This is a genomic window from Alteromonas sp. 38 (genome assembly GCF_902506055.1).
Taxonomy (GTDB): Bacteria; Pseudomonadota; Gammaproteobacteria; order Enterobacterales; family Alteromonadaceae; genus Alteromonas; species Alteromonas lipotrueae.
In genome coordinates this window covers 115,343-173,013 of sequence record NZ_LR733300.1, presented here as the reverse complement: position 1 = coordinate 173,013, position 57,671 = coordinate 115,343, and the positions used below count along the sequence as shown (strand labels likewise).

General features: G+C 44.3%; 44 protein-coding genes and 2 pseudogenes (2 of these 46 running past the window's edge). 21 read left to right on the top strand and 25 right to left on the bottom strand.

Going from position 1 to position 57,671, the window contains the following annotated elements:
• Window positions 1–683: the 3' portion of a DNA helicase II gene (gene uvrD, locus FLAVO9R_RS00730; protein ID WP_159527997.1), read on the top strand. The gene continues 1,489 nt to the left of window position 1, outside the view; 683 of the gene's 2,172 nt are visible here — the last part of the coding sequence; its start codon lies off the left edge, out of view; its stop codon occupies window positions 681–683.
• Between the two features lie 36 nt (window positions 684–719).
• Complete coding sequence (locus FLAVO9R_RS00725; protein WP_159527996.1) at window positions 720–1,976, top strand: GGDEF domain-containing response regulator; 1,257 nt, start codon at window positions 720–722, stop codon at window positions 1,974–1,976.
• Here the strand turns inward: FLAVO9R_RS00725 and rarD are convergent.
• The 3 genes from rarD to FLAVO9R_RS00710 form a co-directional block, all read right to left on the bottom strand.
• Window positions 1,964–2,914, bottom strand: a complete 951-nt coding sequence (rarD, locus tag FLAVO9R_RS00720; RefSeq protein WP_159527995.1) for an EamA family transporter RarD — start codon at window positions 2,912–2,914, stop codon at window positions 1,964–1,966. The two genes, FLAVO9R_RS00725 and rarD, sit on opposite strands and share 13 nt — an antisense overlap.
• Before the next feature lie 211 nt (window positions 2,915–3,125).
• On the bottom strand, window positions 3,126–4,463 hold the full coding sequence (locus FLAVO9R_RS00715; protein ID WP_159527994.1) for a magnesium transporter: 1,338 nt from the start codon (window positions 4,461–4,463) through the stop codon (window positions 3,126–3,128).
• A 30-nt stretch (window positions 4,464–4,493) separates the two neighbouring features.
• Entirely contained in the window at window positions 4,494–4,988 is a 495-nt protein-coding gene (locus FLAVO9R_RS00710) for a thioesterase family protein (RefSeq protein WP_159527993.1), read from the bottom strand.
• 162 nt (window positions 4,989–5,150) lie between these two features.
• Between FLAVO9R_RS00710 and recQ the strand changes: the two genes are divergently transcribed.
• Complete coding sequence (gene recQ, locus FLAVO9R_RS00705) at window positions 5,151–6,989, top strand: DNA helicase RecQ (RefSeq protein WP_159527992.1); 1,839 nt, start codon at window positions 5,151–5,153, stop codon at window positions 6,987–6,989.
• A gap of 137 nt (window positions 6,990–7,126) precedes the next feature.
• Here the strand turns inward: recQ and FLAVO9R_RS00700 are convergent, their stop codons facing one another.
• Entirely contained in the window at window positions 7,127–7,795 is a 669-nt protein-coding gene (locus tag FLAVO9R_RS00700) for a glutathione S-transferase family protein (RefSeq protein ID WP_159527991.1), read from the bottom strand.
• Between the two features lie 207 nt (window positions 7,796–8,002).
• Here FLAVO9R_RS00700 and FLAVO9R_RS00695 point away from each other — a divergent pair, with 207 nt between their 5' ends.
• The 8 genes from FLAVO9R_RS00695 to FLAVO9R_RS00660 all read left to right on the top strand — a co-directional run bounded on the left by FLAVO9R_RS00695 (window position 8,003) and on the right by FLAVO9R_RS00660 (window position 18,322).
• The gene (locus FLAVO9R_RS00695; protein ID WP_159527990.1) at window positions 8,003–9,466 is read left to right on the top strand and encodes a protein adenylyltransferase SelO; all 1,464 of its coding nucleotides are present in this window, start codon (window positions 8,003–8,005) and stop codon (window positions 9,464–9,466) included.
• Window positions 9,454–9,762 carry a DUF3630 family protein gene (locus FLAVO9R_RS00690; protein WP_159527989.1) on the top strand — a complete coding sequence of 103 codons (309 nt, stop codon included), beginning with the start codon at window positions 9,454–9,456 and terminating at the stop codon, window positions 9,760–9,762. Before FLAVO9R_RS00695 ends, FLAVO9R_RS00690 begins: the two co-directional genes overlap by 13 nt.
• Window positions 9,763–9,885: 123 nt before the next feature.
• Window positions 9,886–12,726, top strand: a complete 2,841-nt coding sequence (locus FLAVO9R_RS00685) for a putative bifunctional diguanylate cyclase/phosphodiesterase (protein ID WP_159527988.1) — start codon at window positions 9,886–9,888, stop codon at window positions 12,724–12,726.
• 154 nt (window positions 12,727–12,880) lie between these two features.
• On the top strand, window positions 12,881–13,495 hold the full coding sequence (ribA, locus tag FLAVO9R_RS00680) for a GTP cyclohydrolase II (protein WP_159527987.1): 615 nt from the start codon (window positions 12,881–12,883) through the stop codon (window positions 13,493–13,495).
• A gap of 162 nt (window positions 13,496–13,657) precedes the next feature.
• Window positions 13,658–15,052 carry a DUF3300 domain-containing protein gene (locus FLAVO9R_RS00675; protein ID WP_159527986.1) on the top strand — a complete coding sequence of 465 codons (1,395 nt, stop codon included), beginning with the start codon at window positions 13,658–13,660 and terminating at the stop codon, window positions 15,050–15,052.
• 102 nt (window positions 15,053–15,154) lie between these two features.
• Complete coding sequence (locus FLAVO9R_RS00670; protein WP_159527985.1) at window positions 15,155–16,144, top strand: zinc transporter ZntB; 990 nt, start codon at window positions 15,155–15,157, stop codon at window positions 16,142–16,144.
• Between the two features lie 163 nt (window positions 16,145–16,307).
• Window positions 16,308–17,789: a methyl-accepting chemotaxis protein gene (locus FLAVO9R_RS00665; RefSeq protein WP_159527984.1), complete on the top strand. Its 1,482-nt coding sequence runs from the start codon at window positions 16,308–16,310 to the stop codon at window positions 17,787–17,789.
• Entirely contained in the window at window positions 17,789–18,322 is a 534-nt protein-coding gene (locus FLAVO9R_RS00660; protein ID WP_159527983.1) for a DUF6436 domain-containing protein, read from the top strand. Before FLAVO9R_RS00665 ends, FLAVO9R_RS00660 begins: the two co-directional genes overlap by 1 nt.
• Here FLAVO9R_RS00660 and FLAVO9R_RS00655 read toward each other — a convergent pair.
• From FLAVO9R_RS00655 to FLAVO9R_RS00630, 6 genes are all read right to left on the bottom strand, one after another.
• The gene (locus tag FLAVO9R_RS00655; RefSeq protein WP_159527982.1) at window positions 18,319–19,287 is read right to left on the bottom strand and encodes a histone deacetylase family protein; all 969 of its coding nucleotides are present in this window, start codon (window positions 19,285–19,287) and stop codon (window positions 18,319–18,321) included. The genes FLAVO9R_RS00660 and FLAVO9R_RS00655 overlap by 4 nt on opposite strands.
• Window positions 19,284–21,125, bottom strand: a complete 1,842-nt coding sequence (locus tag FLAVO9R_RS00650) for a bifunctional acetyl-CoA hydrolase/transferase family protein/GNAT family N-acetyltransferase (protein WP_159527981.1) — start codon at window positions 21,123–21,125, stop codon at window positions 19,284–19,286. The genes FLAVO9R_RS00655 and FLAVO9R_RS00650 overlap by 4 nt, the downstream gene beginning before the upstream one ends.
• A 112-nt stretch (window positions 21,126–21,237) precedes the next feature.
• Complete coding sequence (locus FLAVO9R_RS00645) at window positions 21,238–21,738, bottom strand: alpha/beta hydrolase (protein ID WP_159527980.1); 501 nt, start codon at window positions 21,736–21,738, stop codon at window positions 21,238–21,240.
• 21 nt (window positions 21,739–21,759) lie between these two features.
• Window positions 21,760–24,858, bottom strand: a complete 3,099-nt coding sequence (locus FLAVO9R_RS00640; RefSeq protein ID WP_159527979.1) for an efflux RND transporter permease subunit — start codon at window positions 24,856–24,858, stop codon at window positions 21,760–21,762.
• A gap of 17 nt (window positions 24,859–24,875) precedes the next feature.
• Window positions 24,876–26,018, bottom strand: coding sequence for an efflux RND transporter periplasmic adaptor subunit (locus FLAVO9R_RS00635; protein ID WP_159527978.1), 1,143 nt, complete (start codon window positions 26,016–26,018; stop codon window positions 24,876–24,878).
• Between the two features lie 419 nt (window positions 26,019–26,437).
• Complete coding sequence (locus FLAVO9R_RS00630; RefSeq protein WP_232370550.1) at window positions 26,438–27,121, bottom strand: DNA-J related domain-containing protein; 684 nt, start codon at window positions 27,119–27,121, stop codon at window positions 26,438–26,440.
• A 216-nt stretch (window positions 27,122–27,337) separates the two neighbouring features.
• Between FLAVO9R_RS00630 and FLAVO9R_RS00625 the strand changes: the two genes are divergently transcribed.
• Window positions 27,338–28,054 (top strand): DUF1499 domain-containing protein, encoded by a 717-nt coding sequence (locus FLAVO9R_RS00625; RefSeq protein WP_159527977.1) that lies wholly within the window; start codon window positions 27,338–27,340, stop codon window positions 28,052–28,054.
• Window positions 28,055–28,120: 66 nt separating this feature from the next.
• On the opposite strand, the gene FLAVO9R_RS00620 is transcribed toward FLAVO9R_RS00625, so the two are convergent.
• Together FLAVO9R_RS00620 and FLAVO9R_RS00615 are read right to left on the bottom strand one after the other, a co-directional pair.
• Window positions 28,121–28,438 (bottom strand): DMT family transporter, encoded by a 318-nt coding sequence (locus FLAVO9R_RS00620; protein ID WP_057794753.1) that lies wholly within the window; start codon window positions 28,436–28,438, stop codon window positions 28,121–28,123.
• A gap of 58 nt (window positions 28,439–28,496) precedes the next feature.
• Complete coding sequence (locus FLAVO9R_RS00615) at window positions 28,497–29,099, bottom strand: LysE/ArgO family amino acid transporter (RefSeq protein WP_159527976.1); 603 nt, start codon at window positions 29,097–29,099, stop codon at window positions 28,497–28,499.
• A gap of 150 nt (window positions 29,100–29,249) precedes the next feature.
• On the opposite strand from FLAVO9R_RS00615, the gene FLAVO9R_RS00610 reads away from it, so the two are divergent.
• The 9 genes from FLAVO9R_RS00610 (at window position 29,250) to parS (ending at window position 38,202) form a co-directional block, all read left to right on the top strand.
• Complete coding sequence (locus FLAVO9R_RS00610) at window positions 29,250–30,137, top strand: ArgP/LysG family DNA-binding transcriptional regulator (protein WP_159527975.1); 888 nt, start codon at window positions 29,250–29,252, stop codon at window positions 30,135–30,137.
• Window positions 30,134–30,727: a class I SAM-dependent methyltransferase gene (locus FLAVO9R_RS00605; protein ID WP_159527974.1), complete on the top strand. Its 594-nt coding sequence runs from the start codon at window positions 30,134–30,136 to the stop codon at window positions 30,725–30,727. The genes FLAVO9R_RS00610 and FLAVO9R_RS00605 overlap by 4 nt, the downstream gene beginning before the upstream one ends.
• Before the next feature lie 110 nt (window positions 30,728–30,837).
• Window positions 30,838–32,760 (top strand): tetratricopeptide repeat-containing diguanylate cyclase, encoded by a 1,923-nt coding sequence (locus tag FLAVO9R_RS00600; protein ID WP_159527973.1) that lies wholly within the window; start codon window positions 30,838–30,840, stop codon window positions 32,758–32,760.
• Window positions 32,761–32,833: 73 nt separating this feature from the next.
• Window positions 32,834–33,787 (top strand): DUF3034 family protein, encoded by a 954-nt coding sequence (locus FLAVO9R_RS00595; protein WP_159527972.1) that lies wholly within the window; start codon window positions 32,834–32,836, stop codon window positions 33,785–33,787.
• Between the two features lie 10 nt (window positions 33,788–33,797).
• The gene (locus tag FLAVO9R_RS00590; protein WP_159527971.1) at window positions 33,798–34,265 is read left to right on the top strand and encodes a group I truncated hemoglobin; all 468 of its coding nucleotides are present in this window, start codon (window positions 33,798–33,800) and stop codon (window positions 34,263–34,265) included.
• Between the two features lie 180 nt (window positions 34,266–34,445).
• Window positions 34,446–35,594: an HNH endonuclease gene (locus FLAVO9R_RS00585; RefSeq protein WP_159527970.1), complete on the top strand. Its 1,149-nt coding sequence runs from the start codon at window positions 34,446–34,448 to the stop codon at window positions 35,592–35,594.
• A 110-nt stretch (window positions 35,595–35,704) separates the two neighbouring features.
• On the top strand, window positions 35,705–36,304 hold the full coding sequence (locus FLAVO9R_RS00580) for a hypothetical protein (RefSeq protein WP_126872667.1): 600 nt from the start codon (window positions 35,705–35,707) through the stop codon (window positions 36,302–36,304).
• 184 nt (window positions 36,305–36,488) lie between these two features.
• Complete coding sequence (locus tag FLAVO9R_RS00575) at window positions 36,489–37,322, top strand: mechanosensitive ion channel family protein (RefSeq protein ID WP_057794772.1); 834 nt, start codon at window positions 36,489–36,491, stop codon at window positions 37,320–37,322.
• 484 nt (window positions 37,323–37,806) lie between these two features.
• Window positions 37,807–38,202: a type II RES/Xre toxin-antitoxin system antitoxin gene (gene parS / locus FLAVO9R_RS00570; protein WP_159527969.1), complete on the top strand. Its 396-nt coding sequence runs from the start codon at window positions 37,807–37,809 to the stop codon at window positions 38,200–38,202.
• 715 nt (window positions 38,203–38,917) lie between these two features.
• On the opposite strand, the gene FLAVO9R_RS00565 is transcribed toward parS, so the two are convergent.
• The 13 genes and pseudogenes from FLAVO9R_RS00565 to spoT all read right to left on the bottom strand — a co-directional run.
• Entirely contained in the window at window positions 38,918–41,923 is a 3,006-nt protein-coding gene (locus FLAVO9R_RS00565) for an SIR2 family protein (protein ID WP_201299230.1), read from the bottom strand.
• Between the two features lie 148 nt (window positions 41,924–42,071).
• Window positions 42,072–43,240 (bottom strand): annotated as a pseudogene (locus FLAVO9R_RS00560) (IS3 family transposase).
• A gap of 1,676 nt (window positions 43,241–44,916) precedes the next feature.
• Entirely contained in the window at window positions 44,917–46,098 is a 1,182-nt protein-coding gene (locus FLAVO9R_RS00555) for an NAD(P)/FAD-dependent oxidoreductase (RefSeq protein WP_159527968.1), read from the bottom strand.
• Window positions 46,099–46,296: 198 nt separating this feature from the next.
• The gene (locus FLAVO9R_RS00550) at window positions 46,297–47,310 is read right to left on the bottom strand and encodes an ABC transporter ATP-binding protein (RefSeq protein WP_159527967.1); all 1,014 of its coding nucleotides are present in this window, start codon (window positions 47,308–47,310) and stop codon (window positions 46,297–46,299) included.
• On the bottom strand, window positions 47,310–48,830 hold the full coding sequence (locus tag FLAVO9R_RS00545) for an ABC transporter permease (RefSeq protein WP_159527966.1): 1,521 nt from the start codon (window positions 48,828–48,830) through the stop codon (window positions 47,310–47,312). The genes FLAVO9R_RS00550 and FLAVO9R_RS00545 overlap by 1 nt, the downstream gene beginning before the upstream one ends.
• Window positions 48,827–49,861 carry an extracellular solute-binding protein gene (locus FLAVO9R_RS00540; RefSeq protein ID WP_159527965.1) on the bottom strand — a complete coding sequence of 345 codons (1,035 nt, stop codon included), beginning with the start codon at window positions 49,859–49,861 and terminating at the stop codon, window positions 48,827–48,829. The genes FLAVO9R_RS00545 and FLAVO9R_RS00540 overlap by 4 nt, the downstream gene beginning before the upstream one ends.
• A 16-nt stretch (window positions 49,862–49,877) precedes the next feature.
• A complete protein-coding gene (locus FLAVO9R_RS00535; protein WP_159527964.1) occupies window positions 49,878–50,687 on the bottom strand; it encodes a hypothetical protein in 810 nt (269 codons plus the stop codon).
• Window positions 50,688–51,091: 404 nt separating this feature from the next.
• Window positions 51,092–51,565, bottom strand: a complete 474-nt coding sequence (locus tag FLAVO9R_RS00530; RefSeq protein WP_159527963.1) for a peroxiredoxin — start codon at window positions 51,563–51,565, stop codon at window positions 51,092–51,094.
• Window positions 51,566–51,574: 9 nt separating this feature from the next.
• Window positions 51,575–52,369: a class I SAM-dependent methyltransferase gene (locus FLAVO9R_RS00525; protein WP_159527962.1), complete on the bottom strand. Its 795-nt coding sequence runs from the start codon at window positions 52,367–52,369 to the stop codon at window positions 51,575–51,577.
• Window positions 52,362–54,434 carry an ATP-dependent DNA helicase RecG gene (gene recG / locus FLAVO9R_RS00520; RefSeq protein ID WP_159527961.1) on the bottom strand — a complete coding sequence of 691 codons (2,073 nt, stop codon included), beginning with the start codon at window positions 54,432–54,434 and terminating at the stop codon, window positions 52,362–52,364. The genes FLAVO9R_RS00525 and recG overlap by 8 nt, the downstream gene beginning before the upstream one ends.
• A gap of 144 nt (window positions 54,435–54,578) precedes the next feature.
• Window positions 54,579–55,302: pseudogene (gene trmH / locus FLAVO9R_RS00515) on the bottom strand (tRNA (guanosine(18)-2'-O)-methyltransferase TrmH).
• Between the two features lie 3 nt (window positions 55,303–55,305).
• Window positions 55,306–55,692, bottom strand: a complete 387-nt coding sequence (locus FLAVO9R_RS00510) for a RidA family protein (protein ID WP_159527960.1) — start codon at window positions 55,690–55,692, stop codon at window positions 55,306–55,308.
• 26 nt (window positions 55,693–55,718) lie between these two features.
• Window positions 55,719–57,671 carry the 3' portion of a bifunctional GTP diphosphokinase/guanosine-3',5'-bis pyrophosphate 3'-pyrophosphohydrolase gene (spoT, locus tag FLAVO9R_RS00505; protein WP_159527959.1) on the bottom strand. Its footprint extends 156 nt past the window's final position, so the window shows 1,953 of its 2,109 coding nt (coding positions 157–2,109); the start codon falls outside the window, past its right edge — the gene reads right to left on this strand; it ends in the stop codon at window positions 55,719–55,721.

Here is a 57,671-nt window from a genome sequence, read left to right as displayed (position 1 = left end):
CCGAACGTGGCGAGAAAGCCCAAGCGCGCCTAGAAAACTTAGAAGAATTAGTTACGGCTTGTAAGCAATTTACCGTACCCGACGAAGCAGAAGAAATGACGCCGCTGTCAGCCTTCCTTGCTCACGCCTCGTTAGAAGCGGGCGAAACCCAAGCGGGTACCGATCAAGATGCGGTTCAGATGATGACTATTCACACCGCAAAGGGGCTCGAATTCCCTATGGTGTTTATGGCCGGTGTTGAAGAAGGCATGTTTCCAAGCCAGATGACCAATGATGAACCTGGCAGAATGGAAGAGGAACGTCGCCTGTGTTACGTGGGCATGACCCGCGCGATGGAGAAACTGTATATTACCTACGCGGAAAGCCGCCGTTTATATGGGCAAGACAAATATCACACGGCATCTCGCTTTATTCGTGAAATTCCTGCTGATTGTGTTGAAGAAGTAAGGCTCAAGTCTACGATTTCTCGACCGATACATAATCGATTCAGCCAAGCGACCTCACATGCCTCTTTTGAAGAAACTGGCTTTCAGTTGGGCCAAAAAGTGGCTCATCGCAAGTTCGGTGAAGGAATAGTATTAAACTACGAGGGCAGTGGTGAACACGCTAGGGTACAAGTTAATTTTGACGAATTTGGTACAAAATGGCTCGTTCTCGCCTATGCTAAATTGGAAAAAGCATAGTCATCTGGCAAGAAGCCTGAACCCAAGTAGAAAAATATGCCGCAAAATGTGCTGGTGATAGAAAACAGCGATAAAAATTTAGACGTTGTATCAAAACTTGTCAGAAAAGCAGGGCTAACCCCTGTGGGTGCTCACTCATTAACGGAAGCGAGCGCACGTTTTGCGCTTATGATGCCAGAAAGTTTCTTGTGCGCCATTGTTGCTCATAACTTACCTGATGCGTCGAATGGCGAAGCCATCGACTTCGCCATTGACGCCTTCATTCCAACCATAGTCACGACCGATACGTTAGAAGCGAAAACCCGAGACAAGGTCTTAGAAAAAGACGTCGTTGATTACATTCCCAAAGAAAACGCGCAAAATTACGATTACTTAAGCCGTTTACTGTTTCGATTAGAGAAGAACAAATCTACAGGTGTTGTGGTAGTAAGTACTCACCGCTCATCTAGACGAAAAATGCTATCACTGCTTTATCGGCACAATTTTGTGGTTTACGACTGCCCTACTGCCAACGATGCCATGAGCATACTGGCTGAGCATGCGCATATCAGGTTGGTTATCACCGATAACGCGCTTCCCGATATGACAGGCACGCAATTTATTTCAGGCCTTCGAAAAGCATTTTCAAAAGAGCAGTTAGCCATTATAGGCCTAGCAAGCGACCAACGTCCGCTCATGTCTGCGCACTTCATAAAAAGCGGGGCGAACGATTTTTTGCATTTACCTTATTGTCATGAAGAGTTTTTATGCCGCGTAATGCAGAATATTGAATATATTGAAAGCGTAGAAGCCTTTCGACGCGCTGCCAATACCGACTATTTAACTGGGTTGCCTAACCGCCGCCATTTCTTTTATACCGTTACCGTGCAGTATAAAAAGCTACCTGAGCAGCATGCTTTAGCACTTATCGACCTTGATCATTTTAAGCGCATTAACGATACCTACGGGCATGATGCCGGCGATCTTGTGCTCAAAGCGGTAGCTAACCTGTTACAAGTTCATTTTAACGATACCTTGGTTGCACGTTTTGGTGGGGAAGAATTTTGCGTGTACTTGCCTAAAATTGACATTCATAACGCACAAGAGCGGTTGAATAGATTCAGAAACGCGTTAGAGAAAACCGCTATTCAGTTAGGCGAAGAAAGCGTAAATGTAACCTGTAGCATTGGCCTGTGCGATACGCCTACGCAAAACATTGAAACCATGTTAAGTACTGCTGATAAGCTTTTGTATAAAGCAAAAAATGCAGGTCGTAATCAAGTTCATGTAACCGGAGAAACTCAAGAGGTTTGAGTTTCACTGGTTTCGTTAGTCGCCTTTAACGATGCCCTTAGGGCTTTTCGCTGCTTTTTGTAGGCGATAAGGGAATCGACACTAAATACTGCAAGTGCTAACCACACAAAACCAAAGGTGATTAGCCTAGCCTCATCTAACGGTTCATCGTACAAATGGACCGCCAACACGAACATGAGTGTTGGCCCTATGTATTGTAAAAAGCCTAACGTTGAATACATGATACGCCGTGCCGCTGCGGTAAAGCATAACAAGGGCGCGGTGGTCACAATACCGGCCGCTAAAATAAGCATGTTTAAGTTAGCATCGTTATTAAAAAGGTTGCTGTATTCCGATCCAAATAGCAGCCAATACCCTATTGCCAAAGGTGATAGCATTAAGGTTTCTATAAAAAGACCCGGTAAAGAATCTACGGCTACCTGCTTGCGTAAAATGCCATAAATACTAAAACTGCCCGCCAATATAAGTGCAATCCAAGGCACGTGACCGTAAGAGAAAATCAAAATAGCTACACCAACAATAGCGAGTACTACCGCCACTCGCTGAAACGTTCTTAGTCTTTCTCCTAGAAAAAGCCGCCCAAGAAACACATTAATGAGGGGATTGATGTAATAACCTAAGCTAGCATCAAGAATATGGTCGTTATTTACCGCCCAAATAAACAGTAGCCAGTTTGCCCCCAGCAAAATGCCGGCAATAAACAACACCTGCATCACCTTTTTATTTCGCAAAGCTGCGGCAACCTTGGGCCACTGCTTTAACCCAGCAATCAAGCCTACCAGCACCAACACCGACCAAATTACCCTGTGCATTAGAATTTCTGCCGCGGGCAATATAGTAAGCTGTTTAAAGTAGATTGGCGCTATGCCCCACATGGTGTAGGCCGCGATGGCACAAATTATTCCGACTTGGGCAGCACTGGCTTGCTGAGCACGCATAGTTAACTATCACTTTTTAAGGCTGAAAAAAGGCGCGTAGTGTTCATTACCTTGCTCTAGATAACAAGCCTATCACGCCCAGAATGGGCGTATTTTTCGATAAAGTTTGTCTAGGGCGTGTTGACCTGCAACCATTCGCCTTACCTAAACAGCACACATACTGCGGTCAAAATGCACAGAAAAGGTCAACAGGCCCTACCTATTTTTCCAGCTATAACAGAAATAGCGTGCCTAAACCTAAGAAGGCAACAAAGCCTACAATGTCAGTTACCGTGGTAAGAATAACCGAGCCAGATAGCGCTGGATCTATCTTTAGTCTGTCTAAGATAAAGGGCACGAACACACCAGCAAGAGCTGCTGCCACAATATTAAAAAGAATGGCAAGACAAATCACCATGCCAAGTAGCGCATCGGCAAACCAGAAATAGGCCACAATACCTATCACCAACGCCCATATCACGCCATTTAGCCCCCCGACTTTGAGCTCTTTCATCATAAGCGCACGTAAGTTGGCTGGGGTTACTTGCCCAAGCGCCAGCCCGCGCACAATAAGCGTTAAGGTTTGACTACCAGCAATACCCCCCATACTGGCGACCACTGGCATCAATACCGCAAGGGCAACGACTTGCTGTAATGTAGCTTCAAACAACCCGATAAACCAGGACGCCAAAAACGCAGTAAGCAAGTTTATACCAAGCCATAATGCTCGGTTTCGCGCACTTTTTGCCACAGGGGAGAATAAATCTTCGTCTTCATCCATACCTGCCGAGGCCATCACTTGGCGCTCATAAAACTCATTCATCAGCTCACTGGCCGAGGCAATATCTAAACGACCAATGAGTTTGTTAGATTCATCCACCACAGGTAGCGATGATAGCCCCGAGCGCTGCACCTGCAATGACGCGGAGGTTGATTCATCGGTGCCCACCAACATAGTGACATTTTCTTCGGCCATGCTAATCAGTGAACTGTGTTCTTGCGCCGCAAAAAGACGATGAATTTTCACCAGTGCAGTGAATTGGCCAGAACGGTTCACCAAGTAAATACTATCGCAGTGCTGAGGAATATCTCGTCGCAAGAGGCGTAAGCCTTCTTTCACTTTTGCATTGGCGGGTAGTACTAGCAATTCATGACTAACCCAGTGACCCACTTGTTCGTCAGGGAATTGAGTCGCTTCGCGGAAATACTTACGCTCTTGGCTATCAAGTGCTTCGTACGCGACATCAACTAACCGTGTAGGTAATGAATCGAGAAGTTCAAGTAAGTCTTCTGCGTCAATATCGGCAAAAATAGAAGCCCACTCGTTATGTGGCGTGGCGTCGATGAGAATTTCACGAGGGTCGCTTCGCATTTCCACCAGCACGCTAAGCTTGCGGTCACGTGGAATGCCTTCCCAAACGACCAGACGTCGCTCTAGGGGTAACGATTCTAATAAGGAGGCAATGTAGACAGTATCCTGCCCACTTAATGCGGTAAGAATAGACGCTGGGTCATCACCCATACCATCTGTTACAAACTCTTCGATAAGATCGGGTAATGGCTCCGCCATTCGACACCTCCAAAATGCATTGTATACCGGCTACCCCAACATATAGGTACCCGTACCAAAGGCAATATGATCGCCTTTTTCGTTATGAAGTTCCATCCTACAAACCGCCAACTTAGCGCCGCCGCGAATAACGTTTGCCGTAGCAATAAACTGCTCTCCACGACCCGGTCGTAAATAGTCAACGCGCATATCTACGGTGCCCATTTTCGGTAGACGGGTTTGCAAGCTTGCTAAGTCAGCATCGTTAGTTCGTTTAATCGCTTCGATAATAGCGACCAAACCGCCTATGGTATCTAGCATAGTGGCTGTCACGCCGCCATGAAGAATTTTTTGCAGTGGATTTCCGGTTAAGGCTTCACGCCAAGAAACGTGAAGTTCTATGCAGTCACTTTCTAACCCTTCATTCGGGCGAACAAACTCTAGCCCCAATAGCTGGTTAAACGGCATAGTATCACGAAATAAGCTAATTACATGTGCAATCATATCCTTGCGGCTAGGCATATTTTTATTGTCTGAAGAGCGCATTTTGATCCCATTTTTATGAGTAACAGGCATTCGACGTTAGCTCACTTTTACTCACCGCACTGTTTTAATTTGTTATACCTTTTCATATGACTTCTGAATTTTAGTCCAGTTTTTGCGTTTGTTTCGTGAAGAACGTTTCAAAAACGCGTAAAATCCCCCGTCATGACTTCTGTAATTGCCGACACCACTATCACTTCTCCCGTTTCCGATGCGCTTACCCCCGAAAGCATCTTAAAAAATGTATTCGGGTATGATGATTTTCGCGACGGACAAGGAGATGTCATCCACCACGTATGCAAAGGTGGAGATGCACTTGTACTGCTACCTACTGGTGGCGGTAAGTCTATGTGTTACCAAATTCCGTCACTCATTCGCGCGGGTACCGGCATTGTTGTGTCGCCGCTTATCTCGCTAATGCAAGATCAAGTGGAACAGTTAAAAGCCTTAGGGGTAAAAGCCGCTTATCTAAATTCAACACTTAGTCATGAAGAGCAAGCCAGAATTTCAGAGCAACTGGTATCTAACCAGTTAGACTTATTGTATGTATCTCCTGAGCGCTTGCTTCAATTCGGCTTTCAGCAAACGCTTCGTACTACAGACGTAGCCTTGTTTGCTATCGATGAAGCCCACTGCGTATCGCATTGGGGGCACGACTTCAGGCACGACTACCGTGCGCTTGGCCAGATTAAAGCCCGCTTTCCTGATATTCCTGTTATTGGGTTAACGGCCACAGCAGACATCGCTACCCAGAGCGATATTCTCACCCAACTGCAACTTAATGACCCGCTAGTTTATAAAGGCAGTTTCGATAGACCGAATATTCGTTATCGGGTGATGTCGAAGTACAAAGCCTTCGAACAGGTTGTTACCTACGTTAAGCAACAAGAAGGCAGCGGGATTATTTACTGTAATAGCCGCGCCAAAGTAGACGACTTACATGCCAAGCTATTCAAGCAAGGTTTTCGCTGCGCGGCGTATCATGCGGGTATGGATGCCGATGAACGAGAATTAGTACAGCGCCAATTTTTGAACGACAAAATTGATATCGTGGTGGCCACTGTCGCCTTCGGTATGGGTATTAATAAATCGAACGTACGTTACGTGGTGCATCACGATGTACCTCGAAGTGTTGAAAGTTACTACCAAGAAACAGGGCGCGCAGGACGAGATGGCCTTGAATCAGAAGCTATGTTGTTATTTGATGAAAAGGATGCAGCTCGGGTACGCCAGTGGATTGAGCAAGGTGAGCAGGCCGATAGAAATGCTATTGAACTGCAAAAATTTGCGGCCATGGAGGCATTTTCTGAAGCGCAAACCTGCCGCCGACAAGTACTACTTAACTACTTCTCGCAATTTAGTGATAGCGCTTGTGGGAACTGTGATATTTGCCTAGATCCACCCACCATGATTGACGGCTTAGTCATTAGCCAAAAAGTGCTGTCTTGTATTCTTAGGCTTTCTCAGCAAGCCTCTACCCAATACCTTATTGATGTACTGCGCGGCAAACAACTAAAGCGCTTGCAAGAAGCGGGGCACCACCAGCTTTCAACCTATGGTATTGGCAAAGACAAATCTGATAGCTACTGGCACAATATGATTAACCAACTTATTCATAAGGGGTTAATTCGGGTTGATATTACCGCCAACGCCGCGCTTCGGTTAACCGAAGCTGCCCGCCCCGTATTAAAAGGTGAAGTAGCCGTACAGCTAGCGGTACCTAGATTAGAATTCAAGCCAGATAAAAAAGAGAAACAAGCTCCGGCTAACTACGACCGTACGTTATTTATGCGCTTAAAGCACTTACGTAAAGTGCTGGCAGAGGAAAATGAAGTGCCGCCGTATGTGGTATTCAGTGATGCTACACTGGTAGACATGGCCGCTAAGCTACCGACCACCCGCGACACTATGTTAGATGTGAGCGGCGTAGGCCAAACCAAGCTATCGCGCTATGGCGACGCCTTTATGCAGCTGATAAACGATTACATTCATCGTGAGCAATAGCGGCAGTATTTAGTTAGCATATGGGTTTAGCTAAAGCCTATTCCTCGCCAGAGCCTATACCCACAAAGGCCTGCATCTAAACAGGCCTATATTTAAATAGACCTACATCTAAACAAAGAAGGGCTCAACATTGGGCATTAGGCGTACGCGTACTCGCCACCTTTTTCTAGCGCTTGCTTATACGCTGGCCTTGCATGTACCCGTTTCACGTATTCCCGAATGGCAGGAAAGTCTTTGGCATTACCACTTGCCACCAATGATTCCAGCGGGAATATCATTTGTACATCAGCTCCGGTGGGTTGTTCACCGGCAAACCACGTGTGATGGGCCAGGTAAGACTCTACATAGCGCAAGCTTTGGGATAAATTTGGCCCATAATAGGCATTCAAAATTCCATCAATTAACTTATTCGTGATGGGTTTGATAAAGAAAGGTTTAGACCCTTTTTGACGGGCCTTTTCAAGCACCAACCTAGCTACCAAGGGTGGCATTAGCGAGCCTTCGGCAAAGTGTAACCAAAATAAATACTGCTGCAGATTTTCACCGCTCTCAGGAGAGGTAAAACGTGTTTGTCCATGCTGGCGAACTAAGTACTCGACAATGGCGCCTGACTCAGCAATTGCCCCCTCAGGGGTAGTCAGTACAGGCGAGCGACCTAGTGGATGTACTGCACGTAACGATTCCGGCGCAAGATTAGTGGTGCTATCTCGCTGATAGTGTTCAATATTGTAATCAACGCCTAGCTCTTCCAATAGCCATAAAATACGTTGAGACCGAGAATTATTTAAGTGATGTAACGTGAGCATAATGCTTCCTTGAGGCCCAAATAAGGCCGTTTTTTTATTATTGCTAGCTTACGTCTTTTATACACGTTTTATAGAGGGGAAGTTTAATTTTAATCTGTGATAAGTTGCACTGTGTCTCATTGATGTAAATGGCGCTTTTATTAGCCTTCACATTTTGCTACTTTCCGCCCTATAGATTGTGTCACGCCATCGGGAAACGAGTAACTAATGGGTTTATTAAATCGCTATGCAGAAACCCTATCGGAACTGGGTAGCTTTGTACTTCCAGAACCGCTTAAAAACATGCGAGTAGGCTTGTTTAACACCACACTAGCCAACGAGCTTGCACTTCCCGAACCCTTACTGCAGCCTCAAAACATGCTTGATTGGCTACACTCCCCTGTTACGCCCCTTACACAACAGGCATTTGCACAAAAATACGGTGGCCATCAGTTTGGTCAATGGAACCCTGAATTAGGCGATGGGCGTGGGCTGCTTTTAGCAGAAGTTATCGACGCAAACGCGCAGCCCCACGATCTCCATTTAAAAGGCGCTGGCCCTACCCCCTATTCAAGACACGCTGACGGACGTGCCGTACTGCGATCCACATTAAGAGAATATATTGGCGCTGAGGCACTGCATTATTTAGGTATTCCCTCTAGCCGTTCACTGTGCCTTTTCACCAGTTCAGATACCGTGTACCGAGAACGCCCTGAAACCGGGGCCATGATGATAAGAACAGCCCCTAGTCATATACGCTTTGGTCACTTTGAATATTATTTTTATGCCAGTCAAAACGATAAATTACAACGGTTACTCGACTTCACCATTGAGCATCATTTTGCCGAATGCAAAGCGGCTACAAACCCTTATGCTGCGTTACTAGGCGCGGTAGTAACCCGTACTGCTAGATTGGTCGCGTTGTGGCAAACGCACGGGTTTGTACATGGCGTGATGAATACAGACAATATGTCTATTCATGGCATTACCTTTGATTATGGGCCGTTTGCCTTTTTAGATAATTACGAGCCTGGCGCGGTCTTTAATCACTCTGACCATCAAGGCCGTTATGCCTTTAATCAACAGCCGGGTATTGCCCTTTGGAACTTAAATGCCCTTGCCCATGCCTTTTCAGGCCATTGCTCGGTGGATGAAATAAAAGCCGCTTTATCTACCTTCGAGCAAACGTTCATTACGCAATATCAACACTTGATGCTTTTACGGATGGGCATTGAGACTAATGAGAAAGAGCAAAGCCTTGCTGTTATGCAGTCTTGGCTACAAATACTTGAGACCAATAATCTAGATTACACGTATTGCTTCCGTCAGTTGGCGTTGGCAGATATAAACAAGACTCAGTGTCCTTTTCACGATATCTTCGTTAGTCAGGAAAACAGATTCAAACAAGTAACACTTGTTGATCAAGAAAAAGCAGATGCATGGTGGGAAAGCTACCGCCAGCTGCGTTTAGCAAGAGAAGAAGATACGGAGCTATTGTTGCGAAACCCCGCGGTTATTCCTCGTACTCATTTACTTCAACAGGCGGTTGAATTGGCCGAAAAGGGTGATTTTTCACTCTCTGAAGCTTTGTTAGAAGCTGCAAGTACGCCATTTGAAAGGAAATGGGATACGCACCCCTTTTCAGAGCCACCTTCATCATCAGCACACACGAGCTTGTCATGCAGCAGTTAACGATTCAAAATCTTAAAGCCTTGTCGAAAATAAACGGCCAGGCTTTGTTTATCGACTCCCCACTTCCTAGTACGCCTTTAAAAACTCAACAATGGGAGCAAACCTTCTGTGCGCTTTTTAATTTAACGGCGACAAATCAAGAATGGGGGGCAGATCGCTATCAAGTCACCTTAAGCAACGGAGGCTTCAGCTGTATGCTATTTATCGAGTGGCTTTGCGAAGCTATTTGGCTTGAGCCAATAGGAAGTAATGAAAATGCTCAGGACCTGTACGACTATCTATTTGATGAAAAGTGAATGACTTTTCATCATTCTTTTCATTATTTCTTTCCCCAAAATCAGAATCTTCCGTTACTATTAGTTTACTGATCTTTGAGAATTTATGTTAATAAGGTAGCTATGCCATTCACAAGAAAAGGAATGTTGGCATTCTTCGTTGCTTGTATCACCTTATCTACTTGGGCGTTAAGCGACGCCATCCAAAATTCGGCTGTTGCGTCAGAGCTTACCATTGACCAGTCTTTTCATGTTGCCACCATTAACGAAAGCAGTTCGTTTTTTGTCGCGCACAAATCAATGACGTATTTAGATGTACTCCACCCTTCTAGCCCCTTAACCAGCAGCATTCCGCTTGATAGGAATAATAGTCGTCTCTGGATTTCTAATGAATTGAGGAACGACGGATTTAGCACTATTCCCCTAGTGCTAAATATAGACAGGCTTAATATTAACGACCTTCAAATTTACTTGCTTGATGGTAATGCTCGAATCATTAAGTCTTACCGCTACCAAGCAGGTAAAGGGGATTTTTCATTAAAGAAACCTTTCTCTGCCATCCGCTTAAGCTTTTCACTGACGCCACAAGAAAATGTCCGGCTTGTTATTGGTGTGTATGACGATGGTCTTCGCTATTTCCCAATCTCACTATGGGAAAAACAAGCAATTCAACAATACGATGAAACCTTGCTTATTCTACTTGGCATCGTGCTGGGTATGCTTACGGTATTAACTGGCTACTTCCTGCTGTCTTACCTATATCAGCGCACCCCGGCTCGTTTCTGGTTGGCGGTAACCAATTTTGTTTTATTTGCGCTGTTATTTATGGCGCAAGGCGGGCTTGCGACGTGGCCTTCTTTAACTAACGCGAGTGAGATAACCTTTGCCGTACTCATTAGCCTTGGCTTTGTGACGCTCGCTAAAGTGACCCATAGTTTATTTTCACCCATTCCATTGGTGCTAAGGCTACTGACCTTTGCACTCCCTATTGGCATGGCTATCGCAGCAGTGGCAACGAGCGCATACGACGCGACCCGCATTCTTTTTGCCGCCAGCCCGTTTATCGCTGCTTACCATATTGCCTTAGCCTTCATTTTTAAGGATAAACAAAACATAGCATCAAGCAGGCTGTTCGCCTTCGCCTGGGTGTTCGTATTCATGCTTTATGCTGTGTTCGTTAAAATCGCCTTCGACGATGTCTTTTATACCGCGCCCATTGTCATGATTATTCTAACCCTACTGACCTTGTCTCTTCTTTGCATCGGGTTTGCCGTTGAATTAAAAGAGCAGAACGCAAGCAGGCTGCAATTGTCTGAAAGTGAAGCCACTATTAGTAGCCTTCATCACTTTTATGATTTATTTCGAAATTCTAGTGAAGGCCTATACACCTCTACGCTAGACGGAGAGTTAAAAACAGTTAACCCTGCCATGTGTGCCCTTTTTGGCTATACCGATGAAGCAAAAATGTTAGCACAAGTGAAAAACACCAAGCAGTTTTACGCTAATGCGGAAGACCGTGACGTACTGGTAGGAGAGCTACTTCATAGCGGCCAGGTTGCGGCACGCGAAATTAAGGGAATGCGCGCCAACGGCAGTGCTTTCTGGTTTTCTATATCTTGTCAGGTACGAGAAAATGACAGTGGTAGCTTTTTATATGGCTCTATTATCGACGTTACCGAGAAAAAGCAGTCAGACTCTAGCCTACAATTTATGGCAACCCACGACTCGCTAACTGGGGTTTATAATAGACGTCAGTTTGAAACTACTCTGACCGCTAGGCTAAGCGAAAATTCCCCCATTCCGCCGTGCGTGCTTTATCTCGATTTAGATCGCTTTAAAATTGTCAATGACACCTCTGGCCACAAAGCCGGCGATGCGCTTATTAAAGATATTGCTCACTTGCTAGAAAAATCACTTCCTAATGAGGCAATGCTGGCACGGATCACCGGCGATGAATTTGGCGTTATTTTTGAAAATCAGCCGGAAGAACAAGCTTACTTGCAGGCAACCACATTGTTAAATGCCGTTCAGGCTTACCGCTTTTCATGGGAAAACCGCATATTTAGCCTAGGGGTTAGCATTGGCATGGTAGTGTGTACCGACCCCGACGCCAGTGCAGAGCAATACATCTGCATGGCCGATGCCGCCTGTTATTACGCAAAAGATCAGGGCCGTAATCAAATTCACAAGTACAGCAAAGACGATGAAAGCATGCTGCGCTACCAAAATGAGCTTGATTGGGTAAACAGCATTCAGTCGGCGTTATCGGAAGACAGATTCCTACTTTACTACCAGCCCCTTAGACCATTAAGCCGACCCAATGACGGTCACTATTATGAAGTGCTTTTGCGTATGAAAGAGACCGATGGACGCATTGTAGAGCCCGCCGCATTTCTACCTACCGCTGAACGCTTCGAGATGAACGTTAAAATAGATAAGTGGGTTATTGTTAATACCTTTAGCTGGCTAAATGAGCACCCTGAGCATTTGGCTGAACTCAAGCGCTGTAGTATTAATTTAAACTGCCACTCCTTAGCCGACAGAGACTTCAAACTTTTCGTGTTAAACGCGTTTGAACGTTACAACATTCCTTACGATAAAATTTGCTTCGAGATGATTGAGTCTGTCGCCATTATCAAGATGGAATACACCATCGACTTCATGCGTACCTTCAATCGTTTAGGCTGTTCATTTGCGTTAGACGATTTTGGCAGAGGGTTTGCGTCTTATGGCTATCTGAAACACCTTCCTGTGGATATTGTCAAAATTGACGGTACCTTCATTAAAGACATGCGAGCAGATCCTGTTGATGTCGCTATGGTGTCTTCCATTAAAGATGTTGCGAAAGCCCTAGGAATGCAGACCGTAGGTGAGTTTGTAGAGTCTGATGCCACTATGACGCAGCTAGGTAATATGGGCATTGATTTCGCCCAAGGGTATGGTGTAGCCGAGCCTGCGCTGCTTGACGACTTTAAACCGTTATAACCTAAAACCGATTAGGCTATGGTATTACTACACTTTAAAAGGGGTATATTGTAACATTCGCGGATTAATGAATGGGGAGCCGTACCTGTCTCAAGCCCTTGTAAAAGGCAAGAACATCCCCACATAACGCTTATGATCCAGGTGTAGAAGTAACATGAGCAGCAAACAACCTAAATACGAATACGTCAGTTCCGCCAAATTACCCACTCGTCATGGTAATTTTAAAATCCATGGTTTCGTTGAAACCAGTGGACAGGAGCACGTGGCGCTTTCCTATGGTGAATGGAAAGAAAACGATGTAGTCCCTATCCGCATTCATTCTGAGTGTCTAACGGGAGATGCCCTTTTCAGCACCCGTTGCGACTGTGGCTTTCAATTAGAAAAAGCCATGCAGAACATAGCCGAAAATGGTTTCGGTGTATTACTTTATCTTCGTCAGGAAGGTCGTGGTATTGGGTTACTGAACAAAATTCGCGCTTATAATTTACAAGATAGCGGCATGGATACGGTTGAAGCCAATGAGCATTTAGGTTTTGATGCCGACTTACGTAGCTATGATATTTGTAAGCTAATGCTTGATACCTTGGGCGTACATCGCGTTGAGTTGATGACCAATAATCCCAAGAAGCTAGCGGCCTTAAAATCGTTAGGCATTGACGTGGTGGCACGTAAGCCTATCGACCATGGTATTACAGAAGACAATAAAAACTACATTAAAACCAAGACCGAAAAGCTTGGTCACGCATTCGACCCCCACTCTTTCAAGTAAGTCGCCTCGCCATTCAATCTATTCCAACCTGAATGACAATAATTCAGGTTGGTTCAGGTTACGTTAATACCAGAAGCGGTATAACACATACAGACTTTGTGAAATTGCCTGTAAAAGTGCTTAGTTTAAGCGCTCCCGTGCAGAGTAATGTAAGGAGAACGTATGAAAAAACTGACTTTAGCTTTACTCGTTGCCATGGGAACCCTGTCTACCTCATTCCCCATGCTAGCGTCGGCATCGGTTGAACCAGAAACTAGGGTAGATAACTATCAGTACTCAGATGCTGAGCTAGATAGCTTACTTGCGCCCATTGCACTCTACCCCGACACCTTGCTTACTCATATTATGATTGCAGCCACTTACCCTCTTGATGTAGTCGCGGCCGACAGGTGGCGCCAAAGCAATTTACATCTTACTCCCTTACAAGTAGAGCAAGCGCTAGAACCTGTTACGTGGGATCCGAGTGTAAAAGCCTTGGCTGCATTTACCGATATTCTGCACAGCATGGCCGAAGATCTAAACTGGTTACAGCAACTTGGTGATAATGTACTAATTAGTGAAGCCCGTGTACTTGATAGAGTACAGTTGCTTCGCCAACACGCCCTCAACACCGGTAACTTACAATCGAATGATTACCTTGAAGTTGAACGTGAGCTAGAAAGAGAAGCTGGTATAGATCGAAGCGTGATTGTTATTGCCCCTCGCCATAGAGATGTGGTTTACGTGCCTTACTACGACCCGCTTGTTGTATTCGGACTTTGGTCTCATGCCATTGCGCCTGTGCACTGGCATCATAGGGTTAGTTACCGTCACCACGGAAATTTCTTTTGGGCACCGCAAGTTAGGCTTTCAACCTTCTTCTATTTTGGCGGTATTCGATGGAGCAACCGCCATGTAGTGATCCACAGAGAGCCTGTACGTCACTATTACAGAGGCACACCTAAAAAACGTGTATACAGTAAAGGTTATCAGCGCTGGCAACATAGTGCTGACCATCGCAGAGCTCGCTACTCTAACCGCGTTGTGCACAGTGCACCTAGACGATATAGCGCCACTCGTTCAGTGAAAGTAAGAAGCAATGAGCGAGCCGTTACTAAGGTGAGTCACAATAAGGTGATTCATACCAAAACAGTGAATAGAAATATTGTGCGCCAGCAAACACCGCTGCATGCCCAATCACCTAGCAATAAGTCGTCGAATAAGTTGCGCGAAAGCCAGCTTAAGGATCGCCAGGTTAAAAAGAACCACGTTAAAGAACACACTGCACGGAACGTAAACGGCAATAACAGGCAGGTTACTGCGCCTCGCAGCGTTAAAAACGCACGTCAGCATGTGGAGCCTAAAAGTCGCACAACAACGCGCACGGTAACCACAACTAAAACCGTAAAAAGAGACAGTAATCGGGTATCAGGGCAGAAGTATCAGCAGCGTGCTTCTACACATGTGAAACGCGCAAAAACAGATGTTAGAAGTAATCGTTCATCGTCCAACCGTTCGGCTATGTCGCAACATCGGTCAACGCCGAAAGTGAAACGAACCCAATACCGTGAAAGATAAAATAGTAAACGCGCTTAGTTTCATCTAAGCGCTTTTTTTTAGATGGCAAGCGGCTTTATCTCTGCGTAGTATGAGGTAACTTTTTTGATGGTAATGGGTAATATGCACGCAGCCTCACCGCCTCAAGCCTTATTATGGGCTTATTTACTATCTTCCAATGGTGAAGTTAAAGCCATTGACGCGAAAGCCATTCCCGACGCATTAGCACAATGTTCGTCTAGTGATGATTACCTTTGGTTACATGTACAGTCAGATGCTGAAGATGCTGGCACCTTGTTACAATTTAGTGGCTTACACCACACGGTTATAGACAGCTTACTTGCTTTAGAAACAAGGCCTAGAGCCATGAGCCTGCATCAGGGTACCTTGGTGTATTTGCGAGGCATTAATAAAAATCCCGATGCCGACCCAGAAGATATGGTGTCGCTACGTACATGGTATAACAAAGATATTATTATTAGTGCTCGTCGTAAAAACAGGCGATTAGCCTCCATTCAGAACCTGCGGGATGAAATTGCATCTGAACAGGTGCCAATGAGCCCATCGGCCCTCTTGTTGAACATGATCACGAAAGTCGCTGATACCATTTTGGACACCGTTGATGAGATGGATGAGAGCTTAGTAGGGTTTGAGACCCGTGAACAACTTCGAAAGGAAGATAGGCAAAATTTATCTATCGTAAGACGCCAAGCCGCATCTATTAGGCGCTACCTTGCGCCACAACGTGATGCCTTAGATGCCCTACTTCGTTTGCCCGATGCGTTGTCCCAAAATCAGAGTTTTGAACTGCGAGAGCAAACCGATCGCATGAGCCGGTATGTGGAAGATATGGACTTATTACGTGAAAGAGCAATTGTACTTCAAGACGAGTTGCGAAACCGCATAGCGGAGCAACAAGGGGTGCGCATGTACGTCTTGTCTATGGTAACTGCTATTTTCTTGCCTCTGTCTTTTTTAACGGGTGTGTTCGGCATGAACGTTGGCGGATTACCGGGCACTGACTCTGCGAATGCCTTTGTTTACTTAATGCTTGGGATGGGGGTGCTGAGCATCTGCATGTTGGTGGCTATGTTGTGGAAAAGGTGGCTTTAATAAGGGCATAATGAACCTTTAATATTTATTAAAAATAATTAATATTCAATGTATTAGTACAAAGACTAATAGATTTAAAATTTTTAATTCGTATGATTGGTCAAAATAGCACTCTTAGCATTTCTTGCCTACACTTAGGCAAACCGCTTCAGTGGAGAAAACCATGCAGTTCCCGTGGATACTAGAAGGACACAAGATCTTTCGAGTAGTAATACTGATTCAATTAGTGATTTCTTTCATCATTGGCTTCGTAACTGGCGATATTATCACTGCCGCGGTACTAGGCATTCCTATTGCCATTTTGCCCTTATATTTCAGCCTGCAACAGCCACAAGCGGTAGTAAGTAGGCATGCTGTTGCTATAGGTATACAATTACTCACAGCGTTGCATATTCATCAAACCTTCGGGCTTATTGAAATGCATTTTGAAATATTCGTCACACTGGCGTTTCTTTCCTACTTTAGAGACTGGAAGGTGATTGCAACAGCGACTGCCGTGGTTGCTGTACATCATATCAGTTTTTATATTCTGGCAACCCAAGGTGTTCCTGTATTCATCTTCCAAGAAGGTGATTTAACGTTCCCTATATTGTTGATGCATGCCGCTTTTGCGTTAGCGGAAGGTGGCGTTTTGATGTACATGGCCAAACAAGCTCATCAAGAAGGTGCCGGAGCAGCCCAGCTGCGTATTGCGATTGAAAATATGCAAAAATCTGAAGGGCAAATAGATTTATCTGTATCCTTTGAGCGAGAAAACGAAATACTTCGTCCATTTGGTGAACTTATTGATCAAGTTAAAGATTTGGTTGCTTTAGCGTCTTCACTTATGAATGAAGTGGTTAAAGGCTGTGAAAAAATGGAAACAGCAGCTAGCAGTATGTTTGAAATTAGTCGTAATACCGACCAAGAAATTGCCATGGTGTCTGCTTCATCTGAAGAAATTGCGCAAACCATGCAAATGTCTGCTGAACAAACAACCCGCGCTAGCGACAAAGCGTCTGCGGCAGAGGCCTCTTCAGGTTCAACTCGTGACTCTATAGTATCTACCAGCCGGACCATAGATTCGCTGCGTAATACGTTAAATAATGCTGCAAAAACTAACACTGCACTAAACGAACAATGTTCACACATTTCAGAAGCTATGCGCGCCATTACCTCAGTGGCAGAGCAAACTAACTTACTGGCGCTTAACGCGGCCATCGAGTCGGCACGTGCTGGTGAGCACGGCAGAGGGTTTGCTGTGGTTGCTGATGAAGTGCGTACATTGGCCATTCGTTCAAAAGAAAGTGCCGACCAAATTACCTCTGTAACCGAACAATTAGTGAGTCAAACAGCAAGTTCGGTAGACCAAATGCAAACCTGCATTCAACTCGTTGATGAAGCGGTACTATCGGCTGATACTGCCACGCAAGCTATGTCTGATATCATGTCGCAAATTCAGTTTGCCAGTGAGAGCATGACTGAAATTGCCACCTCTGCCGTTGAGCAGGAAACCGCTTCAGCTTCTATAGCAGAAAGCACGGCACGATTAAGTGAACTGACTTCTGAGGAACTTGCCACAGCGGAATCGCTGTCAGCAGAAGTGGAAATTTTGTCTCAAATTTCACAAAAAATGCGCGGTGCCATAGGTCGCTTTAAGCTGTAATGTCGAAAAAGGGAAGTTGGACGCTGCTGCTTGTATGGGCAATCAGCTTACTAAGTGCTGTTTTGTTTTATAGCCAGCGTCAGATTTCTGAGTTCGACCCTAACGGCACCTTGCTGCATCAATCAACAAGCACCACCTTTGATGCTTCTTTAATTTCACTGCTTAAAGACTATAATGTACCTGCTGGCAGTATTGTTCATGTGGGTACACAGGAAAATTGTTACTGCGACACCCTTACCGATTCTCATCAAACCCAGCTGCTCAATAAGCTAGGTAAAATAGGCTACAGCGGCTTGACGCTAGACATTGAAAATGTGCCAGAACTCGCCACTGTATTGCCTTCGGTACCTGCACTTATTGTTGTAGACACCCTATATAACCTTCGCTATTTAGGGCCTTACGCAACGGGGTACGGTTGTTTCACCGGTAAAGATTTAGTGGATGAAATTAGCGGGTATGCATCAAGTTCGTCTTACATAAATGCCGTGGTAAAAACCGAAGCCGATGGGTGTTTTTGCAGCTCGCAGCGTTAGGGATGGGATAACCCTTTCAAATGTGCCACGACGCTGCGCCCAAGCGCACTTAAATCGTACCCACCCTCAAGCGTACTCACCACACGACCGTTACAGCAACTATCAGCAACACGCCTGATCCGCTGACTCACCCAAAAATAATCATCTTCAGTAAGGCGAAGGTGCGCCATAGGATCTTCAGCATGACCATCAAATCCTGCCGATATAAATATAAGCTCGGGCTGAAAGTTCTCTAGTGCATTAAACCAATGGGATACTTTTTCTCGAAACACCTCGCCGGTAGAGCCCGCTTCAATAGGTACAGATAAAATATTACTTGCTGACACAGGCGCACCGCTATGAGGGTAAAACGGATGCTGAAAACTAGAGCACATCATGATGCGCTGATCTCCTGCGATAATATTTTCAGTCCCATTGCCGTGATGCACATCGAAATCGATAATAGCCACACGGGAGAGTTGATAGTTTTGTAGTGCATAGCGTGCAGCAATGGCCACATTATTAAATAGGCAAAAACCCATTGAGCCATCGTAGGTAGCATGATGCCCAGGCGGGCGAGCCAAACAAAAAGCCTGCCTATCGTCGCCCTGCATGGCCCAGTCAACGGCATTACAACCTGCTCCTGCCGATTCCAATGCGGCGGGCAACGTGTATTCCATCATGCCGGTATCATCATCTAACCAAGTAACTGGGTTGCTGTCCTTATGATTTGCATCGGGATGAGCTTTTGCAGCTGCAGACAGGTGCTGCGCACGGGAAAGTACACTTTTCACGTACTCTGGGCTATGTGCCAAGGTAAGGTAAGCCTCAGCGATAGGCTTTGCGTCGGCGTGCTCACACACCATTTCTAAACCTGACGCTAATAGCTGATCGTCTATTGCGTATAGCCTGTCTGGCGACTCAGGGTGTTCTGGGCCTAAGTCATGTTTAACGCCATGTTTTGTGCGATAAATTCGAATGGTCATGGTAACTCACTCACGTTTAATACCAATTCAACGTCACTGGGATCACCGGTAAAAAGCCGCTTAAACTGCATTTGTTCAAAGATTGTGATCATGGGGGTATTTTCTCCCCTGACATAGGCCACCATTTGGTTTATTTCACGGGCTTTCGCTATACGAATAAGCTCGTTCAACAAGCGGCTTGCCATACCTTTACCCTGCTGCGTTTCTCGGGTAACAAACGCCACTTCACAGGAGTTATTGCTGGCGTTGTAATAAAATCGGCCTACTGCATGAATGGTAATTCGAGACCCTTCTTGGCGCACTATACATAACGCCACGTCAGAGGTTTGATCCACACTCACCAAGTTACACGACTTCTCTCTGGACATTTGTTTTGGGTCGTAGTTGTAGCGAAGACGCAGGGTTTCTTTGGTATGTGAATAAAAGAACTCCTGTAACCGGCGCTCATCAGCGGGATTCAGCGGGCGCATATAAAACTTTTCGCCTTGTATATTCAGCCGCTTAAGCTGAATAGCGCCTAGTTCTGGGATATCTGTCGGGTACTTTTCTTGGTAATGTGGCACCCAATAATGCTGCCTGACTTCTTCTAATAGCTGAGATCTGAATTTTGGGTGCGCTACTCGAATAAGCTCTAGCGCTCGCTCACGAATACTTTTACCTTTAAGAGAGGCAATGCCGTATTCGGTAACAACATATTGCACATTCCCCCGCGAGGTTACTACCCCAGCCCCTTCAGCAAGACGTGGCGTAATGCGAGATATGGTTTCATTTTTAGCCGTTGATGGCAGCGCAATAATGGCTTTACCACCTTTGCTAATAGATGCGCCTGTTACAAAATCGACCTGCCCCCCAATACCACTATAAAAATCGTATCCCAGCGAATCGGCAACCACCTGCCCCGTTAAATCCACTTCCAACGCACTATTAATAGCCACCATATTGTCGTTTTTGGCAACATTGGTAGGCTTGTTCACATAACTGCTAGGGTAAAATTCAATATGCGGGTTGTTATCGATTAAATCGTAGAGCTTACGGGTACCAATAGCGAAACTGGTTACCACCTTGCCTGGGTGGAAGGTTTTTTTCTTATTGGTAACCGCACCTGATGCTAACAGCTCAATAATACTGTCGGTAAGCATTTCGCTGTGAATACCTAAATCTTTGTGATGGCACAGGTATTTAAGGGTGGCACTTGGAATTTTACCAATACCGAATTGCAAGGTAGCGCCATCATCAACCAACATGGAAACGTACTGCCCGATACGTTCGGCCACGCTATCAATAGGTGGCGGCATAACTTCAACTAAAGGTTCGTTTGCTTCAATACATGCGGTAATTTCACTTAAGTGAATATAGGAATGACCTGCAGTACGGGGAACTTGCGGGTTGATTTGTGCAATTACGTATTTACTTTGACGCGCTGCCGACATGGCAATATCAACCGCCGCTCCTAAGGAGCAATAGCCAAATTCATCAGGGGGGCTTACATTTACCAACGCGGCATCTAAAGACAGCGTGCCATCACTAAACAAACTTGAAATTTCAGAGAGGAAAACAGGAGTGTAGTCGGCTCGGCCTTCATCAACAGCTTGCCGCATCGCTTGGCCACCAATAAAGAAGGTATTGGCTTTAAATAGATTTTTATACTCTTCTTTTACCCAGCGCGTATCGCCAAGTGCAAGCATGTGTACTAACTCAATATCGCTAAAGCCATCGCTATTATCAATTAAGTGCTGAATCAGTGCATAAGGTACTGATGCATTGCCCCCAACAAATAATCGACAGCCCGATTTTATCAGCGCTTTCCAATCTGGTTCAGACGGTAAATCTATTGCCATCCCCTCGGCCTTATTCCCGCTAATCTGTACCGCTATAATGACACATTTTTCCTGTTGTGCGTTACCAAGCTGGTAAGACAACAGGAAAAACGTTACAGCAGCAAAGCTTCCGTTAGTTCAGTGTAAACGGATGCAACCAATTGCGAAAGAAAGGCGATATCGCAAACATGCTGTTCGACAATCTGTGGCCGTCCTCTAGTAGTAACAACTGAGAATTACGCAGCTTCGCATAATCAATACTATGGCTAACTGGAATGACATCATCATTCCAGCCGTGGATTACACTCGTTTTTCCGGTGTAGTTATATTCTTGCACTTCGTAGCTTGGCATATACAGCGCCGGCGCTAGTAAGAACAAACCCCGTGCAGACACACGCTCAGCAGCCACTAAAGACACGTAACCGCCCATACTAGATCCTACCAGGATAACTTCATCGCCTTGCTCTTCTACCGTATCAACCAATCGGGTAATGCGATCTTCTGGCGAAGCTAAATCTTGGTAATCCACACTAATAACATTAAAGCCAACATCGCTAGCCACGTTAGACAATGTAGTGATCTTACTGCCCCAAGGGCCACTTTCTTTTCCATGAGAAAAAATGACAGTTGTCATCGTAAAACCTCAACGTCTAAATTATTTATCTTGTTTATGAAACAGCTTTTCAACCATCACGTAGAACATAGGTACAAAGAAAATGGCTAAGAAGGTGGCAGCAAACATGCCCCCCATCACCGCAATACCTATTGCGTTTTGGCTTGCTGAACCTGCACCGCTAGCCATTGCCAGCGGTGTTACTCCGAGTATAAACGCCATAGATGTCATTAATATGGGGCGAAAACGCTGAGAAGCCGCATTTGATACCGCCGTCATTAAATCAATGCCTTCTTCATATTGGTCTTTTGCGAACTCTACAATGAGAATGGCATTTTTCGCCGCCAGACCCACTGTGGTCAAAAACGCAACTTGTAGGTAAACATCGTTTGGTAAATTGAATAAAAACGCTGCCGTTACCGAACCTAATATACCCAAAGGTACCACCAGCATGACTGCAAATGGTACAGACCAACTCTCATATAATGCTGCTAGGCATAAAAATACGATGAGTATAGAAATAGCATACAACATAGGCGCTTGCGAGCCAGCTTGTTGTTCTTCAAAAGATAAACCAGCCCACTCAATAGCATAACCAGCAGGCAATTGAGCAACTAGCTTCTCCATTTCTTCCATGGCTTCACCGGATGAAACACCTTCAGCGGGGCTACCTTGAATGTTAACCGATGAGATACCGTTAAAACGCTCAAGTTTGGGCGAACCATACACCCACTGAGTAGATGCAAAGGTGCTGAAGGCCACCATGTCACCGTCGGCGTTACGCACAAACCACTTGTCTAAATCGTCTGGCGACATGCGATATTTTGCATCCGCTTGCATATAAACCCGTTTTATCCGGCCTTTATTAATAAAGTCGTTAACGTAACTTGAGCCCCACGCAATTTGCAGTGCACTGTTTATTTCACTTAGGTTTAACCCCAGCGCAGATGCTTTTTCACTGTCTATATTCACCTTAAACTGAGGCACGTCGCTTAATCCGTTAGGGCGAACACCGGCAAGTTTAGGGTTTTGCGCGGCCATGCCTAACAATTGATTGCGGGCATTCATCAATGCCACGTGACCATTACTTCCGCGATCCACAAGCTGCATATCAAAGCCTGTCGCGTTACCTAATTCCATAATAGGCGGAGGCACAATAGGAAATGCAGAAGCATCTTCAATTTGACTAAATGCGCCAAAGGCGCGGCCTACCAGTGCAAATGCTGAGTCGCTTTCGTCTCGCACGCTCCAGTCATTCAAGTTTACAAAACCCATACCGGCATTTTGAGCTTGGCCAGCAAAACTAAAACCTACTACCGTAAACAAGCCGTTAACCGCACCTTGCTCTTGGTCTAAGAAAAAGTCTTCTGCCTTTTTGACCGACTCTAAGGTACGCCCAGCAGTTGCACCAGGAGGCGTACTAATTAGCACCATTAGGCGGCCTTGGTCTTCATCGGGTAAGAATGCACCAGGTAATTGGGCGAAAATATACGCCATTCCTGCCACTAGAATACCGTATACCGCAAAGTAACGCTTAGCACGTTTCGCCATGTGGGTGGTGGTACGCTGATAGCGATCGCGGCCTTTGTTGAATGTGCGGTTAAACCAACCAAAGAAGCCTTTGTCTTTGTTATGTTCAGGATCGTGTTGTTTTAGCAGCGTGGCACACAATGAAGGTGACAATATAATTGCCACCAATACCGAGAAGCCCATGGCAGACACGATAGTAATTGAGAACTGGCGATAAATAGCCCCAGCAGATCCACTGAAAAAGGCCATAGGAATAAATACCGTCGATAATACCGCGGCAATACCTACTAGCGCACCAGTAATTTGTGTCATGGATTTTTTAGTGGCTTCAGCGGGCGGTAAGCCCTCTTCTTCCATAATACGTTCAACGTTTTCAACCACGACAATAGCGTCGTCCACAAGCAAACCAATGGCTAGCACCATGGCAAACATAGTTAATACGTTAATGCTGTAACCAAATGCCAGTAGCACCGCAAAGGTACCTAGTAACACCACCGGAACCGCGATAGTAGGAATAAGGGTAGCACGCCAATTCTGCAAAAATAGCAGCATGACGAAGAAAACCAGTACCACGGCTTCAATCAGCGTGTGCACCACTGACTCAATCGACAATTCGATAAAGGGTGAAGCATCAACCGGATAAACCACTTTTACGCTGTCTGGTAGGTTGACTCGTAGCTCTTCAACACGCTGCTTTACCGCATTGATAGTATCAAGCGCGTTCGCACCTGACGCTAAGCTAATAGCCATACCCGAGGCAGGATGACGGTCGTAACGAACGATTACATCGTAGCTTTCAGCACCTAGCTCAACCCGCGCGACATCGCGTACTCGAACTTGAGAACCATCAGTATTTACCCGCAGCACAATGCTTTCGAAATCATCTACGGTTTGTAAACGTGATTGAGCTTGAATAGTGGCGTTAATTTGCTGGCCTTGAATGGCAGGTAAGCCCCCGAGTTGCCCAGCAGATACATCGGTATTTTGCACCTCAACCGCGGCTTGGACATCTACCGGTGTTAGGTTGTAGCTGTATAGTTTGTCTGGATCTAACCAAATTCGCATTGAGCGCTGGGCACCAAATACCCGCACGCTCCCTACGCCATTAACACGGGAGACTGAATCGCGAAATTGAGAAACCAACAAATCGCTTAAGTCGTACTGGCTCATTTGCCCCGTTTCGTCATAAAAACCAATGGCTAACGAAAATGCTGAGTTTGATTTTGCGACAGTAACACCTTGTTGCTGCACCTGTGCCGGCAGCAATGGGAGTGCCGATTGCACTTTATTTTGGGTTTGAACTTGCGCAATATCTGGGTCGGTACCCGGCTCAAATGTGAGGCTGATAGACATACTGCTGTTTGAGCTACTGGCAGAGAAATAACGTAAGTTATCTATGCCTGATAAGTTTTGCTCAACCACCTGCGTGACTGAGTTTTCAACGGTTTCCGCTGAAGCCCCAGGGTAAGTCGCAGAAATCGTCACCGTGGGTGGCGCAACTTTAGGGTATTGCTCAATAGGCAGGGTATAAATGGCAAGTACCCCTGCCATCATCGTAATAATTGCAAGTACCCACGCGAAGACGGGTCTGTCGATAAAAAAGCGAGCCATAGTAAACTAATCCTATCTTAACGTGAGCCGCGTGACGTTGTCTGCCACTCGCTGGTGTTTACTTTACTGCCAGGTTTCACTTTTTGGTAACCAGAAACAATAAGTCTATCGCCTTCTTTAATACCCGAAGTGGCAATATATTGGTCTTTGTAGATGTCGCTAGTTTTTAGTGCTCGAGCCTCTACTTCGTCATTACTGTTCACCACATATACTGACAATGAACCGTCTTGTTGACGCATAGTGGCGCGCTGAGGCACCAATAACGCTTGTTCGGTACCAGTAATAACATGGCCTTTCACGAATAAACCGGGTAACAACAACCCATCTGGGTTTGGCATTTCGGCGCGAAGCGCTACTGAACCGGTACTTTCATCTACGGTAACTTCTGAAAACTTCACGCTACCTGTGTGTTCGTATTTTTTACCTGTGGCTTCATCCAGTGTTAGCTCAACAGGCATAGAGCCTTGTTCTTGCATGGCTTGACGAAGGGTAAGTATGGCCCGACCCGACTCCTGCATATCAATAAAGATAGGGTTTAACTGCGTAATAGTGGCAAGTTGCTGCGTTTGGTTTGTGGTCGCTAGCGTACCTTCCGTCACAAACGAGCGACTGATACGGCCGCTAATTGGCGCATACACCTTGGTATAGCCTAAGTTCACTCGTGCTAAATCTACCGCCGCTTCAGCAACGCTAATCGCTGCTTGTGCTTGTTCCTTTTGCGCGATGACATCGTCGTATTCTTGGCGACTGATGGCATTCTGTTTAATTAGATCATCATAGCGGCGGGCTTTGGCTTCTAAGGTTTTTAAATTCGCTTCGGCACTTTTAACATCAGCAATGGTGCTGTTTAATTGAGCACGATAACGCGCATCATCGATTTGATAAAGTTGCTGGCCTTTTTCAACCTGTGCACCTTCTTCAAACAAACGCTCTGTAATCACCCCATCAACCTGAGGACGTACTTGCGATTGGCGAGACGGCGTAACCCTTCCAGGAAGGATCATTTCATGGGTTACCGCTTGGCGTGCAATAGTAAGCACTGACACGGACTGTGGCGGCATGGCTTGCTGCCCTGCACCCGCCTGTTCAGACTCAGACGAACACCCAATCGCACCTACCAACAAAGCTAGGGTAGTGATGACATAAAAAACGCGTTTCATAATAATTTCTCGAAATTAAAAACTAACGATTACCGGCAAACGAGAGCGTTTAACCGGTAAACTTAAATTTTGGGCCTGTATTAACTTTGGTAACTTCCATGCGCCGAGTTATAAATACCTTGCCATTACTCAGCCCGATCACATCAACTGGACGAATGAGATCGTATGCTTCAAATGCAGCGTGAACTTGCAGTAAAGCAACAATTTACTGTGACGAAAGGGTTACTCATCGGCCAGTATGAATAATGGGTCACCATATTCATGACATATCTGACACAAGTTTTATATTGTGTGCGCTTATACTAAAGATTAAAAGTAAAGGGAGTTGAAGGCGCTGATCTTATCGGTCAGTTGCAGTATTTTTATACTACAGTGCTGACCTAAGGGTGTAAAACACGCTTTTCATTCAACTTTTGGCATTAGAGCCCGTAATACCGCAATAAAGCTTGGTACGCCGAAATAACATTTTGCGCTGCTTCGTGGCTGCCCCCTTTGTCTGGGTGCACTGTTGCTAACTGCTTTCTGTAGTGTCTCTTAAGTGTTATTAACGTGATGGGTATGGCCTCATCTAAATTGAGTAACGTGTGACATTGCGCAATACGCTCTTTGGAATCAAAAATGGACTCAGCCCCCAGCATTCGCTGCCAAAAGCCATTCAATAAGGCGTCTACATCGGCTTCGCCAGTACTGGCCAAGTTTTGCCAGTTAAGGTAGTACTCTGCTAGCGGATCGTTTTTATCTAATGGAGTGGTGTTACTCACAAAGTCGTCTTGTCTGCTAGCTTTCAAGGGCAGTAGAACTATGCGTGTAGTATGAATATCTAGCTCGCCCACCAGAGCATCACGCCAGAGGTTTCTAAGTAAATATAGGGCATGAAACAAGATGAAGTGGGTATTAAACAAAGCGAGGGAATCGCGCAGCGCGTTGTCATTAAACAACTGATAGGGTGGCGACTTAAGTTGCGAAATTAGCGCATACTCTGTCATCCCTTCTTCAAACTCTGCTTTTTTTGTGGAAAGTATGTCTAACAACACTTCCACTTTCTGCGCATTCGTCGCGTTAAAAGAAGGTATTTCTTGGGCATTCCCCATGGTAAACCTCATGTTCGTATCAGCTTATAGCATAGCAGAGGTTGCTTAATTCCCCTTACCTAAAAGCGCGCCAGGGCTTCTTACACCTTCGTCATTTCACTGCTGGATATGATTTTTGTAACGCATCGAAAACCTTGCCCACAAATTTAGTGGAAAATTTGAACCAAAAGGGCCAAATGACTGTTAAAGTTATGTTATACAAAGCAACAATAATAACTAGGAGCTCCCTTGAAAGCACTCATTGCACTGACCAGCATTATTGGATTTTTAATGGTGGTATTACCGGGCCCGCTATATCAATACGCAGGCGTTGATTTAGGCACCGCATTTACCTCTCTGCGCTACGGCGTATACGTGGGTGGCGCAGCCATTATACTTATCATTCTACAAGTACTAATAAAACGTAAAAGCGTCAGCTGGGGCAGTACGTTTGTTTTCGCTATATTAGCGTTAATTGCCGTCGCCATGCCTGTTAGCATGATGGGCAAAGCCAGTACCGTACCGCCTATTCACGATATTACTACCGATGTGACCAACCCTCCGGCGTTTGTGGCTATTGCGCCGCTACGTGAAAATGCGCCCAACCCTATTACTTACGAGGGTGGTGAGGTAACACGCCAGCAAATAGATGCTTACCCTGAAATTAGAACCCAATTATTGGCGCAGAGTATTGATGAAGTCTTTGCAGCTAGTGAACAAACTATTGACGCACTAGGCTGGGAGCGTGTGTCTGATGGCGCATTGCCCTATACATTAGAAGCGACTGACATCACTCAATGGTTTGGATTTAAGGATGATGTGGTTATTCGCCTAAAAGCCAAAGACGATAACACCCTTGTAGATATCCGCAGTAAATCTCGGGTCGGAAAAAGCGATTTAGGTAAAAACGCCGAACGCATTGATATCTTTTTAACTGAACTTCGCGCTCAGTTAAACGCTAACTAATACCCACAGTTAGACAATAAACAAAAAGCTCAGGAAATACCTGAGCTTTTTTATACGCCACATTTTTTAGTGGGCTAATTTCAATACCACAACGCCTGCCACGATTAAGGCTGCGCCAAAGTAGCGTGCGATAGAAGTAGGATCGCCATAAAAAACAACCCCAACTAAAAACGTACCCGCCGCACCTATGCCAGTCCACACGGCGTATGCGGTACCTATAGGAATATTTTTTTGCGCCATCCACAAACAAAAACCACTGGCCGCCATAAACCCTATCGCTAACAGTATACCCATCACGCGGGTTTCAGCTTCTTGGGACAGCTTTAACCCCACCGGCCATCCTATTTCTAATAAGCCAGCCACAATCAAATAAACCCAGCTCATTTACCTCTCCTTGTTGCCATTGGCTGTTCATCGAACAACGTTCACTATTGACCTTTTACTACAAGCTAGCCAATTGAATGCTTACCGCCCCTAGTACGGCTGCGTTCAAGCGGTTGAACCAACGCCAAAACGACGGGCGCTGCATATAGTGCGCGAATTTAGCGGTGAGGGTACTTAGCCCAACAAACCATATGATAGATGCCCAAATTGCACCGAAGACAAACCACCATTTATCCAGTTGCCACTGGCTGGCTAAATTCCCCATCAATAACAGCGTATCTAAGTAAAAATGAGGATTCAACCACGTTACCGCCATAGCAATCAGGAACGCACGCTTAAACGACGTTTGCTTCTTTGACATTTCAAGCACTAGCGCATCTTCAGCCATAGAAGCCTTAAGCTTGTTAAATGCAAACCATAAAAGAAAGGCAACGCCGGCCCACTTAGTGACTGATACCAACAATGGATATTGTTGTAGCAGTAACCCGAACCCCATTGCGCCTAAACTTATAGAAATGGCATCGCTCACTATAAACAGCAGTACGAACAACCCTGTCCATTGACGTTTCAAAGACTGTTCGATTAAAAAACTATTTTGTGCACCAACGGCAATTATTAGGGTGCCGCCCATCACAAAACCACTCAACGCTGCCGCAAACATGAACTAAACCCCAAAAATTGAAATGAATGAATAAGAGGCGTTGATTTTAGCTACCCTTTTGAACTAAATTAAATTAATAATTTTTCTTTGATATTAATTTAATTAATAGTCCTAAAGATATCTATTTTAAAAAGAGTACCCGCTTTCATCATGCTTGATTATGCTGCCCTACACAGTTTTCGCGAAGTGCTTCGTTACGGCAGTTTTGAGCGCGGCGCACAAGCGCTCAACCTAACTCAGTCGGCAGTATCACAAAAGATAAAGCGACTAGAACAACAAGTGGGCGGGCCGGTTTTAGTGCGTATGAAACCGTTAAAAGCCACGCCACTTGGTGAACAACTCTTGTCTCACGTGCAAAAAGTAAGTGTGTTAGAAGAGCAGTTAACCACACGTAGCGGGGCGGCGGATCAGGTTTCGCCACTAAGTGTGGCCGTAAACAACGATGTGTTGGCTACCTGGTTTACTGAGGTGATGGCAAGATTTAGCGAAATGCGCGCTAACCCCGTACATATTTATAATGCCGATCAAACCCAAACCCGCACTCTGTTGCAGCAGGGTAAAGTCATGGCCTGCATTAGCCAAACAGGCACTCCTATTACCGGAGGACAATCAGTAAGGCTGGGTACCATGAATTATCAACTCTACGCATCACCTAGCTTTATTCAACGTTATCTTCAAAATGACGTAAGCCCCGAGCGGGTAATGGGCACACCGGGCTTACTTTATGACGAATTTGATGCCACCCTACTCACCGATTACCAGCGTGAATGTTTAGACTTTGCGCCATCGCTAACCACATGCCATTGGTATCCGTCGTCTCATGGGTTTGCAAAAATGGCCATAGAAGGCGTAGCGTGGGCGTTATTGCCAACATTACAAGTTAAGCAAGAAGTCGCATCGAGCCAGCTCATCTCGCTATTTCCTAGCAAACAATTAGGCGTGCCCTTGTTTTGGCATTGGACAGAGCAGGCGTCAAATGCCCTTGGCGATTTTAGCCAAGTGGTTAAACTCATTTCAAAAGAACAGCTAAAACCATGAAGTACAATAAACACATCGCGTTTTACCATCAGCATGCTTCAAAACTTGCTTCACAATACACTAGCGTGACATTTGAGAGTGTACATGGCGATTGGTTGTCACATATACCGTCGCTAACCCATACCAATATATTAGACATAGGTGCGGGGGCAGGCAGAGACGCAAAAGCGTTGGCCGATATGGGAAATCACGTTACCGCTATTGAGCCTGCAAGCGCGTTAATGCAGTCGGGCATTGCCTTCACGGGAGAGTCCGTGACGTGGATTAAAGATACCCTGCCCTTGCTGACATCTCAGAAGAAACAACACTATGGGTTAATTTTAATTAGTGCTGTTTGGATGCACTTGACCCACGTTCAGCAACAACAAAGCTTACAACGATGCAGCCAATTGCTTGTTGCCGAAGGGCACTTAGTGATTACCTTACGACACGGTGAATTTGATGACGAGCGTGTGGCAAATCCGCTGAACGAAAGTGATACCATCGAGTTCGCAAAATCCTGTGGCTTAACCTTAATCCATAACTTCGCCTCAAGCGACAAACTGCACCGCCAAGAGGTAAGTTGGCAAACCTTAGTCTTTACAAAATAAGCAGAAATGTCGCTTCACTCGGAGCACTTTTCATACTAACCTAGTGCTTGTTTGCAGGTTAATTTAGCGCAGTTAATTGAGCAAGGTTGTAGCCATTCGGAGGGCTTTTTGTGGCTGTAGTACATAGACGTACCTGTTTATTGATACTTTTCGCCGCTTTGGGGTTGCTGGTTAGCCTTTCTATTCCTGTGTCCGCCACTACTTCTGCGTCCGTTTCTGACACTACACTAGGCACAATTAGTGAGAATGCATTGCCTCATTTTGAAGAGGCTATTTTTCTACACCCTCAACAAACCTATCGCAAATTAGCCACGTTAGCACAATCAAATAACTTCAGCGATGAAGGCAAAGTTTGGCTTTTGTTGCGAAAAGCGCAGTCCGAAAGCGTATTAGCCCTTTACAAAGAAATGGACGCCACCCTTGTTGCTGTCGCACCGTTTGCCGATGTAATGACGAACGAGCAAAATGCGCTGTGGTATTATTTAAGGGGAAGCAGATTGCACCTTAAGGGCAATATTTCAGGCGCTATCGACGCACTGAAATATGCTGTTGAAGTCGCCAAAGAGGATACGAACAGTACGGTTTACGTGCTCGCCATTAGAGAATTAGGTTACGTATTTGCACTTTCTGGCGACTACTACCGCGCCACCCTTATACTGCAAGATGCTTATAAAAATCTCGTTATTTTAAACAACCAATTTTTTAATGGGTTGTTAGAAGAGAGTTTAGGCGACACCTACAACTACTTAGGCAATTACACAAAAGCCATTGAATATTACGAAGGCGCCCTTGTCTTCTTCGAGTCAATTGGCTACCAACCCCTTGTGGCCAGTACCTTGTTGGGGTTAGCCATTGTTAACCGGAAACTAGAGAATTGGAATGATGCACTTTCCTACTTCGACCGTTACGAAATAGCGCTGGATTTTTCTAGTGAGCACGGTGAAAAGTTCTACCTGCATTATGGCCGCGCCATGACATTGGCAGAAAAAGGAGAGTGCAACGTTGCTATTAGTGCCATAGATAATGCGCTGAGCTTATCGGGGCCCATCGATTACTACGCAGAACTTTATAAAAAAAGGGCCTTATGCAATCTAGCTCTTGATAACTTAGCCGCGGCAAAACAAGATTTATCGAAAGCGCGCACTATCTTTAACGGTTTAAAAGCGTTGCACAATACCCAGTGGCACTTAGAGCTTGATTACATTGCAGGTTTAGTCGCATTTAAAGACCATCGCTTTGAACAGGCATTTGAACTTATTCATAGGTATTACAAAGACTTTCTTGAATTGCAGCGTTTAAACAATTCAGAGTATGTCACCCAAGTACAAGCCACAATGGAAGCCGAGCGTAAAGACAAAGAAATTGCACTGTTAAGGCAACAAACACAACTTCAAGCGGCAACAGCAAGGGAGCAATCGCTTAAAGTACGGCAGAAAAATATGATGCTAGTAGGCGTAGTAGTAATCTTTGCTTTGTTACTTATTTTTGTGGTTTTCCAATACAAAAACTCAAGAAAGCTACTAGCCCTTTCTATTCGAGACGATCTTACTGGCTTACACAATCGGCGTTACTTCTTTGATTATTTTGAGCATAATCTAGTTAATTTAAGCCCTAATCACGTGGGGTTGGCGCTCATTTCTTTCGACATTGATAACTTCAAACATATTAACGACAACCTTGGTCATCACGTAGGCGATGAAGTCATTAAAACCGTGGCACAAACTGCGGCAAACACGCTACGTACGAATGACGTTATTGCACGTATTGGGGGAGACGAGTTTATTATCGCCCTTCCCCGCACCACACTTTTGCAAGCCAAAGAAATAGCCAAGCGAATCCTTGAAAATATCAGAAGTCACCGGTTTACCACTAAAGAAGGCGCAGATTTTAGTGTAACGGCGAGTTTGGGCGTGGCATATCATCATCAAAATAAGCTTATTGCCTTAGATGTGAAATCATTAATGGAGTCTGCCGACACAGCGCTATACCAATCTAAGCGTGCTGGCAAAAATCGCTTTACGGTGGCAGCTTAGGAAAATCGCGGGTAAGGCTTTATTTCTGGCAAAACTTACCTATTATTTGGGTAAGCTTCAAGAAAGGGAATTTATGATCAAAGCGAAGTTATTTTTTCTAAGCTTCTGTTTATTTTCATTTTTCAGCGGTGCAAACACGGGCTCTCGCCTAACTGCAACGGGCGGCATTACTGGGTTTGAAGGTACCGCTGGTGGTGGTATCACGCCTTGGGCCTTTATTAGCGGCTATGGCAGTAAAGAAGAAATTAACGGTACCGCGAATGTTCAATACCTTCATTTAAACGACTACACCTTAACCACCTTTGGTGCCAACCTTGGCATTTACGATCGCGTTGAATTAAGCGTACAACGCCAAAGCCTAGATATTTCATCCGGCATTACCAGCAATGTTTTCAGCTTACTCACCGATGGGGCAATTAGCGCCGCACAATCTACCCGTATCGACATGGATATTGTGTCTGCAAAAGTGAAAATATTGGGTGATGGCGTTTTTAATCAACGCACTTGGGTACCCCAGGTGGCTGTTGGCGCACAATATAAAAAACACCGAGATTTTGATACCACGCTTCTATTGCCCGATGGCACCGGCCCACTTCCTAATCAAGGTGTTGCACGCATACTTGGGGCGAAAGATGATAGCGGTACTGACTTTTTTGTTTCTGCAACCAAGCTTTATTTAGGCCATATTAGCGGTTTTAATTTATTGACCAATCTGACCGCCCGCTATACCAAAGCAAATACCTTTGGCTTACTTGGTTTTGCTAGTGAAAATGACGATAGTTATAAACTGGAGTGGGAAGGCTCTTTGGCGCTGCTAACCAGCCCGTCAACCGTAGTCGGTGTTGAGCTTAGAACGCAAACCAATCGCCTAGGCGGGTTAGCACAAGAAGATACGGTAACCGACGCCTTCATTGCTTATTTTCCCAATAAGTCATTTTCTCTCACCGCAGCTTATGTAGATTTAGGCAACTTGCCTATGCAGCCTAGCTCGACAGGCTTCTACCTAACTGCCACTGCTAATTTTTAAGTTGGTGATGATGAGTACCTATTTACATAAAACAAGAATAACGACAGCCGTAATTGCGCTACTTTTTACTCTGTTAGGCGGCATCAGTGGGTGTTCCAGCACGCAAACTGCCAAGCAAAATTCTACCAGACTGTACGATGAAATCGGTGGCAGTAAAACCCTTAATACTGTGTTTGGTGTTGCCATTAATCGCATCTATAAAGACCCTGTTATAGGGCATTACTTTAATGGTGTTCCAAAAAGTCATTTACGCAAACAACTGGTATTACAAACGTGCGAGCTTATTGGCGGCCCTTGTGTTTACGAAGGCAAGGCCATGCTAGAGACCCACAAAGACTTAAATATTAAAGAGCGAGAATTTTACATTTTAGTGGAGTATGTTCAGGGCGCTATGCGAGATGTAGGGCTAACTTATCAGCAAGAAAATCAAATTCTGCAAAAACTAGCACCAATCAAATACGAAACTATTTACCTGTAGTTTGTGGGGGCATCTAGCGGTATATCCGCAGTATGTTTAGCACAGCTAGGCATATGCGCTGAAACTATCTCGCCTTTCGTGTAAAAACCTGCCAAGTTCAAGGACAGCTGTATTAGACATTCGTATTTTTAAAGGTAAAAGTGCTAAGGTTAGTCTGTGAGTTATCAATAGGATACATGGATGAGCCTACAGCTATATATAGATAAACTTTCCAACCTTCGCGCTGCCCGTGCTAACGGCCGGGCTAGGCCTCACAAAATATGTATGATGTTGGCTGTGGCAGATTTAATCGAAAATGGTCACATATCCACCAATAAGATTAACTACGATAACGAACTTAAATCTCGATTTACCTTTTATTTTGACCAGCTAAAACAGGGCAATGATGCTAACAGCCCATTTTTACCTTTTCATCATTTGGAAAGTGAGAAGTATTGGCACCTCGCATTTCGCTCTGATAGAGACGAAAAGAACTACAGATTAAAAAGCGCATCAGCCGCTAGGGTTGAAAAGTACGTCTATCATGCTTACCTCGATGTCCAGTTGTTTGAATATCTACGATCACAAAACTCCGCGATACACTTACGAGCAGCACTTAGCACTAATATTGATCAACTAGAAGAACAATTTGGCCGCTGGATGAAGCTTCAAGGCAAATCAGATAAAACGATAAAAAATTACATCGGTGCAATGAAATCCTCCCTATCAAATTGGGCAAACGATGCACACATCACTAATAAAAGTCTAATTAGCGTTGCCTCTTATTTCGAATACAAAACTATAACCACCAAGCTTCGGGAGCTGAACGAATTTAAAGCGAACGACAAACGTGGAAAGGGAATGTACTCGGCTGCACTAAACGCATACAGTGCTTTTTTAGAAGATGTTACCCAAGTAGAAACCCAATTCGATATTGAAGAAATTCTGGCACAACCAAATATTTCAAATACAACTAAGGCAACATTGGTAAATACACGGTTAGGTCAAGGTGGATTTAGGCAGGAGCTCATTTGTCTGTGGGGAGGCTGTTCAATTACTAATTACCAAAATACTGATTTTTTAATCGCTTCACACATTAAACCCTGGAAAGAGGCAAGCAACAGTGAACGCCTTGATAAATATAACGGCTTACTTCTTTTAGCAAACTTAGATAAAGCATTCGATAGAGGTTACATAAGCTTTCTAGATACGGGCAAAATTGTCATATCAGAAAAGTTAGCGGAACCAGAAGTGTTAGGTATCAATTCTAAAATGCGAGTTTCGCTTCAACGCTTCCACCAAGAGTACCTTGCGTTTCATAGAGAACAAGTTTTTCGCTATTCAGCATAAGTGAAAACATCTTCTTTTTACCTGAATATTGATTAACTTAGCGTTCATTTTTCGTTCATCTCCCATCCCCTATTCTTCTTATTAGTTCCCCAACCTAATAAGGATATTCAATGTATAAACTTCTTATCGCTCCAACCTGTTTTTTAGCAGCAAGTGCTGTATTTGCGGCTGACAAACCCATTATTAATGCTCCTTCATACGACTTTGCACAGGTTTCATTGGTGCAAACGGAATTCGCCGATTTAGATATGTTTACTCCGAAAGGCTTTGAGTTTAAGGCAAGTAAAGTACTTGGAATGAACGTTTTTGGTGAAGCCACATACTTTATGGCTGATGACAAAACCCAAGGGGTAAACATGGATGTCGACCGCTGGAAAGTGGCAGTTGGCTATATTCACCATTTTTCAAATCGCACAGTACTGGACGGTAAAGTCGGCTATGGTGAAATTGATATTAAAATAAACGACAGTGACAATGCCGTTTCAGCCGGAACCGAGTACTTTACCGGTGAAGCCAATATTCGACATATGATAACAAGCAATGTGGAAGTCTATGGCGGATTAGAATGGCAAAAATGGGATGAAGGTTCTGATCAAAAAGCCTATAAGTTAGGCACACAATACCGTTGGGATTCGATAGCAGTTGGCGGTGAATATACTAAATTCTCCGATTCCGAGGTGTTTGCTGCCTTTGTTCGCTACACCTTTTAAAAACGTTTAATTATCTGATTAATCAAAATAAAGTAGTGAAATCCTTGTGTATTTCGCTGCTTTATTTTCACAGCTTCATACTATTGATGAATACCTTTAATGTGGTTTATGGCCTATAACATAGCGGCTTGAAGCACCCTTACGAATCATTAAAGAATAATCAATCGTTATGAGGAATTTGAACATGGAAGAATTTATTGCATCACTTGATGTTGATCAGTATCTCCCTGGCGCACTAGCGTGGGCCACCAATATACTACTTGCGTTACTTATATTAATTATAGGCATGTGGGTAGCAGGTAAAGCATACAAAGGCATGGTTGCACTAGCCGGTCGATACCCCCAATTAGACGACACCCTATTTAAGTTTTTTGGTAGCGTAATACGCTACACCATCTTAGCTTTCGTGGGCATAGCAGTACTTAACCGTTTTGGTGTACAAACCGCATCTATCATTGCATTGCTGGGTGCCGCAGGGCTTGCCGTAGGCTTAGCACTGCAAGGCACACTGTCTAACTTAGCCGCTGGCGTTATGCTACTTATCTTCCGCCCTTACAAAGTAGATGACTTTGTAGAAGCAGCAGGTAAGTTTGGTAAAGTGACCGAAATAGATATGTTCACTACCATTTTGCAAACCTTCGATAACCAACACATTATCATTCCAAATAGCCAAATTTGGGGCGAGCAAATTACCAACCATTCACACCATGAAATTCGCGGTGTAGATATGACTTTTGGTGTTGCATATGGTGAAAGTATTGATGCTGCACGCGCCGTTATCGACAAAGTACTCGCTGAACACCCCCATGTACTTAAAGAGCCTGCGCCGTTTGTTGAAGTAGAAACCTTAAACAACAGTTCGGTAGACTTCATTGTTCGTCCGTTCTGTGAAGGTCAGCACTACTTCGATATTCGTTACTCAGTGCCTGAGCAAATTAAGAAAGGGCTTGATGAAGCGAATATTGAAATTCCATTCCCACATCGTAAAGTTATTTTGGTTAATGAGACCAATCAATAACAAATCTTGATGTGATATGGATAAGTAGATACGCCTTTAAGTAGAAAATAGCTAAAAGCGACTGTTCAATGTTATTGAACAGTCGCTTTTTCCACTAAAGTTTGCTCGTAAGGATTGTTGCTATGTTTAAGCTTTTCGTTCTATTTTGGATTACTTTTGTTACTCACCTGACTTTTCCGCGAGTATCACCTTATCACCTCTACCGTATGACACATAGACAACGATGCTAGATAGCAGGGATGATTAACGTTAAATAAAAAATGTTTGGACTGGCTAGTAGTTTCAATTGGCAGTTATGTACCCATTTAGACCTTGGGAAGTTATTTGAGTATTCAAGCAAAATTGTGGCGAATAAATTCACGCTGGAAAGATGTTATACCACGCCGCCAATTGGATTTCTTGATAACGTTACACGCAATAAAAACGGATCATAAGAGCATACTATGCTTACGTACACGCGTAATAAAGAGAAAAAGCAGACTGTATGGGACATCATTTCCGTTCGCCGCGAGGAAGCCGACTACAAGAGGCCATAGCCAGAGGCTTACCCTATTCCATCTATTTACGTGTTGCAAGTTACGCTGAGATAACCAATGCAGAATTTGTTGGAGTACTCGGTATTTCGGTATCCACACTTAGTCGTCGGGCAAACACAGGAAGGTTGAGTGTTGGTGAGAGCGAAAAAGTAGTTCGCCTTATTCAGATGATTAATGCAGGAATCATACTCTTCGATGGTAATAAAGACAAAGCGCTATCGTGGCTAAAGTCCCCCTCACGTGGGTTGAATGGCATTCAACCTATCACGATGATATCGACATACGCAGGGTCAAACGAAGTTCTGGAGTTGATTGGCCGTTTAGAGAATGGTGTGTTTTGGTGATTGAATAAGACTATAGTATTCTATAGAAGAAGGCAAAATAGGGTTGATTCGTTATTGCTATACCCGTGTGATTGTGTCTATTTTGTATAAGGCACGCCTCGATTTGGACAGCGTAGCATCGGCCGGAACAGATTTAAGAGGTGCACATGCCTAGAGTGTCAAGAATTCTATTGAGCTTTATTTTATCAAGCAAAAATCCTCGGCCCGAAGATAAGGCGAGATTGGATAAGTTTATGAGTTCTTTCAGAGAGCGGTAAAAGAGAAGATTGCGAAAAAAACTCCTCACCTTCCAGAAAAAAATTAATAATTCTTTTAAAAACAAGATTTTATGCAAATCAGGGAGTAACCATGCCGAAAAATTCCAAAGAGGCATGGAAGCAATTAAAGAGCGACTCTAAAAGCATTTGGAGTATTTTATGGGGATAGAAAACTTTTTATGGCTTTGCTATTTCACGTTCCAGATCGAGGCCTAATGTCAAACACATCATAATAATATTCTAATCGATACTCATACCACATAATTACATCGATATATGAGTAAAAAAATCATCTACTTAAGAGAGTTTTCTGCAAATCGGTAAATGCCAACGATTGGCGTATTTATCCTTACTACTTTTTAGGCCTTATCTGTAGAGTGTAATTTCGTTTAGCACAGCTAAATAATTTGTAAGACTAAATTTAACAGTGTCTAAAAATCTTTGTTAATTTGAGTTCCTCAAGTTTGATTGGACGAATCGATTGCAGAATTTAACTCTTTATATTTTTTGCCGTAGAATTCTTCGTTTTTTTCATCCGAATTTAGTTTCCAAACTATTGTACTTTGAAAAAATATTTGGATTATCAATGTGCTATTTCTGTTGTATTCAGCAATTGCCCACAACACCTTATGGCAGCGGTTGAATAGGCTATCTAACTTTTGCCTAAAAGTATAATTGTAGATATATTTTAGTTTATCAATGTCAGAGTCCTTGATTTTGTCAAAGTCATTGTCAGCCACAAGCACTTCATGTTTCGAAATCGTTGCACGGCAATGGTTGTATTCGCTCTCATCACTTTTAATCACTGTATTGAATAATTGTATTTTATTATTGCAATTGGGGTCTCTACTTAACTCAAGTAGCAAGTTGTTCGCAATGGTTATGTGCCCATGCTTGCGAGCCTTTTTTTCATATCGTGCTAGTGCATTAATTTTATCACTTCCAAATTTAGAGTTCGCAATAATAGCATCTGACAATATGTACTCCGCAGAGTTTTTGTGGTGGTTGCCTCTGTTGGCTTTTGCCATTGCCACTGCCTTTTTTTGATCAACCGACTCCAAAAGAAGTAACTTTTCTCTATATTGTGTATCTAGCGTGACTTTGTCATTCTGAGGGCATTGCTCGATACTCATCTCTAAGAACCTGTTGGCCTCATCATAGTTAGACTTCATTCTGTGCGCATAAGCCATCTGACAATAGTAAAGATATAATTTGTCAGGCTCTACAACCTTTATATATTCAATCAAATTGCCGTACGCTGAAATAGCTTCTGTGTAGCGGGATGTATGGCTAAGCATGTATACATAGGCTCTAGCGGTATAACATAGTTTGTTTAGTTTTCGTTGATTCTTTTCTTTATCTTTCTCGCTCGTATCAGGTTGACCTAGAGCTTCGCTGCATTGTTGAATTGCCAATTTCAAAATGGTTGTAGTGTTATCCTCTTCCAAACTATAACCATAATGTAAAATTTTCTTATTAACAGCCCCTAATTTTAAGCCGTAGTTTTTCTCAACCACAGACACTCGCAAGTATGCATTGGCTATTTCAAATTGCTCTTCTAACGGCATTTTTGATAGAACATAATCTTTAATTATGGGATTTACTCTTACAACTACCGCAGATTCATCAATAAATATAGTTGTGGCTAATTCTAGTTCTAATAACTCCTTCGTGTTCTTGGGGCCAAGAGCCAGTCCCATCTTATCTTTTCTCAAATTGCTTAAGGTTTCACCATTTTTTAATATGGATAGTATCTTTAGCATTTTAAATGTTAGGCTCTTATTAGGGTCATTAACAAGAATGTTCAATTGCTTTAAAGTAGTATCTGGTATTGCTTCAGTCTGAAATGATTCATCAAATAAATCATTCTGTGCCAGAACCTCTGAGGTGGAACTTGTGTCTAGGTAATATACTAGCTTTTCGAGTTTAGAAAGGACTCCTTCAGACTTTTCGTGAAGCCTCGATACATCTACGTCAGAAAAACGGCCTTTACCAAACTCTTCTTTAAGAATTAGCCCGGTCTCAGGCTCGATGAGCTCTCTTAGTTTAATGTGTATTTTTTTAAACTCTTTGAGCTGCACTTTAGAAGTAAAGATGAAAACGATATTTTGACATATCTCTTCGAAGCTATTTGGTAGGTCTAAAAGATATGAAATTGCATCCTTATCAGCGTTTCCTCGTATTTTATCAAAGATAATAAAATTAACAGTTTCAGACTGCTGGCTTAACAGCAGGAGCAGTGTCTGCAAATTGTGGTTTGTATTTGCTTTAACGCTATCGTCGATTTGTTTCTTTGAAATGACTGAAGATAAATCAATTTTTACACAATTTGGTTTAACATCTTTTACCGTACTGATGATAGAAGAAATAAAGCTATATACTCCATTACCAAGTTCAGCCTCAATAAACACGGATTTATTCTTATTAATTAGGTCTATGGCTTTATTTCTGGTTTTTTCCCTAATTTTTAAATAAAAGGATTTGTTTTGAATATCGTAGTAATTAATGCTGTTTTGGCTTCGCTGTTGCTTTTCCTTAACCTCCAATTCCTTAGCTGTTAGTTGTAAAACACTGCCTTTGTTTGAAGACTGTAGATGAAGAGCGTCAGTGAATATATAGTTACAATCTATGCCTTTGTAGAATTGAATTCTGTCGCGCTGGATAGCGGGTTGTACAGATTTGAATAAGCTTTTTTCTTCAGCATTGATTTTATTTTTATCAGACTCATAAAAACACCAAGCAAAATTGTATTCTGCTTTAGTATCATTAACAATATCAGCCAACGAGCGCATAAAACTGTCTTGCCAACCGCTATATGCCATGACAACAAGATGGCCATCTGTCATACAGTTACGTATAGATGCTTCTATTCGAACCCTCTCTGCTTCAAGTTGATTCTTCGTGTGCATGGTATCGCCTTTGTCCCAAACGCCATGCAAGTGAATAATGTTTATGTAACCGTTACTGTTATCGTTTATATCGGAATCTGATACAACACTAATACTATTGTAAGCTATTTCGGCGTTCTTAAATTCCTCTTCAATTAAAGTATCGAAATTGGTGGTAAAAATATTCTTGACGTCAATTTTGTTGTCTTTTATTGCTTTAACAAAGCTTTTTATTGCGCCTGGAATTTTGTGAGAGTTTGATACAGCACAATAGTTAGACATTACAACACGTTTAACTATTTCCTGAGTGGCGCCTGCCCCCATAAAGCCAGAAAAGAATGAAAAAGACTTCTGATATATATCTGTCGAATCAGCGGAACCTAAATGTTCTTTGTACTCATCTAAAAGATCGTGTTCTTTTGCAAAGCATTCAATTATTTTAGTTACCTGACTAACGTTGGGTATACCAGAGCCATCTTTGATCTGACTTAGAGCTGAGCCAAATAAAAAAGAGACCTTTTTGTTCTTAGTTAAACGTTTTGTGAGAAGTTTCTCGGTATAAAATTCTAATTCCATTTATCCACCTACTACTTTAAAAGTGCTCGTTGGCAAACCTAGCCAATAATTAACGTCTTAATTTGTATAATAAAATTTAATATTTAGGCTGCCAATTCATAAAGCTAGGGCAAGGTTGCGAACGTTTCTATGAATCGACCAGACTTTACTAGATAGATTTTCGTTTAAATTCTTCTAGCTTTTCATAAGCCAGTGGAGGCATATTATTCGCTTCACCATGCTTGCGTCTAGAGTTATAAAACATTTCGATGTAATCGAATACGTCAGCCTTTGCTTGCTCAAGTGTTGTATAAATTTTTCTCTTTATTCGCTCTCGCTTATGTAGTTGGAAGAAGCGCTCTACTATCGCATTATCGTGGCAGTTTCCTCGACGGCTCATGCTGGTTTTGAGATTATGTTCTGTTAAGAAGTCACTCCATTCATAGCCAGTAAACTGACTACCTTGAATTGAGTGTATCAGCACCGCTTTGTAGGTTTTCGTCGCCATACAGCTGCTAGAAGCGCCTGAGTAACGAATTCAGACTCCATGCGAGAACTCATTGAGCAACCGACGACGGCGCGGGAGTACAAATCTAAGACGACGGCAAGGTAGAGCCAGCCTTCGTGGGTTCGGATATAGGTAATGTCGGTGACCCAGTATCGGTTTGGTGTTTCAACGGTAAACTACCTATTTAGCACGTTATCTGCGAAGACAGCTGGCTTACCGCTGTAATGCCCCTTGCGCTTGCTATAACCGATTTGTGCCTTAATACCCTCTAGCTTCATTAGCTTGGCTACACGATGCTTGCTGCACGATTCGCCTAAGTCCTTTAGATCGCTCGTGACTTTTCTATACCCATAGACACAGCCACTTTCTAGCCAAGAATGTTTAATTAATCCCGTCAAGCGTTCGTCTTCCCGCTGCCGCTTTGACTTCGGTTTATCCATCCATGCATAGAGGCCGCTTCGTTGTATTGAGAGCGCTTCGCACATCAATTTTGTGGGGTAATTCTTGAGCCTAGCTTTTATGAACGCGTATTTTTCTTTGACTCGCCCGCGAAAAATATGGTTGTAAGTTCAAGTGATCACTGCAACGCTCTTTAGGATGTTGTGTTCCGTTGTCACGCGTTTAAGCTCTTTTTCGAGTTGCTTAATACGGTCTGATTGTTCTTGAGATTGCTTATGTTCTTCACTATCTGGCCCGTAGGCTTTTATCCAGTTATAAAGCTAACTGCTAGTAACTCCCAGCCTCTCAGAAACGCTTGCCACCTAATAACCTTGGTCGGTAACTTGTTTAACGGCTTGTATTTTAAATTTTTCTGTAAATTGCTGAGACATCTTTTCATCTTAGTGCACATGATTATAAAGCAATTAAGTGTCTAGAGAAGACTGGTCTATTCACATGCTGGTTATATCAGAGAAGCAATGTTTAATCAGTCAGATGACAAAGTACTACTAACTACTGCCATTGCACACTCAAGATTTAAAACATTTTACGGCCTAAATTTTTGTCCTTTGTGTACCCAAAGGGATATTAAAAAAATGGTTTTGCATACCGGCACATTAGTGCCATAAAATATCGGGAGTTAATACATGTAGTACATATCATTGTCTGTTAAATTCAGTTTCAATGGGGGATGGACACAATGATAGACAGTTATTTTACCTCCATTTGGGAAAATGGATGAAAAGTACGCTTCAGATATTGAAGTTAAACTTGCAACATTCTTCGCTCAGCTATTTGACCTTTGCCGAACTCAGGCACTTAACTATCAAATCATTTATCGAAATATACTTAACCAAATGGGACTAGTTAGCCCAAATGATCTTTTAATTAAGATCTCGAAGGTTACATCTTTGCTAAGTGAGTACTGGAAAAGTTTGCCATATAAAAATCACTTAGAAACAGGTGTCCCTTTTGCATTGAGCAACTTGCAGTATATCGGTCGGATTTTAAAAATAAAACCCACTCACATGCTCACCCACTAAAACACATTTTATTGGCCTGCTGGTTAACTGATGGGGATATAAATAAGCTTGTGTCGAATAGTCAGAAACCACTCTCTAAAATAGACACCTCCAGCAATATCATGACTGCTGAAAAGCAAGCTGCTGAAGCTAAACTTATCAAATTATTGATGAAAGGAAACAGTTTCAATTCGATTGAAGGGACAGCAGGCAAAAGCTAATGTTTTATAAAGCGAGTTGTTAAAACTAACCGAATTCCGCATTTCACAAACTCTATGGCTTCCAAGGGTAGTGTGAAGCGTAAAGTATTGATAAAAGCTCTTTACGGCATTCATCGAGAACTAATAGCTAAAGAATAGACTTGAGTATTGGCTATGTCGAGCAAGTGATTTCTTGTGAACCGAACATGGTTCGTTGGCGCAAACATTTGTGCATTAAGAAAGATGTAGCGAATGCCTATAAGAAGCTAGAATCTATTTGTAGAGAACACCACACTGGTGCAGAACTCAAGTCAGAAAACATGCTCAGTCTGCTTATTTCGTGTTTTATTACAACGATAAAGCACTCATAGATAAAGTATTGCCTAAACAAATAAAAGCAGTGGCACCTTCTAAGGATTGGGGAAAAGAAGACCTACGGACTGCAGAAAGCATCAGAAACTTAAGCGATTTGTCTTCAATGTCAATTACAGAAATAGGAAGGTTGGTCAACGAGCATGGTTACCTAAGAAGTAAACTTTCTAAGTTACCTCAATCAGCTTTGCTTCTTGCCGAACAAGGTAAGTTGAATAAATAACTAATACAAAACATAAGTTGTAGTCAAAACTGCTTACAGATCCTGATTATTCAGGCTTTCCCATACCTTTTGGATTCGCTTTTCCTAATCAGAATCTCCAAACCATATAATAGGTTAAAATTTCATATTATCAGCGGCCTAAATAGGCGCGCTTAAATGTCTCTATTTAGAATCAAAAAAAGCTAAAATTGCGAGGAATTCTATGTGGCTTGTAGCTAATTATTGTCTTCATCTAGAATCTAATAAAACAACTACACCACCTGCCCTGCTGCCCAGCCGCTGCTCCATGCCCACTGGAAATTAAAGCCCCCTAACCAACCGGTTACATCTACCACTTCGCCTATAAAATAAAGGCCTTCTACGTTTTTAGCCATCATGGTTTTAGACGATAGCTCATCGGTATTTACACCGCCAATGGTAACTTCGGCGGTTCTGTAACCCTCGGTGCCGTTAGGTTTTATTTGCCAGTTTTCTAGCGTATTAGCAATAGCCTCGCATTCGCTGTGGCTCAATTGTTTTACCGGTACGTTGCGCCATTGATGATATTCAATAAAGCTTTGTACCATGCGTTTAGGAAACACTTTGTTTAAACAGGTTGCCAGTAAGGCATCTGGCGTGTCGGTGCGCGCCGTATTAATAAGCGCCTGCGCATCTTCGGTAGGTAGCGTATTAATGCTTAACGCCTCGCCTGCTTCCCAAAAGCTTGAGATTTGTAGCATGGCTGGGCCGCTTAGGCCGCGATGCGTAAACAGCATAGCTTCACGGAATGAGGTGTCGTTGCATTGTGCATTTACGTCTATGGCAATGCCGCTTAGCTCGGCTAATACGTCTTTGTCTTTATCTTGCAGGGTGAAAGGTACTAGTGCTGCGCGAGTGGGTAGCACGTTTAAGCCAAACTGCTCTGCCACTTTGTAGCCAAACGGTGTTGCGCCTAGCTTCGGCATGCTTAAGCCGCCGGTGGCGATAACTAGCGACTCACATTGGTATTCACCCAAAGAAGTGTTTAGCGTGTAACCTGATTCGGTTTTCTCAACGCTTATAATGTCGCAGCGTGTGGTAATAGTTACCCCCGCTTTATCACACTCTTTTAGCAGAAGTTCTACAATATCTTTGGCGCTGTCGTCGCAAAATAGCTGGCCTAGGGTTTTCTCATGGTATGCAATGCCGTGCTCGGCTACCAATCCAATAAAATCCCATTGGGTGTAGCGGCTTAATGCCGACTTACAAAAGTGTGGGTTTTGCGATAGAAAGTTTTCCGGGCCAGCGTACATATTGGTGAAGTTACAGCGTCCGCCTCCAGACATAAGAATTTTACGACCTACTTTTTTGGCGTGATCGAGCACTTCTACACTGCGCCCACGGGCACCGGCTTGCGCTGCACAAAACAGCCCTGCTGCACCAGCACCAATCACAATTACATCACGCTGCTTCACACTACTCACCTTTAACTGCTGTACCTGACTTGGAATATCGTACTAATTGCCCTAACTGTCTAATAATAAGGCATGGGGCAAAACGAGCTGAATTATACGTAAATGCTGGGGGGCTACAATGTATGCCAGCAGTTTAATTTTAAACCACTGCTGTAGCGTATTGGTAGATAGGGGTTTTTAGTCTTCGAGTGCAAAAGTTTATGTTCGCGCAAACACCGCTAAAGGGTGCGTAGTGATTAGCGCCATGTGTGCTCGCGCACCCGGTTTCATGGCATTTTCATGGCTTACACGTACCTTTAATTGGCTGCCGCTGTCTAGGGTTACGGCATAAAGGCGGCTTTCCCCCTCGTAACGTACCCAATCTACAGTGCCATTGGGGGATTCATGGTCTGCACGTAAACTTAAATCGTCAGGGCGCACTAACAAATCTACTTTGCCGTTAGCACCATCCACTGATGTACCAGGCACAGTGCCAATGTTAGTGGTAACAATGCCGTTATCGAAAGTACCTGGAATAAAGCTAGCTTCGCCCATAAAGCGAGCCACAAACCGGCTGGCGGGCTCAGAATAACAAGCTTCAGGGGTAGCAAGTTGCTCTAGTACACCTTTATTTAATATCCCTACTCTGTCACCTACGCTTAAGGCTTCTTCTTGGTCGTGAGTTACCCAAATAGCAGGCACGCCTGCAGCTTTAAGGGCATCGCGAATTTCCCAACGAAGGCTGTCTTTTAAGGCAGCGTCTAGATTTGAAAGGGGTTCATCTAATAAAACAAATGCCGGTTCGTGTGCCAAGGTGCGAGCTAACGCAACACGTTGCTTTTGACCACCCGATAAACGAGCAGGCTTAGCATCGCGAAAATCTTCAAGGCCAAGAAGCTTTAACCAATGATCGGCAAGCTTAGTATCTTTTAAACGGAAGCAAACATTTTGCTGCACAGTTAAATGGGGGAACAGGGCGAAATCTTGAAACACCATGCCTACATTGCGTTTTTCAGGAGGCACCGTTTTCTTCGGTGTGGCGGTCCAGTTTCCAAGGGTCATTTGCCCTTCTGAAATAGGAATAAGACCTGCCAATGCCTGTAAAATAGTGGTTTTACCGCAGCCTGTTGGGCCCACCAGCATGAGAATTTCGTCTGAACCTAATGCTAGGTTAAGCTTATTCACTACACGGGTAGCACCATAATTAACTGACAACTCACTCACTTTAAGCATTAACTACGATCATCCTCGGAAACGGTAAACTGGGCCCGGCGTTCGCCAGAAAGCATTAATATTAATCCAAAGCCCGATAACAATACCAGCAATAACCCCGGTACAGCGGCGCGACCAAAGTAACCTGCTTCGTATACTCGCCACATGTAGGTAGCTAAGGTTTCAAACCCCGTTGGCCCCAACATTAGGGTGGCAGGTAATTCTCGCATGGCTTCTAAAAACACCAAAGCGGCACCGGCTATCATGCCTCTTAGGGTAAGTGGCAACGTAATGCGCATAAATGCTTCGCGAGGGCTAGCCCCTAACACTCGTGCTGCTTTCACTAATCCGGTATCTAAATTATCTGCGGTACTACGCACACTACCCACGGCAAGGGGTATAAAGCGCAGAACATACGCCATCACTAACAAACCCAAGGTTTGATACAAATAAGGCAATTGAAGGCCAACGTAAACCAATGCAGTACCCATCACGATACCAGGTACGCCAAAACCAAAATAAGTAATGCGTTCCATTAAACGCCCAGCTTTGCCCGCAATAGCCGCGTGGGCAACGGGTATGGCCAAAATAACGGCCACAATAGCGGCTAGGAAAGACGCATAGGCTGAATTCCACGCATAACTAAACTCGAATCCACCTGTGCCTTCCCGTATTAGCCACAGAGTGAATACCGCAAGAGGCAATACTATAGCCAGCAACAATATAGGCATTGCTGCTAGTAACATAAGGTTACGCTGCCAACGGGCAGGCCATAAACTTAAATGTCTACCTGGGCGTTCTTTGGCGCCGCCAATACGACTTTCAATGAATAAGATTAATCCTACAATCACCATTAACTGCAAGCTCAGCATGGCAGCTTGGCTTAAGCCAAAGGCATTGTATTCAACAAAGATAACGCGGGTGAAAGTGTCTAATCCCATGATGGCTGGCGTACCAAAATCAGACAGCGCATAAAGTGCAGCTAATAAGGCGCCGGCAGCAATACTGGTGGCTACACGAGGTAATACCACGCGCCACAAACTAGTATACAAAGATACGCCAAGGGTGCGGGCTGCATTGATTAAGCTGGCATCAAGGCTTAGTAACGATGCCCGTGTGGTCATCATCACAAAAGGATAGGTGTACAATGACATAACTAGCGCTGAGCCCCACAAACCATCAATACTGGGTGTGGTAATCCCTAATACGTTTTCTATTTCGCCACCACGGCCAAATGAAAAGTACATGGCAAATGCACCGATATAACTGGGTAAGGCTAAGGGCGCAGCTAAAAGAATTAGCCAAAACCGTTTGAACGGCATTTGCACGTAAGCAGTAAAGAGCGCTAACGGCACACCTATTAGCACCGAGCCAATAATAGTCAGCACCATGAGTGATACAGTGTTGCCGAGTACGCGCAAGTTGTGGGTGTCGAAAATTTCTGCGCTCTCAGATGCTAACGAAAATAAAACGCCTACTGGCAACAATGCCATTAACGCGATAATTAGAGCCAGCGGGTACGACTTTGGCCAGTTGCTCACAGCACCCCGACTTTTCGCATAAGGTTTAGCGTGGGGCGTAAATCTGCTAGTTTTCTAAGATCCATATCGGGTGGAGAAATTTCAGATAATGCAGGTAAGCCTTGCGGCGGTGCAACCCCTTGTACCAACGGAATTTCATACGCTTCACTTGCCAAATAACCTTGCACTTCACGGCTCAGTAAATAGCGAATGAAGTTCACCGGCAAATCGCCTTCGCTTAATGCCACAATGCCAGAGGCATTCACTAAACAGCCTGCATCGTTTTGCGTATAGGCAAGGGCAACATTAGCGTTTGGCTTACCGGCTTTTAAGCGCAACGTGTAGTAATGGTTTGCAAAGCCCATATCCACTTCGCCCCGTTCAACGCCCATCACTACGCCAAGTTCGCCTGCGTATTTTTTCGCTTTGCTATTAACGCCTTTAAGCCAATCGGCCGTGGCCTTTTCGCCTTCTAAAATGCGCATAGCGGTAACGAATGACTGGAATGATGCATAGGCCGGAGCCCAACCTAATGCCAAATCACTATCGGCTAAGGCCATTACGCTATCTGGGATTTGATCGGGCGTTACCCGCTCTGTGTTATACGGCAATGTACGAATACGGCCAGTCACGGGTGTCCAGCTAGGATACTGGAAACCGTCTTTCAATTGCGTGGTTAAGTCGGTAGGTAACGGCTTAGCTAAACCAGAATCGGTTACCATGCCAATACTACCGGTATCTACCGCCCAAAATAAATCAGCGCGTTTCACCCCTGCTTTTGCTTCTGCAGCAAGGGTATTGGCTAACGCGGCTGAAGCGCCGCGTCTAATTTTTAAGTTAAGCTTTGGATTACGTTTTTTAATGGCATCGAGCACATTTTCATACAAACCACCTTCACCACGCCCTAAATAAAGGGTGAGATCACCTTCCAACTGAGGAAGGGATTCTACCGACACACTTGCAATAGTGTTGGCAAAGCTCAAACTGCTGATAGGTAAACTACCTAACGCACCTGCGGCGGCTAAACCTTGTAAAAATGTTCTACGTTGCATTTGAAAAAACTATTCCTTAGAAAACGTCTTTACGACTTTTTTCTGCTTCTACTAACAAGGAACGAGCGCGGTCTAATTTAGTTTGCATAGTTTCCACTACGCCACGCACCGCCTCTACACCTTTACCGCCCGTAATTGCTTGTGGAAGGGTTACGTTAAAGTCTTTTTCTAAGTCTTCAACTAGGTCAGCGTCTAATTCAATTAACGCCCCTTCTACCCCTTCAAAACGCTGTAAGTATGTATCGTGAACCAAGGTGGTGGCAACTTCAGTCAGTTGCTCTGCCGATTTAGCGACTACGCGATCTAAACGCTTTTTAATATCGTCGATAACTTCAGGCGCGGTGGTTGGTTCAACTTCAGTGGTTTGTACTTTGGCAATCAAACCCTGCTTTTGATATTGTGACGCAAGTTTAACTGCGCCTAACGCTTGCCACAAGGCTTGATTAAGTTTGGTTTGCTCTGCGCGAACGTCTTCAACTGATTTGCCGTTTTCGATACCCATTTTAATGCCATAGATACCCTGCCAAATAGACGCATAAACAGGTACGTACTGAGTTTCTATCGCAGAATGAAAATCGACCTCTTCCCAATATTCAATTAGGGCGTCTGTGTCTACGTTCTTGCTGTCTTTTTCGTACGCATCAACAACACTGCCGAATTTTTCTTCTAACCAGTGTACTTCTTCTGTGTACTCACCAATATGAGCCTGAAGGTTGTTTACATGTTCGCTGATTACACCATTTGCAAAGGCGCAGCTTGTGCCCAATGAAAAGGTCACTGCTAATACTAATACCGAGGCACTTAGCTTCTTAAGTGTTGTTGTCATCATTTTTCCTAGTACGCTTCTAATTATGCAAATGATACTTATTATCATTAATTAAGTAAAGGTAACTCGACGTATGATTATGTCATACTTTCGTATTTCCAAATGGGCTTTAACGTCAGTAACTACGCTGATTTCAGTGAATATTGCGTTTAGCAATTCATCGTATAACCGCTATTCACTGGCTGTCTGCGGCATAGTTATATTACATTTTAACGACACTATGCGATCAACTTTAGTGAGGTCAAGCTAGTGCAAAAGGCTATCAATATTTTTATGACGTCCACTTACTTAGGCTCTCAAGAAGGGCTAGGTTAGTACATTTCGCGATCAAAAAAGGCCTGAGCATCACTTCATATTATGCTCAAGCCTTTCAATGGGTTTAGTGCTTAGTGCTAAACTTGCTGTTACAAGCTTTTTAGCATGCTCTCGGCATCACTGACTTCAAAGCGACCCGGATCTTCTACACTGATTTTTTTCACTACGCAGTCTTCAACTAACATGGCGTAACGCATAGAGCGCAAGCCACCAAAGTCGCTGGTATTCATGTCTAAACCAATTTGCTTTGTGAAATGACCGTTGCCGTCTGCCAGCATCATAATCTCTTCAGCGTTATTCACCTTACCCCATGCATCCATTACGAATGCATCGTTTACCGATAAGCAAATAACAGTGTCTACGCCTTTCGCTTTAATTTTATCTGCCAATGCTACATAGCCCGGTAGATGTGCTTGAGAACAGGTTGGCGTAAACGCGCCTGGCACTGCAAACATTACTACTCGCTTGTCGTTAAAAAGCTCGGCAGTGCCGGGGTTTGTCATCTCACCATTTACTAAAAGGCTGAAATCCACCTCGGGCAAGGTGCTACCAACTTCTATCATGCTGCTCTCCTAGGATTTTTGACGTAAATACACATCGAATCTATGTTTTTTACTTTCTATTGCCATTGATGGATTATTTCCTGCTAGCACTTCTGCACTATTAGGGCGTTTTACCACAACTCTAGCCGATGCTAGTGCTAACGCTGGCGCGAGTAACGCGTCGGCGTCGGCGTCGTGTCCAAGCAATTGTTGAAACAATCGCATTTCCTTCTTCACCAAGGCTGATTTCTTTTTGTGCGGAAACATAGGGTCTAAGTAAATCGCATCTACGTTTTCACCATTCCAGTATTGCATTACATCGGCACTATTTCCATGTTGTAGTGCTAATCGTTCTGCAAGTTCTGGGAAGCGCACTTGTAAACGTCGAATACCATCTTCAAGCAAGGCGGCTACTATGGGCGAACGCTCTATCATAGTAACCTTGCAGCCTACACTAACCAACACAAATGCATCTCTGCCTAAACCCGGCGTAGCATCTACTACGTGCCATGGTTTTGCACCTTTAATTACATCACCTTTTAACCCCACCGCTTTTACAATAGGCTCTTTTCTGCCGCCACCATGGGCTTTGCGATATAGGCTAGCAGGGGAAGCAAAATCAACGTCAACAGGCAGTGTTTTCTTTTCGCTCGCATCAGCAAGGCCAAGTACATCGTGACTGACTTGAAGGTAAAAGCCTTCAACGGGCTTTTCTTCAATTGAAAAACCCCAGTTTTTACTGATCGTTAGCGCGAGCGCTTTGTCGCTTTCAAAGCGGGTATCGCCTTCGGTGCTAGCAATCACAAGAGGCAAAGTATTAAGCATGGCCATATTGCTCCTTGTGCCCTATCCAGCGGTTGATAATGGCTTGAGCGTGGGAAGGATATTGCTCCCATAAGGTATAGGCAATTTCTTGTACTTTGGGAATCAGCGCGGCATCGCGAACTAAGTCGGCAATTTTAAGTTCGGCCATACCGGTTTGACGAGTCCCCATAAATTCTCCTGGCCCACGAATTTCTAAGTCTCGCTGGGCAATGTAAAACCCATCGTTAGATTCACGCAAAACAGTTAATCGCTGAGTAGCCGTTTTAGACAAGGGGCTTTGGTACATAAGTACGCATTGGCTTTCTACCGCCCCACGCCCGACTCGCCCGCGAAGTTGGTGTAGCTGAGCTAACCCCAATCGTTCGGGGTTTTCAATAATCATAATACTGGCATTGGGTACATCTACCCCTACCTCAATGACGGTTGTGGCCACCAGTAAATCGAGCTCACCCGCTTTAAAGTCGGCCATTACTTGTAGTTTTTCAGCAGGCTTTAAGCGCCCATGCACTAAACCTACGTTAAGTTCCGGCAACGCTGTGCGAAGGATAACCGCGGCATCTTCGGCGGCTTGGCATTCCAACACTTCTGATTCATCAATTAGAGTACAAACCCAGTAGGCTTGCCTACCGTTTTCTTTACAGGCTGTGCGAACGCGCTCAATAACTTCCGCTCGCCTGCTATCCGGCAATACCACTGTGGTCACTGGTGTACGTCCCGGAGGTAATTCATCAATGACAGACGTATCTAGGTCGGCATAGGCAGTCATGGCCAGCGTTCGAGGTATAGGGGTTGCCGTCATAATTAACTGGTGTGGGTATCGCCCCTGTTGCTCGCCTTTATCGCGAAGCGCAAGGCGTTGATGTACACCAAATCTGTGCTGTTCATCCACAATCACCAAGGCGAGTTGTTGGTAGTTTACGCTTTCTTGAAAAATCGCGTGGGTGCCCACCAACATTTGTACATCGCCACTTTCGAGCCGCGCTAGCACTTCGGTACGGGCTTTACCTTTAAGCTTACCGGCCAACCACCCAATTTCTATGCCCAGCGGCGCAAACCATTCTCTAAAATTATTAGCATGCTGTTCAGCAAGCAGCTCCGTTGGCGCCATTAACGCCACCTGATGCCCCGCGCCAATAGCAGATAGCGCAGCAAGGGCGGCCACTAAGGTTTTTCCTGAGCCTACGTCGCCTTGTACTAAGCGCATCATGGGTCTGGGGTGTTGCATATCTTGCTGAATATCGGCCACTACTCGCTGCTGTGCGCCTGTAGGCGAGAATGGCAACTGCGCTAACATCTTTTCAATAAGGGGCTTATCTACTTTTACGCTAATGCCGGGTTGTGCATCTGAAAGCTTACGTACTTTTAATACACTTAAATGGTGGGACAAAAGCTCTTCTAAAATTAATCGATACTGAGCAGGATGAAGCCCTTCTTCCATTTCATGCACATCGGTATCGGGGGTTGGCCGATGCACTGCATGTAATGCTTCGTTTAGGCTTATCTGGTCGCTGTACATACCGTCAGGCAGTAAGTCAGCCAGTGCGCCTTTATCTAACATTTTAAGGGCTTGGTCAGTTAAGTTGCGCAAGGTAAGTTGCTTTACTCCCTCGGTGGTGGGGTAAACAGGCGTTAACGATTCTGCTTCTAGCGGTGCGTCTTCATCGATGAGTTTGAACTCAGGGTGCATCATTTCAATGCCCCACTTGCCAGTGCGAACCTCACCAAAGCATCGTATTACATTGCCCGGCGTCATCATCGTGCGTTGAACTGCGCCAAAGTGAAAAAAACGCAAAGTAATGGTGCCTGTACCATCACTTAACTTCACCACCAACATGCGTTTTTTACCGTATTGGATATCGGCACTTTTTACTTCGCCCTGCACGCTAACATGGGTAAACGGGCGGCACTCGGCCACGCTGTAAACCCGTGTTCTGTCTTCATAACGGAGCGGCAGGTGAAACAGCACGTCTTGTAAGGTAAATAAGCCAATTTTAGCCAGCTTTTCGGCCACTTTAGCGCCTACCCCTTTTAGGGCGGTGATGGGCGTGGTGGCAAGAGTTTGCATTTGACCGACATTCCTTAGATCAAGCGTATGATTTCATTAGGGTAATGAAAGCAATCATTTATTAGAAACGAAGTGTAATAGATTGCGAGAAGCTTGGCGAGTACGGTTTAAGGCCAGTATGACAGGTGCTACGAGTTTGACAGGCTAGGCGCCTGTAGGCACTGTCTGTTCATCGTCAGATAAGGCGTGTAATGCTTCTGGCGTTAACTGCATTTGTTTCCACCAACTTGCTGGTGCATCAATGCGGCCTATGTCATCAATAGCCGGGTATGGAACCCCTTTCGTTTTACTTAAGGCGCACAGTCTGGGGTAACCTCTTTCGAACAACAGTTTTTGGCATTCTTCTTCAGGTAAATGTTCAACATCGTACATACCTGCCAGTTCACGCTGGCGCTGCGCTTCATATAGCACAAGTGCTGCCGCCACAGACACATTCAACGATTGCACCATACCCGCCATAGGAATGATGATATCTTGATCGGCCATCGCAATTGCTTCATCGGTAGCGCCGTAGCGTTCTTGACCAAAAATAATCGCGGTAGGTTTGGTGTAATCGACTTCACGAAAGCCCACTGCAGTATCAGACAAATGGGTCACTAACACCTGCATACCCTGCTGCTTAAGTGCGCCAATGGCGTTTATCATGGTTGGTTTGGCGAACCCATTGCTGGCTGCCCATAGCGGTGTCGCCACGAAACTGATATTTCTCTTCCCACACGGTATGTACGCGGTGAATGCCAATGGCATCACAAGTGCGAACAACAGCCGATACATTGTGGGGTTTGTGTACGTTTTCGAGGCAAACCGTAAGGTCGGTTTGCCTTTTTGCCAACGCACTTCGAATGCGAAGGTAACGCTCTGGCGACATGACTTACTCCGGCAATTCCATCACGCCGTCGATTTCAATTTGTGCGCCTTTAGGCAATGCAGACACTTGCACTGCAGCACGCGCCGGGTATGGCTTGTTGAAGTAACGGCTCATAATTTCATTTACCGTCGCAAAGTGATCTAAATCGATAAGAAAGATGTTCACTTTTACCAAGTCGTTCGTGGTGCCGCCAGCGGCATCGCACACGGCTTTTAAGTTTTCAAAAACCTGTACCGCTTGTTCAGCGAAGTCTTCTGAAACCATTTCCATGGTCTCTGCAACCAAAGGAATTTGGCCAGAAAGATACACTGTTGTGCCAGCCTTAACTGCTTGACTGTAAGTACCAATAGCGGCAGGTGCCTTATCGGTCTGAATAATAGACTTAGACATAATGGATCCTAAAAATTTTTTAAAAGTTAGTGTCTGGACTGACTATGACGTGACACTTTCTGAACCTCTGGCATGGTGCGGATTTTTTTCATCACTCGTGCCAAATGTACGCGATTTTGCGTGGTAATTTCGATGTCGATAAAGTAGATATTACTCTCTTTTTCTTCTGTTTGCAGTCCAATAATATTGGAATCGCAACCAGAAATCGTATTCGTAAGGGTAGCAAGGGTACCCTGATGATTAAACAACTCAATTCGAAGCGATGCTTTAAATTCACCTTGGGGTTCTTCATCCCAACGCATAGGTAATACACGCTGAGGCTCTTCTCTTGAAAGCTTGCGAATGTTGTTACAACCAATTTGGTGAATCGTCATACCCCGACCTGGGCTTAATACCGCCACAATTTCATCGTCAGGAATAGGGTGACAACAACGGGCATAATGCACCAATAAGCCTTCCGTACCGCGAATAGCCACGTTACCTTTTTTCTCTGGTAAATCTGTGTTTTCACCTAACAGTCTGCGCGCAACAATAGCGCTTAGCTCGTTACCTAAACCGATATCGATAAGCAACGAATCAAAATCATCGTGCTTAGTTTCAGCCACCACACGTTCAATATCGGCCTCCGGAATATCGTCCAGCTTCACTTCACCTAATGCATGGCGCAGTAAGCGGTTACCCATGTTCACGGCTTCTTGCGAATGCTGCTTGCGCAAATATTGACGAATACGGGTGCGTGCGCGAGCACTTACTACGAAGTTCAGCCAGTTAGCATTGGGCTTAGCTTTAGGTGAGGTAATAATTTCTACGGTTTGGCCATTTTGTAGCGGCTTACTTAAGCTGTAGTTTCTACGCTCTACTCGAACACCTACACAGGTGTTACCAATATCTGAATGCACCGCATAGGCAAAGTCTACGGCCGTAGCGCCCATGGGCAGCTCAATAATGCGGCCATCTGGGGTGAATACGTATATTTCTTCTGGGAATAAATCCGTTTTAACCGATTCAATAAATTCGAACGATGAACTGGCTGATTGTTGAAGCTCAAGTAACGACTGCATCCACTTACGCGCTCTTAGTTGCGCAGTAGTGCCGTTGTCGCCAGGTTCTTTATAAAGCCAATGCGCGGCAACCCCTTTATCTGCCATTTGATCCATTTCTTGGGTACGAATTTGTATTTCTACCGGAATACCATGAGGGCCAATAAGCGAGGTGTGCAATGACTGATAGCCATTGGTACGGGGAATAGCAATGTAATCTTTAAAACGGTTTTCAATAGGCTTATACAAACTGTGCATAGCGCCTAACGAACGGTAACAATTATCGACTGAATCGACCACAATACGAAACGCGTAAATGTCCATCACTTCGTTGAACATGAGTTCTTTATTACGCATTTTACGATAAATAGAGTACAGGTGTTTTTCGCGGCCCAGTACGTCCGACTCAATTTTATAAGCCGTTAAGCGGGTGCTTAGTTCTTCACGAATATTTTCGATAATTTCTTTACGATTACCACGTGCTTGGCGAACCGCTGATTTCAGTGCGCGATGGCGCATAGGGTACATGGCAAGAAAACCTAAGTCTTCGAGCTCATTTTTAATATCGTGAATACCTAAGCGATGGGCAATAGGTGCATAAATTTCAAGGGTTTCAAGAGCAATACGGCGGCGCTTGTCAGGACGAAGCGAACCTAATGTACGCATATTGTGGGTACGGTCAGCTAGCTTAATCAGAATAACCCGGATGTCTTGCACCATGGCCATCATCATTTTACGGAAGTTTTCAGCCTGTGCTTCTTGCTTACTGCTAAAAGCAATTTTATCTAGCTTACTTACCCCTTCCACCAGCTCAGCAACGGTATCTCCGAAAGCTTCAGCAAGATCTTCTTGGCTGTAATGGGTGTCTTCAATCACGTCGTGTAGCAAGGCTGCCATGAGAGTTTCATGGTCTAAATGCATGTCAGCAAGAATACTGGC

Coding starts and splice junctions, on each gene's coding strand:
- FLAVO9R_RS00630 (WP_232370550.1), bottom strand. CDS start 27,121: ATGAGGTTTACCATGGGGAATGCCCAAGAAATACCTTCTTTTAACGCG.
- FLAVO9R_RS00690 (WP_159527989.1), top strand. CDS start 9,454: ATGCAGCAGTTAACGATTCAAAATCTTAAAGCCTTGTCGAAAATAAAC.
- FLAVO9R_RS00530 (WP_159527963.1), bottom strand. CDS start 51,565: ATGATAGAAGTTGGTAGCACCTTGCCCGAGGTGGATTTCAGCCTTTTA.
- rarD (WP_159527995.1), bottom strand. CDS start 2,914: ATGCGTGCTCAGCAAGCCAGTGCTGCCCAAGTCGGAATAATTTGTGCC.
- recG (WP_159527961.1), bottom strand. CDS start 54,434: ATGCAAACTCTTGCCACCACGCCCATCACCGCCCTAAAAGGGGTAGGC.
- FLAVO9R_RS00700 (WP_159527991.1), bottom strand. CDS start 7,795: ATGCTCACGTTACATCACTTAAATAATTCTCGGTCTCAACGTATTTTA.
- FLAVO9R_RS00650 (WP_159527981.1), bottom strand. CDS start 21,125: ATGGCAATAGATTTACCGTCTGAACCAGATTGGAAAGCGCTGATAAAA.
- FLAVO9R_RS00645 (WP_159527980.1), bottom strand. CDS start 21,738: ATGACAACTGTCATTTTTTCTCATGGAAAAGAAAGTGGCCCTTGGGGC.
- FLAVO9R_RS00540 (WP_159527965.1), bottom strand. CDS start 49,861: ATGCAACGTAGAACATTTTTACAAGGTTTAGCCGCCGCAGGTGCGTTA.
- FLAVO9R_RS00640 (WP_159527979.1), bottom strand. CDS start 24,858: ATGGCTCGCTTTTTTATCGACAGACCCGTCTTCGCGTGGGTACTTGCA.
- ribA (WP_159527987.1), top strand. CDS start 12,881: ATGAGCAGCAAACAACCTAAATACGAATACGTCAGTTCCGCCAAATTA.
- FLAVO9R_RS00665 (WP_159527984.1), top strand. CDS start 16,308: ATGCAGTTCCCGTGGATACTAGAAGGACACAAGATCTTTCGAGTAGTA.
- FLAVO9R_RS00580 (WP_126872667.1), top strand. CDS start 35,705: ATGTATAAACTTCTTATCGCTCCAACCTGTTTTTTAGCAGCAAGTGCT.
- FLAVO9R_RS00550 (WP_159527967.1), bottom strand. CDS start 47,310: ATGCTTAAAGTGAGTGAGTTGTCAGTTAATTATGGTGCTACCCGTGTA.
- FLAVO9R_RS00590 (WP_159527971.1), top strand. CDS start 33,798: ATGAGTACCTATTTACATAAAACAAGAATAACGACAGCCGTAATTGCG.
- FLAVO9R_RS00675 (WP_159527986.1), top strand. CDS start 13,658: ATGAAAAAACTGACTTTAGCTTTACTCGTTGCCATGGGAACCCTGTCT.
- FLAVO9R_RS00725 (WP_159527996.1), top strand. CDS start 720: ATGCCGCAAAATGTGCTGGTGATAGAAAACAGCGATAAAAATTTAGAC.
- FLAVO9R_RS00670 (WP_159527985.1), top strand. CDS start 15,155: ATGCACGCAGCCTCACCGCCTCAAGCCTTATTATGGGCTTATTTACTA.
- FLAVO9R_RS00565 (WP_201299230.1), bottom strand. CDS start 41,923: ATGGAATTAGAATTTTATACCGAGAAACTTCTCACAAAACGTTTAACT.
- FLAVO9R_RS00525 (WP_159527962.1), bottom strand. CDS start 52,369: ATGCTTAATACTTTGCCTCTTGTGATTGCTAGCACCGAAGGCGATACC.
- FLAVO9R_RS00535 (WP_159527964.1), bottom strand. CDS start 50,687: ATGACAACAACACTTAAGAAGCTAAGTGCCTCGGTATTAGTATTAGCA.
- FLAVO9R_RS00575 (WP_057794772.1), top strand. CDS start 36,489: ATGGAAGAATTTATTGCATCACTTGATGTTGATCAGTATCTCCCTGGC.
- parS (WP_159527969.1), top strand. CDS start 37,807: ATGGGACATCATTTCCGTTCGCCGCGAGGAAGCCGACTACAAGAGGCC.
- FLAVO9R_RS00655 (WP_159527982.1), bottom strand. CDS start 19,287: ATGACCATTCGAATTTATCGCACAAAACATGGCGTTAAACATGACTTA.
- FLAVO9R_RS00620 (WP_057794753.1), bottom strand. CDS start 28,438: ATGAGCTGGGTTTATTTGATTGTGGCTGGCTTATTAGAAATAGGATGG.
- FLAVO9R_RS00695 (WP_159527990.1), top strand. CDS start 8,003: ATGGGTTTATTAAATCGCTATGCAGAAACCCTATCGGAACTGGGTAGC.
- FLAVO9R_RS00585 (WP_159527970.1), top strand. CDS start 34,446: ATGAGCCTACAGCTATATATAGATAAACTTTCCAACCTTCGCGCTGCC.
- FLAVO9R_RS00710 (WP_159527993.1), bottom strand. CDS start 4,988: ATGCGCTCTTCAGACAATAAAAATATGCCTAGCCGCAAGGATATGATT.
- FLAVO9R_RS00660 (WP_159527983.1), top strand. CDS start 17,789: ATGTCGAAAAAGGGAAGTTGGACGCTGCTGCTTGTATGGGCAATCAGC.
- FLAVO9R_RS00610 (WP_159527975.1), top strand. CDS start 29,250: ATGCTTGATTATGCTGCCCTACACAGTTTTCGCGAAGTGCTTCGTTAC.
- FLAVO9R_RS00510 (WP_159527960.1), bottom strand. CDS start 55,692: ATGTCTAAGTCTATTATTCAGACCGATAAGGCACCTGCCGCTATTGGT.
- FLAVO9R_RS00635 (WP_159527978.1), bottom strand. CDS start 26,018: ATGAAACGCGTTTTTTATGTCATCACTACCCTAGCTTTGTTGGTAGGT.
- FLAVO9R_RS00605 (WP_159527974.1), top strand. CDS start 30,134: ATGAAGTACAATAAACACATCGCGTTTTACCATCAGCATGCTTCAAAA.
- FLAVO9R_RS00685 (WP_159527988.1), top strand. CDS start 9,886: ATGTTGGCATTCTTCGTTGCTTGTATCACCTTATCTACTTGGGCGTTA.
- recQ (WP_159527992.1), top strand. CDS start 5,151: ATGACTTCTGTAATTGCCGACACCACTATCACTTCTCCCGTTTCCGAT.
- FLAVO9R_RS00615 (WP_159527976.1), bottom strand. CDS start 29,099: ATGTTTGCGGCAGCGTTGAGTGGTTTTGTGATGGGCGGCACCCTAATA.
- FLAVO9R_RS00595 (WP_159527972.1), top strand. CDS start 32,834: ATGATCAAAGCGAAGTTATTTTTTCTAAGCTTCTGTTTATTTTCATTT.
- FLAVO9R_RS00715 (WP_159527994.1), bottom strand. CDS start 4,463: ATGGCGGAGCCATTACCCGATCTTATCGAAGAGTTTGTAACAGATGGT.